General features: G+C 60.1%; 48 protein-coding genes and 1 pseudogene (1 of these 49 cut by a window edge). 25 read left to right on the forward strand and 24 right to left on the reverse strand.

Annotated features, from left to right (window positions below):
- Positions 1-1,013 carry the 3' portion of a quinolinate synthase NadA gene (gene nadA / locus AC3WP4_RS12310; RefSeq protein ID WP_008146918.1) on the forward strand. 46 nt of this gene lie to the left of the window's left edge, so only the last 1,013 of its 1,059 coding nucleotides appear in the window; its start codon lies beyond the left edge, outside the window; its stop codon occupies positions 1,011-1,013.
- A 134-nt stretch (positions 1,014-1,147) separates the two neighbouring features.
- On the opposite strand, the gene AC3WP4_RS12315 is transcribed toward nadA, so the two are convergent.
- The 17 genes and pseudogenes from AC3WP4_RS12315 to gap all read right to left on the reverse strand — a co-directional run bounded on the left by AC3WP4_RS12315 (position 1,148) and on the right by gap (position 21,373).
- Complete coding sequence (locus tag AC3WP4_RS12315) at positions 1,148-1,636, reverse strand: RDD family protein (protein ID WP_074879451.1); 489 nt, start codon at positions 1,634-1,636, stop codon at positions 1,148-1,150.
- Between the two features lie 96 nt (positions 1,637-1,732).
- Complete coding sequence (locus AC3WP4_RS12320) at positions 1,733-1,945, reverse strand: cold-shock protein (protein WP_003175786.1); 213 nt, start codon at positions 1,943-1,945, stop codon at positions 1,733-1,735.
- Between the two features lie 390 nt (positions 1,946-2,335).
- Positions 2,336-3,460, reverse strand: coding sequence for a glycine cleavage system aminomethyltransferase GcvT (gene gcvT, locus AC3WP4_RS12325; protein WP_102615383.1), 1,125 nt, complete (start codon positions 3,458-3,460; stop codon positions 2,336-2,338).
- A gap of 38 nt (positions 3,461-3,498) precedes the next feature.
- A complete protein-coding gene (locus AC3WP4_RS12330) occupies positions 3,499-4,875 on the reverse strand; it encodes an L-serine ammonia-lyase (protein ID WP_008146925.1) in 1,377 nt (458 codons plus the stop codon).
- Positions 4,876-5,077: 202 nt separating this feature from the next.
- Positions 5,078-7,930 carry an aminomethyl-transferring glycine dehydrogenase gene (gene gcvP, locus AC3WP4_RS12335; RefSeq protein WP_102615384.1) on the reverse strand — a complete coding sequence of 951 codons (2,853 nt, stop codon included), beginning with the start codon at positions 7,928-7,930 and terminating at the stop codon, positions 5,078-5,080.
- Positions 7,931-7,941: 11 nt separating this feature from the next.
- The gene (gcvH, locus tag AC3WP4_RS12340; RefSeq protein WP_007949423.1) at positions 7,942-8,325 is read right to left on the reverse strand and encodes a glycine cleavage system protein GcvH; all 384 of its coding nucleotides are present in this window, start codon (positions 8,323-8,325) and stop codon (positions 7,942-7,944) included.
- A 437-nt stretch (positions 8,326-8,762) separates the two neighbouring features.
- Positions 8,763-10,271, reverse strand: a complete 1,509-nt coding sequence (gene gcsR / locus AC3WP4_RS12345) for a transcriptional regulator GcsR (protein WP_076028391.1) — start codon at positions 10,269-10,271, stop codon at positions 8,763-8,765.
- Positions 10,272-10,396: 125 nt separating this feature from the next.
- The gene (locus AC3WP4_RS12350; RefSeq protein ID WP_102615386.1) at positions 10,397-11,725 is read right to left on the reverse strand and encodes a CoA transferase; all 1,329 of its coding nucleotides are present in this window, start codon (positions 11,723-11,725) and stop codon (positions 10,397-10,399) included.
- Positions 11,726-11,870: 145 nt separating this feature from the next.
- A complete protein-coding gene (locus tag AC3WP4_RS12355; RefSeq protein ID WP_371917827.1) occupies positions 11,871-12,626 on the reverse strand; it encodes a methyl-accepting chemotaxis protein in 756 nt (251 codons plus the stop codon).
- 102 nt (positions 12,627-12,728) lie between these two features.
- Positions 12,729-14,009 (reverse strand): annotated as a pseudogene (locus AC3WP4_RS12360) (methyl-accepting chemotaxis protein); the annotation flags it as partial.
- 178 nt (positions 14,010-14,187) lie between these two features.
- A complete protein-coding gene (locus AC3WP4_RS12365) occupies positions 14,188-14,583 on the reverse strand; it encodes a YbaN family protein (protein WP_074879432.1) in 396 nt (131 codons plus the stop codon).
- Between the two features lie 164 nt (positions 14,584-14,747).
- Entirely contained in the window at positions 14,748-15,350 is a 603-nt protein-coding gene (locus AC3WP4_RS12370) for a biliverdin-producing heme oxygenase (protein ID WP_102616680.1), read from the reverse strand.
- A 113-nt stretch (positions 15,351-15,463) separates the two neighbouring features.
- Positions 15,464-18,055, reverse strand: a complete 2,592-nt coding sequence (locus AC3WP4_RS12375; protein WP_102616681.1) for a TonB-dependent receptor — start codon at positions 18,053-18,055, stop codon at positions 15,464-15,466.
- 122 nt (positions 18,056-18,177) lie between these two features.
- Complete coding sequence (locus AC3WP4_RS12380; RefSeq protein ID WP_102616682.1) at positions 18,178-19,146, reverse strand: FecR family protein; 969 nt, start codon at positions 19,144-19,146, stop codon at positions 18,178-18,180.
- A gap of 124 nt (positions 19,147-19,270) precedes the next feature.
- Complete coding sequence (locus AC3WP4_RS12385; RefSeq protein WP_074879418.1) at positions 19,271-19,789, reverse strand: RNA polymerase sigma factor; 519 nt, start codon at positions 19,787-19,789, stop codon at positions 19,271-19,273.
- A 90-nt stretch (positions 19,790-19,879) separates the two neighbouring features.
- On the reverse strand, positions 19,880-20,344 hold the full coding sequence (locus AC3WP4_RS12390) for a methylglyoxal synthase (protein ID WP_076028384.1): 465 nt from the start codon (positions 20,342-20,344) through the stop codon (positions 19,880-19,882).
- A 27-nt stretch (positions 20,345-20,371) separates the two neighbouring features.
- Positions 20,372-21,373 carry a type I glyceraldehyde-3-phosphate dehydrogenase gene (gene gap / locus AC3WP4_RS12395; RefSeq protein WP_074879402.1) on the reverse strand — a complete coding sequence of 334 codons (1,002 nt, stop codon included), beginning with the start codon at positions 21,371-21,373 and terminating at the stop codon, positions 20,372-20,374.
- Between the two features lie 220 nt (positions 21,374-21,593).
- On the opposite strand from gap, the gene edd reads away from it, so the two are divergent.
- The 11 genes from edd to AC3WP4_RS12450 all read left to right on the forward strand — a co-directional run bounded on the left by edd (position 21,594) and on the right by AC3WP4_RS12450 (position 35,448).
- Positions 21,594-23,420, forward strand: coding sequence for a phosphogluconate dehydratase (edd, locus tag AC3WP4_RS12400; RefSeq protein ID WP_074879399.1), 1,827 nt, complete (start codon positions 21,594-21,596; stop codon positions 23,418-23,420).
- Complete coding sequence (locus AC3WP4_RS12405; protein WP_074879396.1) at positions 23,417-24,370, forward strand: glucokinase; 954 nt, start codon at positions 23,417-23,419, stop codon at positions 24,368-24,370. The genes edd and AC3WP4_RS12405 overlap by 4 nt, the downstream gene beginning before the upstream one ends.
- 161 nt (positions 24,371-24,531) lie before the next feature.
- On the forward strand, positions 24,532-25,263 hold the full coding sequence (locus AC3WP4_RS12410) for a response regulator (RefSeq protein ID WP_010457397.1): 732 nt from the start codon (positions 24,532-24,534) through the stop codon (positions 25,261-25,263).
- Entirely contained in the window at positions 25,253-26,722 is a 1,470-nt protein-coding gene (locus tag AC3WP4_RS12415) for an ATP-binding protein (RefSeq protein ID WP_074879393.1), read from the forward strand. Before AC3WP4_RS12410 ends, AC3WP4_RS12415 begins: the two co-directional genes overlap by 11 nt.
- Positions 26,723-26,984: 262 nt before the next feature.
- The gene (locus AC3WP4_RS12420) at positions 26,985-28,244 is read left to right on the forward strand and encodes a D-mannose isomerase (RefSeq protein WP_102616683.1); all 1,260 of its coding nucleotides are present in this window, start codon (positions 26,985-26,987) and stop codon (positions 28,242-28,244) included.
- A gap of 117 nt (positions 28,245-28,361) precedes the next feature.
- A complete protein-coding gene (locus AC3WP4_RS12425) occupies positions 28,362-29,669 on the forward strand; it encodes an ABC transporter substrate-binding protein (RefSeq protein WP_102616684.1) in 1,308 nt (435 codons plus the stop codon).
- Between the two features lie 158 nt (positions 29,670-29,827).
- A complete protein-coding gene (locus AC3WP4_RS12430) occupies positions 29,828-30,736 on the forward strand; it encodes a carbohydrate ABC transporter permease (protein ID WP_007902369.1) in 909 nt (302 codons plus the stop codon).
- Positions 30,729-31,574: a carbohydrate ABC transporter permease gene (locus AC3WP4_RS12435; protein ID WP_102616685.1), complete on the forward strand. Its 846-nt coding sequence runs from the start codon at positions 30,729-30,731 to the stop codon at positions 31,572-31,574. The genes AC3WP4_RS12430 and AC3WP4_RS12435 overlap by 8 nt, the downstream gene beginning before the upstream one ends.
- Positions 31,575-31,577: 3 nt before the next feature.
- Complete coding sequence (locus AC3WP4_RS12440; RefSeq protein WP_102616686.1) at positions 31,578-32,738, forward strand: ABC transporter ATP-binding protein; 1,161 nt, start codon at positions 31,578-31,580, stop codon at positions 32,736-32,738.
- A 197-nt stretch (positions 32,739-32,935) separates the two neighbouring features.
- Positions 32,936-34,282 (forward strand): carbohydrate porin, encoded by a 1,347-nt coding sequence (locus tag AC3WP4_RS12445; RefSeq protein ID WP_074879383.1) that lies wholly within the window; start codon positions 32,936-32,938, stop codon positions 34,280-34,282.
- Between the two features lie 311 nt (positions 34,283-34,593).
- A complete protein-coding gene (locus AC3WP4_RS12450) occupies positions 34,594-35,448 on the forward strand; it encodes a D-hexose-6-phosphate mutarotase (protein WP_102616687.1) in 855 nt (284 codons plus the stop codon).
- Positions 35,449-35,557: 109 nt separating this feature from the next.
- Here the strand turns inward: AC3WP4_RS12450 and AC3WP4_RS12455 are convergent, their stop codons facing one another.
- The gene (locus tag AC3WP4_RS12455; RefSeq protein ID WP_173667542.1) at positions 35,558-36,418 is read right to left on the reverse strand and encodes a MurR/RpiR family transcriptional regulator; all 861 of its coding nucleotides are present in this window, start codon (positions 36,416-36,418) and stop codon (positions 35,558-35,560) included.
- 239 nt (positions 36,419-36,657) lie between these two features.
- On the opposite strand from AC3WP4_RS12455, the gene zwf reads away from it, so the two are divergent.
- The 4 genes from zwf to AC3WP4_RS12475 all read left to right on the forward strand — a co-directional run bounded on the left by zwf (position 36,658) and on the right by AC3WP4_RS12475 (position 40,587).
- Complete coding sequence (gene zwf, locus AC3WP4_RS12460; RefSeq protein ID WP_074879375.1) at positions 36,658-38,127, forward strand: glucose-6-phosphate dehydrogenase; 1,470 nt, start codon at positions 36,658-36,660, stop codon at positions 38,125-38,127.
- Positions 38,114-38,827, forward strand: coding sequence for a 6-phosphogluconolactonase (gene pgl, locus AC3WP4_RS12465; RefSeq protein WP_074879372.1), 714 nt, complete (start codon positions 38,114-38,116; stop codon positions 38,825-38,827). The genes zwf and pgl overlap by 14 nt, the downstream gene beginning before the upstream one ends.
- 17 nt (positions 38,828-38,844) lie before the next feature.
- A complete protein-coding gene (locus AC3WP4_RS12470; RefSeq protein WP_008151112.1) occupies positions 38,845-39,510 on the forward strand; it encodes a bifunctional 4-hydroxy-2-oxoglutarate aldolase/2-dehydro-3-deoxy-phosphogluconate aldolase in 666 nt (221 codons plus the stop codon).
- A gap of 351 nt (positions 39,511-39,861) precedes the next feature.
- Positions 39,862-40,587, forward strand: coding sequence for an intradiol ring-cleavage dioxygenase (locus AC3WP4_RS12475; RefSeq protein ID WP_074879369.1), 726 nt, complete (start codon positions 39,862-39,864; stop codon positions 40,585-40,587).
- 2 nt (positions 40,588-40,589) lie between these two features.
- On the opposite strand, the gene AC3WP4_RS12480 is transcribed toward AC3WP4_RS12475, so the two are convergent.
- Positions 40,590-41,771, reverse strand: coding sequence for an aminotransferase class V-fold PLP-dependent enzyme (locus tag AC3WP4_RS12480; RefSeq protein ID WP_102616730.1), 1,182 nt, complete (start codon positions 41,769-41,771; stop codon positions 40,590-40,592).
- A gap of 36 nt (positions 41,772-41,807) precedes the next feature.
- Positions 41,808-42,044: a DUF3820 family protein gene (locus AC3WP4_RS12485; protein ID WP_007949456.1), complete on the reverse strand. Its 237-nt coding sequence runs from the start codon at positions 42,042-42,044 to the stop codon at positions 41,808-41,810.
- Positions 42,045-42,247: 203 nt separating this feature from the next.
- Between AC3WP4_RS12485 and AC3WP4_RS12490 the strand changes: the two genes are divergently transcribed.
- From AC3WP4_RS12490 to AC3WP4_RS12505, 4 genes are all read left to right on the forward strand, one after another.
- Complete coding sequence (locus AC3WP4_RS12490; RefSeq protein WP_102616731.1) at positions 42,248-42,715, forward strand: ferritin-like domain-containing protein; 468 nt, start codon at positions 42,248-42,250, stop codon at positions 42,713-42,715.
- Between the two features lie 161 nt (positions 42,716-42,876).
- The gene (locus tag AC3WP4_RS12495) at positions 42,877-44,865 is read left to right on the forward strand and encodes an FUSC family protein (protein WP_102616732.1); all 1,989 of its coding nucleotides are present in this window, start codon (positions 42,877-42,879) and stop codon (positions 44,863-44,865) included.
- Positions 44,852-45,058, forward strand: a complete 207-nt coding sequence (locus tag AC3WP4_RS12500; RefSeq protein WP_008151119.1) for a DUF1656 domain-containing protein — start codon at positions 44,852-44,854, stop codon at positions 45,056-45,058. Before AC3WP4_RS12495 ends, AC3WP4_RS12500 begins: the two co-directional genes overlap by 14 nt.
- A gap of 10 nt (positions 45,059-45,068) precedes the next feature.
- Positions 45,069-45,932: an efflux RND transporter periplasmic adaptor subunit gene (locus AC3WP4_RS12505; RefSeq protein ID WP_074879359.1), complete on the forward strand. Its 864-nt coding sequence runs from the start codon at positions 45,069-45,071 to the stop codon at positions 45,930-45,932.
- A gap of 127 nt (positions 45,933-46,059) precedes the next feature.
- Here AC3WP4_RS12505 and AC3WP4_RS12510 read toward each other — a convergent pair whose 3' ends face one another.
- The gene (locus AC3WP4_RS12510) at positions 46,060-46,530 is read right to left on the reverse strand and encodes a MaoC family dehydratase (RefSeq protein WP_054044906.1); all 471 of its coding nucleotides are present in this window, start codon (positions 46,528-46,530) and stop codon (positions 46,060-46,062) included.
- A 41-nt stretch (positions 46,531-46,571) separates the two neighbouring features.
- Positions 46,572-47,516, reverse strand: coding sequence for an alpha/beta hydrolase (locus AC3WP4_RS12515; protein WP_102616733.1), 945 nt, complete (start codon positions 47,514-47,516; stop codon positions 46,572-46,574).
- A gap of 228 nt (positions 47,517-47,744) precedes the next feature.
- On the opposite strand from AC3WP4_RS12515, the gene fadD2 reads away from it, so the two are divergent.
- Positions 47,745-49,433 carry a long-chain-fatty-acid--CoA ligase FadD2 gene (fadD2, locus tag AC3WP4_RS12520; RefSeq protein ID WP_074879352.1) on the forward strand — a complete coding sequence of 563 codons (1,689 nt, stop codon included), beginning with the start codon at positions 47,745-47,747 and terminating at the stop codon, positions 49,431-49,433.
- Between the two features lie 361 nt (positions 49,434-49,794).
- Positions 49,795-51,495, forward strand: coding sequence for a long-chain-fatty-acid--CoA ligase FadD1 (gene fadD1 / locus AC3WP4_RS12525; protein ID WP_074879350.1), 1,701 nt, complete (start codon positions 49,795-49,797; stop codon positions 51,493-51,495).
- 66 nt (positions 51,496-51,561) lie between these two features.
- On the opposite strand, the gene AC3WP4_RS12530 is transcribed toward fadD1, so the two are convergent.
- Positions 51,562-51,939 carry a hypothetical protein gene (locus AC3WP4_RS12530; protein WP_074879347.1) on the reverse strand — a complete coding sequence of 126 codons (378 nt, stop codon included), beginning with the start codon at positions 51,937-51,939 and terminating at the stop codon, positions 51,562-51,564.
- A gap of 199 nt (positions 51,940-52,138) precedes the next feature.
- Here AC3WP4_RS12530 and AC3WP4_RS12535 point away from each other — a divergent pair, with 199 nt between their 5' ends.
- The 3 genes from AC3WP4_RS12535 to def all read left to right on the forward strand — a co-directional run bounded on the left by AC3WP4_RS12535 (position 52,139) and on the right by def (position 53,994).
- Positions 52,139-52,330, forward strand: a complete 192-nt coding sequence (locus tag AC3WP4_RS12535) for a CsbD family protein (protein WP_074879345.1) — start codon at positions 52,139-52,141, stop codon at positions 52,328-52,330.
- A gap of 171 nt (positions 52,331-52,501) precedes the next feature.
- The gene (locus AC3WP4_RS12540) at positions 52,502-53,458 is read left to right on the forward strand and encodes a YihY/virulence factor BrkB family protein (RefSeq protein WP_074879344.1); all 957 of its coding nucleotides are present in this window, start codon (positions 52,502-52,504) and stop codon (positions 53,456-53,458) included.
- Entirely contained in the window at positions 53,455-53,994 is a 540-nt protein-coding gene (def, locus tag AC3WP4_RS12545) for a peptide deformylase (RefSeq protein ID WP_076028367.1), read from the forward strand. Before AC3WP4_RS12540 ends, def begins: the two co-directional genes overlap by 4 nt.
- Positions 53,995-54,006: 12 nt before the next feature.
- Here def and AC3WP4_RS12550 read toward each other — a convergent pair whose 3' ends face one another.
- A complete protein-coding gene (locus AC3WP4_RS12550) occupies positions 54,007-54,432 on the reverse strand; it encodes a GNAT family N-acetyltransferase (protein WP_102616734.1) in 426 nt (141 codons plus the stop codon).
- Positions 54,433-54,744 lie beyond the last annotated feature (312 nt).

Consider the following 54,744-nt stretch of genomic DNA (forward strand, 5'->3'; position numbering starts at 1 on the left):
CCAAGCAGCCCAAGCCGCTGACTGCCGAGGAGGAGGCCTATTACCGTGCTGCCATCGCTGCCGAGCTCAAGGCTCAGGACGCGGTGCTGGTTGCTCACTTCTATTGCGATCCGGTCATTCAGGCCCTGGCCGAAGAAACCGGCGGCTGTGTCTCCGACTCATTGGAGATGGCCCGCTTCGGCAATGCTCACCCGGCCAAGACCGTGGTGGTCGCCGGTGTGAAGTTCATGGGCGAGACTGCCAAAATCCTCAACCCGGAAAAGCGCATCCTGATGCCAACCCTGGAAGCGACCTGCTCGCTGGACCTGGGTTGCCCGGTGGACGAGTTCTCGGCGTTCTGCGATCAGCACCCGGAACGTACGGTGGTGGTGTATGCCAACACGTCGGCGGCGGTCAAAGCCCGGGCGGATTGGGTGGTGACTTCAAGCTGCGCGCTGGAGATCGTCGAAAGCCTGATGGATAACGGCGAAACCATCATCTGGGGCCCGGACAAGCATTTGGGCACCTACATCCAGCGCCAGACTGGCGCGGACATGCTGCTGTGGGACGGTGCCTGCATCGTTCACGAAGAGTTCAAGTCCAAGCAGCTCGAAGATATGAAGGCGCTGTACCCGGACGCAGCGATTCTGGTGCACCCGGAGTCGCCGACGTCGGTGATCGAGCTGGCGGATGCCGTCGGCTCCACCAGTCAGTTGATTGCAGCAGCGCAGAGCCTGCCAAACAAGACCTTTATCGTTGCCACTGATCGCGGCATCTTCTACAAGATGCAGCAGCTGTGCCCGGACAAGGTCTTCATCGAAGCGCCAACGGCCGGTAACGGCGCAGCGTGCCGTAGTTGCGCACATTGCCCGTGGATGGCGATGAATACCCTTGAGCGCACGCTCAAGAGCTTGAAGGAAGGGACAAACGAGATATTTGTCGATCCAGCGTTGATTCCGCAAGCGATTCGGCCGTTGAAGCGGATGCTCGACTTCACACAGGCCGCGCGGATGAAATTGGCCGGCAACGCCTGAGATCTGTCAGTTAAGCCGCAAAAACTGTGGGAGCGAGCCTGCTCGCGATAGCGTTCTGTCAGTCACATCCATGTTGACTGATACGCCTCTATCGCGAGCAGGCTCGCTCCCACATTGGTTTTTGTATGGCTGAACTACTTGGCTTTCTTTGGAATCCGCACGAGCTGGGTGTCGGAGTAGATGTCATGCCAGCTGCGTTTCTGTTTGTCGAACAGCGACCAGAAGAACCCCAGCCCGACGCACAGCAAGGACGCGATCGACACCACAAAGCGCAGCAATGCCTGCCACAGGCTGATGGATGAGCCGTCGGCGTTTTGTACGCGGATGCACCAGACCTGCATGCCCAGGGTCTGGCCGGACCAGGTCCAGAACTTGGCGAAGAAACCGAACAACACAAATAGCAGCACCGTTGACAGCAATGGATCACCGTCCAGCGCGCCGGCTTCGGTCAAGGTGCGCATTTTGTCTTCGCCGATGATCGCCATCTGGATCATCTTGTAAATGCCGCTGGTGACGATCAGCAGGGCGGTACACAACAAGAAGTCATAGAACATCGCTGCCAGGCGACGACCCAAGGGGGCGGCAGGAAAGTCGCCCTGGGGTTTGAGAAGATGTTTCGACATGGCAGCCTCTGGACGGAAAAAAGAAGCCATTTTACGTATTTACGCGCACAAAAAAGCCCCTGATGTCAGCATCAGGGGCTTTTTCGTTACAGAAGATCAGGCTTCTGCTTGTACTTCGTCAGCCTGCATGCCTTTCTGGCCTTGCACAGCAACGAAAGTCACTTTCTGGCCTTCTTTCAGGCTCTTGAAGCCGTTGCCCTGAATAGCGCGGAAATGCACGAACAGATCCGGACCGCTTTCTGGAGTGATAAAACCAAACCCTTTCTCGTCGTTAAACCACTTGACGGTACCGCTCTGACGTTGGGACATTTCTTATTTCCTTTGACGCAAAAATTAATGACAGCCTCTTTCTTGTGAAAGAGTACTGGGGCTGGTTGCAGGAGAGTAAGAAGACGTCGAACGGGATGTAGCTAACTTGTAGGCTACTGCCCAGGTCACGATTCCAAGCGACCCATGCAAACACAGTGAACAAACTCTACGCCAACTACGGGAGAAAAAACAAGCCCTGTGGAGGGCCCGGAATTGCTCGCGTTGATGCCGTTCAGCGGCAACTAGCGTTAGCTTATGTGATAGAGGTGTTCAATTGTTTTCGATCGTTATAAGCCAAGTTCGTTATCGAAGGTGTGCACTGTTTTATGGCGGTTGCGTTACACATTAGTGCACTATTAACGCAACCGCGTTACTTATAGAAACAGTCAATCAGCCGCGGTAGTAGCGTTGTGGAACAAATGGCATTTTGCTTACAAGCAAAGGCACCTTTTTCCCACGAACAATCGCCCATACCGGCGTATCGAGAGCAGTGTAAGCACTGTCGACGTAACCCATCGCCAAAGGGCCGCCCAAGGTCGGACCGAAGCCGCCACTGCAAACCGCGCCAATGATGTCGCCTGCTTCATTGACGATCTCCGCTCCTTCGCGCACCGGCGTGCGTTCCTGGGGCAACAGGCCAACGCGTTTGCGGCTGACACCGGCTTGTTGCTGTGCGAACATGGTTTCTGCGCCAGGGAAGCCGCCGGCACGTGCGCCATCAGCGCGACGAGGCTTGGAGATCGCCCACAGCAGGCTTGCTTCAATCGGGGTGGTCTCGGTGTTCATGTCGTGGCCGTAGAGGCACAGGCCGGCTTCCAGGCGCAGGGAGTCGCGAGCGCCAAGGCCGATGGCCGCCACTTCCGGTTCGGCCAGCAGGGCGCGAGCCAGGGCTTCGGCGTTGGCAGCCGGCACGGAGATTTCGTAACCGTCTTCACCGGTGTAGCCCGAACGGCTGACAAAGCAGTCCACGCCCAGCAGTTTCACGCGGGTGAACTGCATGAAGGTCATCTTCGTCACTTCAGGCGCCAGGCGTGCGAGCACGGTGACGGCAGCCGGACCTTGCAGCGCCAGCAGGGCGCGTTCTTCGAACAGCGGCTCGATGGTGCACTGATCGCCGATGTGCTTGCGCAGGTGCGCCAGGTCTTGATCCTTGCAGGCGGCGTTGACCACCAGGAACAGTTCGTCGTTACCCAGGTTGGCGACCATCAGGTCGTCGAGGATGCCGCCAGTCTCGTTGGTGAACATCGCGTAACGCTGCATGCCCACCGGCAGGTCGATGATGTCCACCGGCACCAGGCTTTCCAGCGCCTTGGCGGCATTCGCGCCGGTCAGGCGGATCTGGCCCATGTGCGAGACATCGAACAGCCCGGCCTGATCACGGGTGTGCTGGTGTTCTTTCATCACGCCGAGCGGGTATTGCACCGGCATGTCGTAGCCGGCAAACGGCACCATGCGGGCGCCGAGTTCGATGTGCAGTGCGTGCAGCGGGGTTTTCGACAGTTGTTCGGTGGACATATCCAGCTCCTGAAAAAGTGTGCAGATGCGCGTGAGCATCAGCACTCGATAATGTTGACCGCCAAACCGCCACGGGCGGTTTCCTTGTATTTGCTTTTCATGTCGGCGCCGGTCTGGCGCATGGTGCGGATGACCTTGTCGAGGGAGACGAAGTGCTGACCGTCGCCGCGCAGGGCCATGCGCACCGCATTGATGGCTTTCACCGAGCCCATGGCGTTGCGCTCGATGCAAGGCACTTGCACCAATCCGCCAATCGGGTCGCAGGTCAGGCCGAGGTTGTGTTCCATGCCGATTTCCGCGGCGTTTTCCACTTGTTGCACGGTGCCGCCGAGGACTTCACACAGGGCACCAGCGGCCATGGAACAGGCCACGCCGACTTCGCCCTGGCAGCCGACTTCGGCGCCGGAGATCGAGGCGTTTTCTTTATAGAGAATGCCGATCGCGGCCGCGGTCAGCAGAAAACGCACGACGCCGTCTTCGTTGGCGCCGGGGATGAAGCGCATGTAGTAGTGCAAAACAGCCGGGACGATCCCAGCCGCGCCGTTAGTCGGCGCCGTCACCACGCGTCCGCCGTTGGCGTTTTCTTCGTTGACCGCCAGTGCGTAGAGGTTGACCCAGTCCAGCACCGACAGCGGATCGCGCAGGGACGATTCCGGGTTCTTGCACAGTTGCCGATGCAGGGCTGCCGCTCGACGTTTGACCTTCAAGCCACCCGGCAGGATGCCTTCGTTGCGGCAACCGGCGTCGACGCAATCCTGCATCACTTGCCAGATTTTCAGCAGGCCGGCGCGGGTTTCCGCTTCCGGGCGCCAGGCGCTTTCGTTGGTCAGCATCACCTGGCTGATCGACAGACCATAGGTGGTGCAGTGACCGAGCAGGTCCTTGGCGCTTTTAAACGGGAAGGTCAGTGGCGTGGCGTCTTCGACGATACGGTCGGCGCCCGCGGCGTCTTCATCGACCACAAAACCGCCGCCGACCGAGTAGTACTCGCGGCTACGGATTTGTATCCCCGCGGCATCGAAAGCGCGAAAAATCATGCCGTTGGGGTGATAGGCCAACGGTTTGCGGATCATCGCCAGGTGTTCTTTCTCATTGAACGCAATGCTGTGTTCGCCGAGCAGGTTCAAACGACCATTGCCGCGAATCTCTTGCAGACGGGCGGCGACGGTTTCGGTGTTCACGGTGTCCGGGTGTTCGCCTTCCAGGCCCAGCAACACAGCCTTGTCGCTGCCGTGGCCTTTGCCGGTGGCGCCGAGTGATCCGTAGAGCTCGACTTTGACGCAAGTAGTCGCGGCCAGCAGCCCTTCACGGCGCAAACCTTCGGCGAAGCGCGCAGCAGCACGCATCGGGCCGACGGTGTGAGAGCTGGAGGGGCCGATGCCAATCTTGAACAGGTCGAACACGCTTAAAGACATGAGTTGTTCTCCGGTTTCTTGTTATAGGAATTGGCGAAATGTCAGGCCAGGCACGATCCTGTGGGAGCTGGCCTGCCAGCGATTGCAGGGTGTCAGGCAACGGAAATGTCGCCTGATGCGCCGCTATCGCTGGCAGGCCAGCTCCCACAGGTTTTTGTGGTGTTCTTGAAATCGGGGGCGAGTGAACCCGCCCCCCATTGCCTTAAGCGTAGCTTTCGATCGACGGGCAGGCGCAGATCAGGTTGCGGTCGCCGAACACGTTGTCGACGCGACCGACCGGTGGCCAGTACTTGCCTTCGATCAGCGACGCAACCGGGTACACCGCTTGCTCACGGCTGTACGGATGCGTCCACTCGCCGACGATTTCCGCCGCGGTGTGCGGGGCGTTTTTCAGCGGGTTGTCTTCCTTGTCCAGGGTGCCGTTTTCCACTGCGCGGATTTCTTCGCGGATGCGGATCATGGCGTCGCAGAAACGGTCCAGTTCTTCCTTGGATTCGCTTTCGGTCGGTTCGATCATCAACGTGCCGGCGACCGGGAACGACATAGTCGGGGCGTGGAAGCCGAAGTCGATCAGGCGCTTGGCGACGTCATCGACGCTGATGCCGCTGCTATCTTTCAGCGGACGCAGGTCGAGGATGCACTCGTGGGCCACCAGGCCGTTGCTGCCGGTGTACAGCACCGGGTAATGCTCTTCGAGGCGACGGGAAATGTAGTTGGCATTGAGGATCGCCAGTTGCGAAGCGCGTTTGAGGCCGGCGCCACCCATCATCCGAATGTACATCCAGGTGATCGGCAAAATGCTCGCGCTGCCGAACGGTGCGGCGCAAACCGCGCCTTCCTTGCGCTCCATCTGCGCGTGCCCCGGCAGGAACGGCGTCAGGTGCGACTTGACGCCAATCGGACCAACGCCCGGGCCGCCACCGCCGTGCGGAATGCAGAAGGTTTTGTGCAGGTTCAGGTGCGACACGTCGCCGCCGAACTTGCCCGGCGCGCAGAGGCCGACCATCGCGTTCATGTTGGCGCCGTCGATGTACACCTGGCCGCCGTGGTCGTGAATGATGCCGCAGATTTCGCGGATGCCTTCTTCGAACACGCCGTGGGTCGACGGGTAGGTGATCATCAGCGCGGCGAGGTGTTCGCGGTGCTCGATGGCCTTGGCGCGCAGGTCTTCGATGTCGACGTTGCCGCGGGCATCGCAGGCAGTGACGACCACGCGCATGCCGGCCATGTTGGCGGTGGCCGGGTTAGTGCCGTGGGCCGAGGACGGGATCAGGCAGATGTCGCGGCGGTCTTCGCCACGGCTCTGGTGATAGGCGCGGATCGCCAACAGGCCGGCGTATTCACCCTGGGAACCGGCGTTCGGTTGCAGCGAAATCGCGTCGTAACCGGTGGCGGCGCAGAGCATCGCTTCCAGTTCGTCGGTCAGTTGCTGGTAACCGGCGCTTTGCGCGGCCGGGGCGAACGGGTGCAGGGCGCCGAATTCGGCCCAGGTCACCGGGATCATTTCGCTGGCGGCGTTGAGTTTCATGGTGCAAGAACCCAGCGGGATCATGGTGCGATCCAGTGCCAGGTCCTTGTCGGCGAGCTTGCGCAGGTAGCGCATAAGCTCGGTTTCCGAGTGGTAGCGGTTGAATACCGGGTGGCTGAGGATTGGCGACTGGCGAACCAGTGTGGCCGGGAGAGTGCTGACCACCGAGGCGGCGAGGGCGGCGAAGTCTGGCAGCGCCTTACCGTCGGCGAACAGGGCCCATAGGGTTTCCACGTCAGCTTGCGACGTGGTTTCGTCGAGGGACAGGCCCAGACGCTCGGCATCGACCACGCGCAGGTTGATCTGCTGGGCACGCGCCTTTTCATGCAACGTGGCGGTGTGCGCGCCGGTGTTGAGGGTCAGGGTGTCGAAGAAGCTTTCCTGCTCGACCTTCAGGCCCAATGCGCTCAAGCCTTTAGCCAGAATCGCGGTCAGGTGATGTACGCGGTTGGCAATCTGCGTCAGGCCTTTCGGGCCGTGGTACACGGCATACATGCTGGCGATGTTGGCCAACAGCACCTGCGCGGTGCAGATGTTCGACGTGGCCTTCTCGCGGCGGATGTGTTGCTCGCGAGTCTGCATCGCCAGGCGCAGGGCCGGCTTGCCGAAACGGTCCACGGACACACCGACCAGACGACCCGGCATGTCGCGCTTGAACGCATCCTTGGTGGAGAAATACGCCGCGTGCGGGCCACCGAAGCCCAGTGGCACGCCGAAGCGTTGCGCACTGCCTATGGACACGTCGGCGCCGAATTCGCCCGGCGGGGTCAGCACGGTCAGCGCCAGCAGGTCAGCGGCCACGGCCACCAAGGCGTTGGCAGCGTGGAAGCGTTCGGTCAGTTCGCGGTAATCGAACACGTCACCGTTGCTCGCCGGGTATTGCAACAGGGCGCCGAAGAAAGGTGTCACGTCAGTCAGTTCAAGTTCATCACCGACCACTACGTCGATGCCCAGCGGCTCGGCGCGGGTGCGCAGCACGTCGAGGGTTTGCGGGTGGCAATGCACGGAGGCGAAGAAGGCATGGCTGCCCTTGTTCTTGCTCAGGCGTTTGCAGAAGGTCATCGCTTCGGCGGCGGCGGTGGCTTCATCCAGCAGCGAGGCGTTGGCGATCGGCAGGCCGGTGAGGTCGCTGATCAGGGTCTGGAAGTTCAGCAGCGCTTCGAGACGACCCTGGGAAATTTCCGGTTGGTACGGGGTGTAGGCGGTGTACCAGGCCGGGTTTTCCAGCAGGTTGCGCAGGATTGGCGACGGCGTGTGGGTGCCGTAGTAGCCCTGGCCGATGAAAGTCTTGAACAGCTGGTTTTTGCCGGCGATGGACTTGATCAAGGCCAGGGCGTCGGCTTCGCTCAGGCCGTCTTCGAGGCCGAGGACGCTGGTGCCCTTGATGCTGTCCGGGATGACGCTGGCGCTCAGGGCTTCCAGGGAGTCGAAGCCGAGGCTGTTGAGCATGGCTTGCTCGTCGCCGGCGCGCGGGCCGATGTGACGGGCGATGAATTCGTTGGCGGTGGTCAGGCTTACTTGAGTCATGTCAGCGCTCCTCAGGCTTCGGCGTTGGCTTTGATCAGACGGTCGTAAGCGTCTTGATCCAGCAGTTTGGCGACAGCCGATGCATCGGTAGGCTGGAAGCGGAAGAACCAGCCTTCGCCCAGCGGATCTTCGTTGACCAGTTCAGGGCTGCTGTCCAGCGCCGGGTTCACTTCCAGCACTTCACCGTCCAGCGGCATGTACACGCCGCTGGCGGCTTTTACCGATTCCACGGTGGCGGCTTCAGCGCCTTTGTCGTAGGACTGCAGCTCCGGCAGTTGTACGAAAACCACGTCGCCCAGGGCGTTCTGTGCGAAAGCGGTGATGCCGACTGTGACGGTGCCGTCAGCTTCGGTACGCAGCCATTCGTGATCTTCAGTAAAACGCAACTCGCTCATGGAAACTCCTAAGGGGGCCAGACTCGTCTGGTGGACGCGATTGAATACTCGGCAATGCCGTACTTTATGGATGGTTACTAAGCAAAATCGCGGCCAATGTTTTTTTATTGTTATAAATCAATATGTTATGTGTTTATGCCGGGTGCGGCGATTTGCGGGCTGTAGCGAAATCGCTACAGCATAAGGCGGAGAAAAAAGCGTAAGTGGATCAAAGCCTTGCACAGCGGTGATTGAGAAGGGGTGTAGCGATATCGTTCCGCTGTAGCGCTTTCAGTACAGATGTAGGTCGCTTTTGAACAGATTTTCAGGGGGACACAAAACCTGTGGGAGTGAGCCTGCTCGCGATTGCAGTGTGACAGGCAACAAAGATGTCGAATGATATGGCCCCATCGCGAGCAGGCTCGCTCCCACATTGGTTCTGTGGTGTCTGGGGGATTTCAGGGCTTATTGGGAATGCCGTACTTGCGCAATCGATGGGCGATCGCGGTGTGGGAGGTTTGCAAGCGACTGGCCAGTTGGCGGGTCGAGGGGTAACTGACGTAGAGTTTTTCCAGCAGGGTCTTCTCGAACTCTTCCATCGCCTGTTCGAGGCTGTCGACGTCGCTGTCGCTCTGACGCGCCACGGAGGTGCCGGCGATATCGAGGTCGCCAATGTCGACCAGGCTGCTTTCGCAAATCGCAGCAGCGCGGAAGATCACGTTCTGCAATTGCCGCACGTTGCCCGGCCAGCGATTGCCCAGCAGTGCCGGATAGGTGCCGGGCGCCAGGCGACAGACCGGGCGCTGGATCTGCGCGCAGGCCTGCTGCATGAAGTAGCGGGCCAGCAGCAGGATGTCCTGGCCGCGTTCGCGCAGGGGCGGGACTTCGACGTTCAGGACATTGAGGCGATAGAACAGGTCTTCACGGAACGAACCTTCACTGACCATTTTTTCCAGGTTGCGGTGCGTGGCGCTGAGGATCCGCACATTGACCTTGACCTCACGATCCCCGCCCACCCGGCGGAAGCTGCCGTCGTTCAAGAAGCGCAGCAACTTGGCCTGCAAGTACGGCGACATCTCGCCGATCTCATCGAGAAACACCGTGCCCTGGTTGGCCAGTTCCATCAGCCCCGGTTTGCCGCCCCTTTGTGCGCCCGTGAAGGCGCCGGGGGCGTAGCCGAACAGTTCGCTTTCGGCGAGGTTCTCCGGCAAAGCCGCGCAGTTCAGCGCCAAAAATGGTGAACCGTACCGAGCACTGATGGCGTGGCAGGCACGCGCCACCAGTTCTTTGCCGGTGCCGGTTTCGCCCTGGATCAGCAACGGCGCATCGAGCGCCGCAACGCGCTGGGCGCGGGCCTTGAGGGTGCGAATCGCCGGAGATTCTCCGAGCAGTGCATCGAACCCTTCGGCGTGGTCGTGGTGCAGCGCCGAGAGGCGTTCGCCGATACGGTTGGGTTGATAGAGGGTCAGCAGGGCACCGGCGTCGGTAATCGGTGTGGCGTCCAGCAGTAACGTCTGGCCGTTGACGGTGACTTCCCGCAGCGGCAGGCGGAAACCGTTTTCCAGCAGGGCTTCGAGCAGTGCCGGGTCGGCGAACAGGTCGGCGATGCTTTCGCCGTCAGGCTCGCGACCGTACAACGCAATCAGCGCCGGGTTGGCCAGCAGCACCTTGCCGGCACTGTCCAGCGCCAGGACCGGGTCGGTCATGGCCGCGAGCAGCGCATCAAGCTGCAGGTGCCGACGCTGACCGGGAAGAATGTCGACCACTGTTACCGCTTGCACGCCGCGCACGCTGAACAACGCATCGCGCAGTTCTTCGAGAACTTCCGGGCTCAGGGTCGGGGCGTCGATGTAGACGTTGGGCGGGACCATTTCCACCGCATCCAGATTGAGATTGCGCCCACCCAGCAGGGCCAGGACTTCCTGGGTAATGCCGACGCGGTCGATGAAGCTGACGTGGATACGCATGGGGCGTTTTTGGGTTCTGGAGTGCGGAGGGTGGCAAGTATGCCTTGGGGCGGGCCAATGGTGAAATCCTGCGCGGGAGTTCTAACTGATCGTTCCCACGCAGGAGCGTGAGAACGATCAGTCGGTTACCACTGCGCGCGATGGGAGCCCAACTCCGAAGCCGCCAGTGTCCACTGCAACGGCGTCCCCGTAATCTTCAGCGGTACATGAAGTCGATGCGCCGGGCCCCAAGGCGTCTGCTCAATCACCAGCCCTTGATCGTTGTCATCCTCCGCCCGCAACGGCTCATCTGTTCCCGCGCCGTTTTCAATCAGCAACTTCGCGGTACGCGCCAACGATAAGCGCGCCGAGCCACTGCGCCCCAATAATCGAATCGCAGCGGCCGCCATCAAATAGCCGGTGGCGTGATCGAGCGCTTGCAAGGGCAATGGCGTCGGTTTGTCCGCGCGTTTCCACTGCATGCCGGCGTCGGCAATTCCGCTGCTCATTTGTACCAGGCTGTCGAAGCCACGGCGGTTCTGCCACGGGCCGCTCCAGCCGTAGGCATTGAGGCTGACGTCGATCAGTCCGGGCGCCAGTTTCTGGCGTTCGGCGGCGCCGTAACCCAGGCGTTCCAGTGCGTCGGCGCGGTAGCCGTGGAGCAGAATGTCGGCGTCCTTGAGCAGGCTTTCGAACACCGCGCGATCAGCCTTGTCGTGCAGGTCCAGGCGCGCACAGCGTTTGCCCATGGTGACTTCCGGCACCACGCCCGGTTCGTTCCAGTTCGGTGGGTCGATGCGCAAAACGTCGGCGCCGAGGCCGGCCAGGAAACGGCTGGCGATCGGGCCGGCAAGCACTCGAGTCAAATCCAGCACCTTGATCCCGGCAAGCGGTTGCGCCACCGAACCTTGCCACGGTTTCGCGTTCTGGCGGCTGTTGTCAGCCAACTGAATCAGCGGCTCGGCGTTCACCGCCTGACCTTGGGGATGCGCTTGCCATTGCGCCCAGCTACGCATCTCGGCGGCGCAGCCACCGGCATCGACTACGGCCTGCTCCAGATCGCTTTTGGCCCATTGAGCAACCTTGCTCGCCATCGCTGCACGGTCGGCACAGGCACCGAGCACTTTTTCGGCTGCGGCGCGGTGATGAGGCGCGTTGGTGTGCAGGCGGATCCAGCCGTCTTTGGCTGCGTAGTCACCGGCGACGGGGTCCCAGAGTGGCGGGACGCTCCAGCCTATCGGGCGGATCGAGGTGGCGAACCAGAAAGAGGCGAGGCGGCGGTCGACCTCAAGGGTGGGTAGGCGGCCGGTTTGTTGCTGCAGCCATTCGCTGACAGCCTGGCCGGCAGCGGCAATGCTGGCGCACGCCAGGTCGGTGACGGCAAACGCCGAGGGCAGGGCGCCGCTCGAGGTGAACTTGACCTGGGTGTGAGGCAAGCCGAGTGCGGCTTGAATGGACGTGAGTAAACCAGTCATCGAAGGCCCTCCGGGAGAGGGCTTCATGATAGATCGTTCCCACGCTCTGCGTGGGAATGCCTCAATGGACGCTCTGCGTCCGCTTGGGACGCGGAGCGTCCCGGGCTGCATTCCCACGCGGAGCGTGGGAACGATCATTAGGGGGTTACACCCGAAACTGATCCATCAATTTCATCTGGTGCGAGGTCAACGAGTTGAGATGGCTGCTGATCTGCGCCGATTCGGTGGCCTGGCCGGTCAGGGTTTCGGTGACGGTGCGGATTGCTGACACGTTGCGGTTGACCTCTTCGGCCACCGCGCTTTGTTGTTCGGCGGCGCTGGCGATTTGCAGGTTCATGTCGCTGATGACCGTCACTGCGTCGCTGATTTTGCTCAAGGCCTGCACCGCTTGCTGGATCTGCCCGGCATTGCTGTGGGCCTGGGTCTGGCTCGAATGCATCGTGGCCACCACGCCGCGAGTGCCGGTCTGGATGCGCTCGATCACGATGCGGATTTCTTCCACCGAATCCTGGGTGCGTTTGGCCAGGTTGCGCACTTCATCGGCGACCACCGCAAACCCGCGACCGCTTTCGCCGGCACGCGCCGCTTCAATCGCCGCGTTGAGCGCCAGCAGGTTGGTTTGTTCGGCGATGCTGCGGATCACTTCCAGCACCGAGCCGATCTGCTCGCTGTTGACCGCCAATGCTTCGACCTCGGTCACGGCCTTGCTGACTTCGTCGGCCAATTGATTGATGTCGCGGGTGCTGCGTTCGATGATCTGCATGCCGTCGCGGGCCGACTGGTCGGCACCCTTGGCCGCGTTAGCCGCGTTCGAGGCACTGTTGGCGACGTCGTGGGCGGTGGCGCTCATTTCGTTGGACGCGGTGGCGACCTGGTCGATTTCGCGGAACTGCACTTGCATGCCTTCGCTGGTCTGACGGGCGATTTCCGAAGACTGGTCGGCGGTGCCGCGCGCATCGGTGATGCTTTGTTTGATCTGCGCGATGGTCGGTTGCAGCTTGTCGAGGAAGCGGTTGAACCAGCTCACCAGTTCGCCGAGTTCGTCCTTCTTGCCGTAGTGCAGACGCTGCGTCAGGTCGCCGTCGCCGCTGGCAATCGCCTTGAGCATTTCGGCCACGCTGTTGATCGGCCGGGTCACGCCGGACGCCGTGAGCCAGATCAGCAACAGTCCGACCAGGCCGGCAATCACTGCCACCAAAACGGCTTTGATCGTGCCGCTTTGCTGGGCGTCATCGAGAACGGTTTGTAACTTGACCGAGTCGGCCAGCAGCACCTGTTTTGGCAGGTCGATCACCACGCCCCAGGCTTTGGAATCGGCAATCGGACTGACCGGGTACACCGCGCGGATCAGGTCGCCCTGTTCAAGAATCTTCGGCGTGCCGGCGCTGAGCAATTGCAGGACGTCCTTGCCGTCTGCGCCCAGAGTGTCGCCGATGCTTTTGCCGACCTTGCTCGCGTCCACGCTGTAACCGGCGAGTACGCCGCTGCCGGAGACGATCAGCATGTGTCCGGCGCTGTTGAACAGATCGCGTTGGGAGTCGACAGCCGCCGCTTGCAGCGCGTCGAGGGCGATGTCTACACCGACCACGCCGATGGACTTGCCATCCACCAGCAGCGGTACGGAAATGGTGGTCATCAGCATTTCCTTGCCGGCGACAGTGTCGGCATACGGGTCGAGCAGGCAGGTGCGCTTGCTGTCGCGAGGGCAGGTGTACCAGCTGTTATAGGGCGTGCCGCTGAGGCTCAAGGTGGTTTTGGTCATGTCATCTTCGACCATGATCGTGTTGATCCCGACACCGCCGGCACGGCTCCAGTAGCTGGCAAAACGACCGGCTTCGTTGGATTGGCGAGCGGCATCGTTGGCGAACTCGCTGTCCTTGCCGTCGAGGCCATTGGGTTCGAATGCCAGCCAGATGCCGAGCACTTTGCTGTTGCGTTCGAAGGCGGTTTTCAGGCTCTGATTCAACTCTTCACGCAGGGCGCCGGCGTCAAGGGAGCGCGTGCTCGCCATGTTGCGCAGGTCCTTGATCTGATCGGCCAGGGCGGTCACCACCAGCAGGCTTTCACCGAAGGTCTTCTGCACCCGCACCGCTTGCTCGGCGGCCTTGGCCTGGAGCAGGTTCTGCACGCTGGCGGTGAGCATCTTGCTGCTGGAGGCGCTGACCAGTTCATCGTTCTGATCGGTCTGGTAGATGTTCATGCCGACGATCAGGACGACCACGCCCAGCAGGCACAGACCGGACAGCAGGACGATTTTCAGGCGGATGGACAGAGAGTCGAACATAGGACGAGCTCGCGAATGGATGAGGTGTTGGCTGTGAGTCGGGGTCGACCCAATTCGCCAAGTCCATTCAGCGCCATTTAATGCTCATCGGCGTGGGCAGAGGTTGCATGAACGCTAAGCCGACGAACGGTAGCAGGTGAACGTTTGCGCAGGAAAAAGCCCTGAAAAGCGCAGGAATTCAGGAAATTGTCGGCAATGATTCCGGCCGCGACCAGATCCACAGATTGCCCAGGCTCATGCCGGCAATCGCCAGAAAGATCGGCCAGCCAGGTTCGAGCATCACCAGCATCAACCCGGCGCACAGCAGCATGCTCACGGTGGCACTGACCTTGGCGCGGCGGGCGATGATTTTGCCGTTGCGCCAGTTGCGCAGGATGGAACCGAACAGCCGATGGTTTTCCAGCCAGGCACTCAGGCGCGGCGAACTTTTGGTCGCGGCCCAGGCGGCCAGCAGGATGAACTCGGTGGTCGGCAGGCCAGGTATGACAATGGCGATCAGGCCGATGGCCAGGCTGATGTAGGCGAGCAGGCCAAAGAGGATTCGGGCGAGTTTTGAGGAGGAAAGGTGAGGCATTGGACTCAAGTTGCGCGACTAAAGCTTGATCGGGATCGTGCAGGCACACTCGGTCCCTTGTAGGAGTGAGCCTGCTCGCGATAGCGGTGGGTCAGGAGGCAATGATGTCGACTGACACTCCGTCATCGCGAGCAGGCTCACTCCTACAGAGCGGATGTGTTTCTTCAGGCGAGTTCTGGGGTGTAGGCCTGCTCGAGCAACACCGTGAAGCGGTTGAACGCGTCGATTGCGCCTTTATCCAGCTCGGCTTCTTCTTGTGCGCTGAGTTCCAGCCCGTCGAGGGTTTTGACGAAGCTCTTCCAGCCTTCAGCACGACCACCGGCCGGTTCACCGAGATGGCGAGCGCCAAAGGTTTCGCTCAAGCCGAGACCCACCGCACGCTTGATCAGGAACGCCGCGCCAAGTTTCGAACCTTCCGAGACGAAAAGCCAACCCAGCGCCTCGGCTTTGGCTGGATTCTTCACCGCCCCGGCGACAGGGGCCGGCACTTCGGTTTCCAGATCGGCCAGGTCAGCCTTGGCCGCGTCAGCACGGCAGCGGGCAGGCAGGTCCGGGACGATGGCGGTCAATTCGGCATCGTTGTACAGCGACACCAGTTCCGACTGAAACAAATACTGAGCCACCACGAAACGGGCGAAGTTGGCCTGGGTTTCGAACGGTGCGTGGGCTTTGACCAAGGCATCAAGCTTGGTATGAGGTTCGTTTGTGATCTGGTTCAAACGTTGCGAACGCAGAGCAGGGCGTTGAGCAGTGTCCTGAGTGGTCATGAGAAGTCCTTGAGAAAAGAGGCGCTTGGTAACGAGACGAACAACAAGGTGCGTGACAGTAAAAAAACCTCACGGCGCCACTTCTGTGAAAGCGGCGAAGTGAGGTGGCAGGGTCAGATATCCCAGACCAGATTGACCGCGAAGTTGCGACCCGGTTGGGTCAGGCGATCGAGGTTGGCCGGGCTCAGCACTGCCGCTTCGCCGACGCTGTCGTAACCGCGCACGTCATCCCACAGCCAGTACTTTTTGTCGGTCAGGTTGTAGACGCCAGCGCTGACGGTGACATCGTCGGTGACCTTGTAGAAACCGGTCAGATCGAGCACGCCGAAGCCCGGCGACTTGAACTGGCTGCTCACACCGTCCGGCGATTTGAAGTTGCTGTCGTCGACGCGATCCTTTTTCTTCACCAGTGTCCAGCTGAGCAAACCACCATAGTTGTCCTGGTCGTAACCGAGACCGAACACACCGGTCAGCGGGTTGACGCTGTTGATCGGCTCGCCGGTGTCGTTGTTGCGGCCGTAGGCGTAGGCCACCGAGCCCTGGGTGTAGAGACCTTGCGGTGCGCCGAGCGCGTCGAGGTTCAGGCGGCCCTTGATCTCTGCGCCCTTGATGGTCGCGTGTTTGATGTTGTTGCTCTGGAAGGTCAGCTCGCTGTAACCGGGGGTGACTGCGTCTTCGTTAATGAAGTCGCGGTACTTGTTATAGAACACCGCCACATCGAATGAGCCGGACTCGAAGTTGCCGCGTAGACCGGTTTCGTAGCTTTTGCTTTTTTCCGGTTCCAGGTCCGGGTTCGGCGCCACGCTATAACCGGTGGTGGTGTTCTCGAAGCGCCCATACAACGCCTTGGCGGTTGGCGTGCGGAAACCTTCAGCGTACTGGCCATACCAGGTGTACTGATCGGTCAGGGCGTAAGTCAGGCCGAACTTGGGTGAAACCTTGTTCCAGGTTTTGTTCTCATCGTTGACGGTACCGCGACCGTCGGCGGCCACGGTATTGAGGAACTCCTGGGTGATGTGCGGCTTGAGCTGGGTGTAGTCGTAGCGCAGGCCCGGCAGGAAGGTCCACTTGTTCCAGCTGATTTCGTCCTGGGCGAACAGGCTGTAGGTATTGATGGTCGGGTCGGGGAAGTCGCTGGATTTCTTCAGCACATCGGCCGCGCTGGTCGCGCCGACGGCCGTACAGCCGCGACCGACCGCCAGGCACTTGCCGTCGCCGCTGCGCGAGCCGGTGACTTTCTGTTGCTTGATAGTGGTGCCGTAAGTCAGCAAGTGCCCGGTGTCAGCGATGTTGAAGGCTTTATCCAGTTGGGCATCGAAGACCCACTGTTTCTCTTCGTAAAGCGTGTCGCGGGTGCGCAGCACTCGACGGGTGATCGGGTAATAGAATTCTTCGGTGCTTTGATCGGTTTTGGCGATCTGGTGGTTCAGGCTCCACTTGACGTTGTCTGCCAGCAGGCTGTCGAGTGCGAAGCTGTGTTCCAGGCCGAAGCGCTCACGGGTAATGGTGTCGTTGCCGGTGCGCCACTGGTACATGCCGCCGGGCAGCATGCTGTTCGGGATCGTCGGCTGGCCGTTGAAGTACGGGCCGCCATAAGCGCTTTTCTGATCGGAGTCGCGATCGTCCTTGTACTTCTCGTAGGTCAGTCCAAGGCGTGAATCTTCGTTGTAGTTCCAGCCGATCTTGGCCAATACGTTGGTGGCTCGTACGTCTTCCGGGTTGGCCGCGGTACGGTCCAGACCGGTGCCGTTGTTGCTGCCAAAGGAATCGGTTTCGTGACCGTCGCGCTGGCTGTAATGCAACAAGCCATCGAACTGATCGGCGCGGCCGGCGACGGTGGCGGACTTCAGCCAGCTCTCGTCGGCGGAGCTGTACCCGGTCTTCAGGCGAGCACCGACGTCCTGGCCGGGCTTGATGATGTCGTCCGCGTCGAGGGTGAAATAGCTGACGGCGCCGCCGATGGCGTTGCTGCCGTAGAGCACCGAGGCCGGGCCGCGCAGAATTTCGACGCGCTTGATGATTTCCGGGTCGACATAGTTACGCTGGGTTTTGGCATACGGGCCGTTGAAGAAGCCGTTTGGAATCTCGACGCCGTCGATCTGGGTCAGGATCCGGTCGCCGTCGATGCCGCGAATGTTGTAGCCGCTGATTCCGCCGCGGGTCCCGGCACCGCCCACCGAGACGCCCGGTTCGTAGCGCACCAGATCCTTGATGGTATTGACGTTGTTGCGGTCCAGCTCTTCACGGGTGTGAACGGTGACGGTGCTCGGCACGCTGGCGATGCTTTGTTCCTGGCGAGTGGCGCTGATGGTCACCTGGTCCAGGTTGAGCGCGCTGCCGTTGCTGCGCTTCTCCAGCACGATGTTATTGGTGCCCAGTTTGCGATAGCTCAGGTTGGTCCCCACCAACAGGCGATCGAGGGCTTTCTCTGGTGGTAGCGAACCCCGTACGCCCGGCGAGGCCACGCCCTCAGCCAGTTCTGCCGGCAAGCCGACCTGCCAACCGGTCACGGCGGTAAAGGCATTGAGTGCCGAGACCAGCGACTGCTGAGGGATGGCGAACGCGTAATCGCCCATGTTGCGGGTCGGTTGCTCTGCCGCGGTGGCGGCGTAGAGCTGAGCGCTGCCGGCCATCAGGATGGCGGCGGTCAGCAGCGACAGCACGCGAGAAGGTGAAGAGGATTGGCGGGTGAGGCGAGAGGACATCGATAGCGCTCCGTGTCGCACGAATCTTTATAGGTGCTGATTGGCATCTGAAGATGCGAATCAATTGCATTGGCTATAACGAGACGTACGGAAGTTGGCTATCGAGTAAAAATAATTCTCATTTAGTTCAAAATCACCAGCGCCGGAAATTCCTGGAGCCGCGCCGAGGTGATCTGGGCCAGCGAACGGACCACGTCCAACGGCTGGTCGAGGCGGTAATTGCCGGTGACGGCGATGTCGGCCAACTGCTCGTTGTTGTTGATGATCCAGCCGGGATAGTAACGACGCAGCTCCGCCAGCACCTGGCTCAGCGGGCAGTTTTCGAACACCAGTCGGCCCTGGACCCATGCCAGGTCGGTCGCGGCATCGAGTCTGGCGGGGCGATCGAAACCGTTGGGACCGATGCGGATGCTTTGTCCGGCGGACAATCGAATTCGCGCGTCGTCGCGGGTCGCTCGCAAGTCGACATCCCCACGCTGCACCCGAACCTGTGCCACGCCGTCCAGATAGCGCACCGCAAACGCGGTGTCCCGTACGCTGGCCTTGACCGGCCCGGCGTCGATTTCCAGCGGCTGGCCGCGGTCGGCCGCGACCTCGAAAAACGCCTCGCCCTGATACAAACGGGCAACGCGCTGTTGATCGTTGATGGTGCTGGAGAAGGCTGAGTTGGTATTGAGCAGGACCTTCGAGCCATCCTCCAGTTGCAGCCGCTGGCGTTCACCGACCACGGTCAGGTGATCGGCCTGCAGGCGAATCGGCAGATTGCTGAAGCTGAACAAACCGAGGATCAGCACGGCAGCGGTAGCCAAGGGTTTCCAGTGGGGGCGCAGGCGCGACAGGGCGGTCATTTTCGGCGGCCGGGCAGCCAGGCTTTGCGCGCATTGCACAACTTGCTGGCCTTCCCAGATCGCCTTCGCCTTGGCGAACGCCTCGGCATTCAACGCATCGGCGGCCAGCCAATCGTGGAACTGTCGGGTTTGTTCCTCGCTCGGACTGTCCAGCACGATCAGCCAGTCAAGGGCCTGGTCCATCGCGCTTGCGGGGTCCCGCGCCGGAGGGGCGGGGGGAGGCACTGGAAGCGTGTCCGTCACGGTGTTTCCTCGGCAGTGTCTTGGCACCGCTGTTTTTTTAATGAAGCTTGAAAGTGGGGCAAGGGTAGCAAAGCCCGATAACCAGTGCAGGTCATCCTCACACATAGAGAATCAACCTACAGATTCAGTCGCCGTTTAACCGCTCGGCCACGCCGATGCAGATCGCCATGATCAATTTCAGCTCCTTTTGCACCGTGCTCAACGACACGCCGAGCTTCTCGGCGATTTCCAGATAGCTGTGCCCGTGCAGACGGCTGAGGATGAAAATCTGCTGCTGACGGGCGCTGAGTTCATTGAGGCTCACGTTCAAGCGCTCAAGCAATTGTTCGGCATGGGCGGCGTCCTCGGCACTGCTGGCGGGGGCGGCGACGCTTTCCACAACGTCCAGCGGCACGTCTTCGAGCATCGTGCGGGACTGAATACGCCGCGCACGCAAATGGTCCAGCGCCAGGTTGCGGGCAGTCTGGAAAACGAAGGGTTCAAGGTGATCGATGGCCCGCTCGCTGAGCGCCCGGGTCACTCGCAGGTAGGTCTCCTGCAGGAGGTCTTCGGCGGTGCTGTGATTGTTGACCATCCGCTCCAATGTGCGCAGCAGAGAGACTCGCTGAGCGATGAAGACGTGATTGAAGCGAGATTGACTCACGGGAGGACCTGATCCATTTCGAGCGAATGATAATGCTTATCATCCGCTCGAGTGGTCAAGTATTGATTTGTGAAGCTGATTTCCGAAGGGCTAGGCGCGGCCCAACAGATAGGTCGCGTAATCGGGGATCCGATGGTCGTGCGCCTGTTCCATCATCGGACTGCTGAGCAGGTAGTCGGCGCTGCATTCATTACACGCCACCGGAATGTTCCATACTGCCGCGACTCGCAGCAATGCCTTGATATCCGGGTCGTGCGGTTGTGGTTCGAACGGGTCCCAGAAGAACACCAGCATGTCGACCCGCTGCTCGGCGATTCGCGCACCGAGTTGCTGGTCGCCGCCCAATGGGCCGCTGATCATGCTCTCCACAGGCAAATCCAGGCGTTGTTGCAACAACAACCCGGTGGTGCCGGTGGCGACCAGTTCATGCTGTGCGAGCCGGTCTTTCTGTCGCTCGGCCCAGTCCAGCAAAAACACCTTGCAGTGGTCATGGGCGACCAAGGCAATACGCTTGCGCGCTGCCATGGTCTTTTGCGTAAAGCTGATACCGATCATCGGTGCTGCTCCTGCTCGTAGCTTCGCTTACTCGGCGTTGCACAGCGCCAGGCAGTTATCGAGCATGCGGTTGGAGAAGCCCCATTCGTTGTCATACCAGGCCAGCACCTTGAGCAGCTTGCCGCTGGACTTGGTGTGGTTGGCGTCAAAGATCGACGACAGCGGGTTGTGGTTGAAGTCGCTGGAGACCAGCGGCAGGGTGTTGTAACCGAGAATCTTCGAGTGCTGGCTGGCTTCTTTCAGCAGCGCGTTCACTTCATCGGCCGACGCTTCGCGCTTGAGTTGCACGGTCAGGTCCACCAGTGACACGTTGATTACCGGCACGCGTACCGACATGCCGGTCAGTTTGCCCGCCAGTTCCGGCAGCACCAGACCGACGGCTTCAGCCGCGCCGGTTTTGCTCGGGATCATGTTCTGGGTGGCCGAACGCGCACGATACGGGTCGACATGATAGACGTCGGTCAGGTGCTGATCGTTGGTGTAGGCGTGAATAGTGGTCATCAGGCCGCTTTCGATACCCAGCTCGCGGTGCAACACTTGGGCCACCGGGGCCAGGCAGTTGGTGGTGCACGAAGCATTGGAAATGATCTGGTGCGATTGGCGCAGAATGTCGTGGTTAACGCCATACACCACCGTGGCGTCGGCACCTTTGGCCGGGGCCGAGATGATCACTTTGCGTGCACCGGCCGTAATATGCGCGGCGGCTTTGGCGCGATCGGTGAACAAACCGGTGCATTCGAATACAACGTCGATCTGCTCGGCAGCCCACGGCAGCTCGGCCGGGTTGCGAATGGCGCTGACAGAAATACGGTCACCGTTGACGGTCAGGCTTTCCCGATCATGCTGGACATCGGCATCGAACGTGCCGTGAACAGTGTCGTACTTGAGCAGATGAGCGTTCATCTCGCTGTCGCCCAGGTCATTGATGGCAACAATCTGCAGATCCTGGCGATACCCTTGGGTATACAGTGCGCGCAGGACGTTACGGCCAATTCGGCCAAAACCATTGATTGCGATTCGAAGAGTCATTTAACAGGGCCGCCGTCGTTTTGTTGTTGGAATTACAAGATTATTCGCATAAAAATAGAAAACAAGCCTTTTTAATGGCAATATTTTGTTCAATCTACAACGAGTGACCTGAATCAACTGGTCCGACCGATCAAGAAAACCGCCTGTCATCCCATCGACAACGGCTCTTGCTCAGCATAGACAATCAGGTCGCCACATCCGTTAGCCTGGAGTTCTAAACATGCATCCCCGCGTCCTTGAGGTCACCGAACGGCTTATCGCCCGTAGCCGCGCCACGCGTGAGGCTTACCTTGCACTGATTCGTGGTGCTGCCAGCGACGGTCCCATGCGCGGCAAGCTGCAATGCGCCAACTTCGCCCATGGCGTGGCCGGTTGCGGCACCGACGACAAGAACAGTCTGCGGATGATGAACTCCGCGAACATTGCGATTGTTTCGTCCTACAACGACATGCTCTCGGCGCACCAGCCGTACGAAGTCTTTCCTGAACAGATCAAAAAGGCCCTGCGCGAAATCGGCTCCGTCGGCCAGTTCGCCGGCGGCACCCCTGCGATGTGCGATGGCGTGACCCAAGGCGAGCCGGGCATGGAGCTGAGCCTGCCGAGCCGTGAAGTGATTGCGCTGTCGACCGCCGTGGCGCTGTCCCACAACATGTTCGACGGCGCGCTGATGCTCGGCATCTGCGACAAGATCGTCCCGGGTTTGATGATGGGCGCGCTGCGTTTCGGTCATCTGCCAACGATCTTCGTGCCGGGCGGGCCGATGGTCTCGGGCATTTCCAACAAGCAGAAAGCCGATGTGCGCCAGCGTTATGCCGAAGGCAAGGCCAGCCGCGAGGAACTGCTGGAATCGGAGATGAAGTCCTACCACAGCCCTGGCACCTGCACCTTCTACGGCACCGCCAACACTAATCAGTTGCTGATGGAAGTCATGGGCCTGCACTTGCCGGGCGCCTCTTTCGTCAACCCGAACACCCCGTTGCGCGATGCCCTGACCCGTGAAGCGGCGCATCAAGTCACGCGTCTGACCAAGCAGAACGGCGACTTCATGCCGATCGGCGAAATCGTCGACGAGCGTTCGCTGGTCAACTCCATCGTGGCCCTGCACGCCACCGGCGGCTCGACCAACCACACCTTGCACATGCCGGCGATCGCCATGGCGGCAGGCATTCAACTGACCTGGCAGGACATGGCCGACCTCTCCGAGGTGGTGCCGACCCTGAGCCACGTCTACCCGAACGGCAAAGCCGATATCAACCACTTCCAGGCCGCGGGCGGCATGTCGTTCCTGATCCGCGAACTGCTGGAAGCCGGCCTGCTCCACGAAAACGTCAACACCGTGCTCGGCCACGGCCTGAGCCGCTACACCGTGGAACCGTTCCTCGATAACGGCGAACTGGTCTGGCGCGAAGGCCCGATCGAAAGCCTCGACGAAACCATCCTGCGTCCGGTCGCTCGCGCGTTCTCGCCAGAGGGCGGCTTGCGGGTGATGGAAGGCAACCTCGGCCGCGGTGTCATGAAAGTGTCCGCCGTCGCGTTGGAAAACCAGGTCGTCGAAGCACCGGCCATGGTGTTCCAGGATCAGCAGGATCTGGCCGATGCGTTCAAGGCTGGTTTGCTGGAGAAGGATTTCGTCGCGGTAATGCGCTTCCAGGGCCCACGCTCCAACGGCATGCCGGAGCTGCACAAGATGACGCCGTTCCTCGGCGTGCTGCAGGATCGCGGCTTCAAAGTGGCGCTGGTCACCGACGGACGCATGTCCGGTGCGTCGGGGAAAATCCCGGCGGCGATTCACGTCAGTCCCGAAGCATATGTGGGCGGCGCTTTGGCGCGGGTGCAGGAGGGCGATATCATTCGCGTCGATGGCGTCAAAGGCACTCTGGAGCTTAAGGTGGACGCCGAAGAATTCGCAGCGCGCGAACCTGCCAAAGGCCTATTGGGCAACAACATCGGCAGCGGTCGCGAACTGTTTGGTTTCATGCGCATGGCCTTCAGCTCCGCAGAGCAGGGCGCCAGCGCCTTTACTTCTGCCCTGGAGACGCTTAATTGAAACTGGCTTTGGTCGGTGACATCGGTGGCACCAACGCACGTTTCGCGTTGTGGAAAAACCAGCAGCTGGAATCGGTCCAGGTGCTGGCAACGGCCGACCATGCCAGCCCGGAAGAGGCGATTGCCCTCTACCTGAGCGGGCTTGGCCTGGCGCCGGGTTCGATCGGTTCGGTGTGCCTGTCGGTCGCCGGCCCGGTGAGCGGTGATGAATTCAAGTTCACCAACAATCACTGGCGACTTAGCCGCAAGGGGTTTTGCAAGGCCTTGCAGGTGGATCAACTGTTGCTGGTCAACGACTTCTCGGCGATGGCGCTGGGCATGACCCGTTTGCAGCCCGGCGAATTTCGCGTGGTCTGTGAAGGCACGCCGGAACCGTTGCGGCCGGCGGTGGTGATCGGTCCGGGGACCGGCCTCGGTGTTGGCACGTTGCTGGATCTGGGTGAAGGACGGTTTGCCGCGTTGCCGGGGGAGGGAGGTCACGTCGATTTGCCGCTGAGCAGCCCGCGGGAAACACAGTTGTGGCAGCACATCTTCAATGAGATCGGCCATGTCAGCGCTGAAACGGCCTTGAGCGGCAGCGGTTTGCCGCGGGTTTACCGGGCGATTTGTGCGGTGGACGGACATGAACCGGTGCTCGATACCCCGGAGTCGATCACGGCGGCCGGCCTGGCCGGTGACCCGATTGCCCTGGAAGTGCTTGAGCAGTTCTGCTGCTGGCTGGGCCGTGTGGCCGGCAACAACGTGCTGACCACAGGCGCGCGCGGCGGTGTGTACATCGTCGGCGGGGTGATTCCACGGTTCGCCGATTTCTTCATCGAAAGCGGCTTTGCCCGGTGCTTTGCCGACAAGGGCTGCATGAGCGATTACTTCAAAGGCATCCCGGTGTGGCTGGTGACGGCGCCTTATTCCGGCCTTGTTGGCGCGGGTGTGGCGCTGGAGCAAGCACAGTAATGATCGTTCCCATGCTCCTGCGTGGGAATGCAGCCCGTGACGCTCCGCGTCACTGGACGCGGAGCGTCCCTTGAGGCATTCCCACGCAGAGCGTGGGAACGATCGAATTTACGCACGATCAGGCATAATCCGCCCAATTCAAACAACAAGGACGCCGCCCCGTGAGCTCAGTCAACAAGTCGATTTTGTTGGTCGATGACGATCAAGAGATACGCGAGTTGCTGGACACCTACCTGACCCGCGCCGGTTTCCAGGTTCGTACCACGCCCGACGGCGCAGGCTTTCGTCAGGCGATGAACGAGGCGCCGAGCGATCTGGTGATCCTCGATGTGATGCTGCCGGACGAAGACGGCTTCAGCCTCTGCCGCTGGATCCGCCAGCACCCGCGTCAGGCGCAGGTGCCGATCATCATGCTTACCGCCAGCTCCGACGAGGCCGACCGCGTCATCGGTCTGGAACTGGGCGCCGACGATTACCTCGGCAAACCCTTCAGCCCGCGTGAATTGCAGGCGCGCATCAAAGCCCTGTTGCGTCGTGCGCAGTTCGGGCAGGAGCGCTCCGGTGGTGAAGTGCTGGCCTTCGATGACTGGCGGCTGGACATGGTCAGCCATCGCCTGTTCCACATCGACGGCGAAGAAGTGATTCTCTCCGGTGCGGATTTCGCGCTGCTGAAACTGTTCCTCGATCACCCTCAGGAAATCCTCGACCGCGACACCATCGGCAACGCCACCCGTGGCCGTGACTTGATGCCGCTGGACCGCATTGTCGACATGGCCGTCAGCCGTTTGCGCCAGCGTCTGCGCGACACCGAAAAACCGCCGCGGCTGATCCGTACCGTGCGCGGCAGCGGCTACCAACTGGCCGCCAATGTGGTTGCCAGCAATGGCCACTGAATTTTTCCGCAAACTCGCCGCGCGGATTCCCGTGCCGCGTTCGTTGCTCGGGCGGATGTTGCTGCTGACGTTGTTGGCGGTGTTGTTCGCCCAGACGTTGTCGAGCGTGATCTGGGTCTCGCAATTGCGCGCCACCCAACTTGAAGGCCTGGTCACCAGCGCCCGTAGCCTCGCTCATTCGATGACCGCCAGCGTCAGTTATTTTCGCTCGCTGCCGGTAGCGTTTCGGCCATTGGTACTCGACCAGTTGCGCAGCATGGGCGGCACCCGTTTTGTGGTGACGCTCAACGACAAACCCTTGGGCATGGAAGTGCTGCCGATCACCCCGCGCAAGGAAGCCGTGCTCAAAGCGGTGGATGAAGTGCTGCGCCAGTCCCTGGGCCAGGACACGGATATCTCGGTGACGTTCGTCAGTCCTGAAGACCTGCGGATCTTCAACGGCGGCCTGAAACTCGATGAATTGCCGCGCTCCTGGGCGCACTACGCGCTGACCCTGGAACCGGTGAACCCGCCAGTATTGGTCACGCAAATCCAGATGGCGCCGGGCGAGTGGCTGTACATCGCCTCGCTGTTGCCCGAGCCCTACACCAGTCTTGAAGAGCAAGGCCTGCCGGCGCAGCAAGTCTGGTTCATCGTGCTCACCAGCGGCTTCTTGCTATTGTTCATCGGCCTGCTGGTGCACTGGCAGAGCCGGCCGCTCAAGCGTTTGGCGCGGGCTGCACGGGACATGTCCCTCGGCGCCGAAGTCGAGCCAGTGGCGGAGGGTGGCGGCAGTGAAGTGGTCGAAGTCGGCCGCGCCTTCAATGCGATGCGCGAACGCATCAGCCGTTACCTGACCGAGCGCAGCCAGTTGTTCAGCGCGATTTCCCATGACTTGCGCACGCCGATTACCCGCTTGCGGTTACGCGTTGAACTGCTCGAAGACGAAACGCTGCAAGCCAAGTTCGGCCGTGATCTGGATGAGCTGGAGCTGCTGGTCAAAGGCGCGCTGCAATGCGTGAAAGACACCGACATCCACGAAAACATCGAGCCGGTGGACCTCAACCATGTCCTTGATTGTCTGGTGGAGCCGTACCTGGCGCCCAACGGCAATGGTCGCGTTACTCAGCAAGGGCGTGCGCTGGCGGCGTATCCGGGGAAACCCCTGGCGCTCAAGCGTTGCATCGGCAACCTGATCGACAACGCCTTGAAGTATGGGCAGAAAGCGCACTTGCACATTGATGACGACCAGAGTGCGTTCATCCTGCATGTGGACGATGAAGGGCCTGGCGTGCCGGAACAGCGGATGGAGCAGGTGTTCGAGCCGCACTTTCGTCTGGCCGGACAGCAGCAGGGTTATGGGTTGGGGTTGGGGATTGCGCGAAATATTGCGCATAGCCATGGCGGTGAGGTCAGCCTGCAGAATTTGCGTGAAGGCGGGTTGCGCGTGACGTTGCAGTTGCCGCGTAGTGTTGATTAGCCTGTGGCGAGGGGGCTTGCCCCCGGCCGGGGCGAAGCAGTCGCAAATCTGCCAATACATTTCTTCCAGGTAAACCGTGGTGACTGTTTGGGACCGCTTCGCGGTCCAACGGGGGCAAGCCCCCTCGCCACAAGTAATCGCTCACCCCAATATCTCGGTCAATGTCACAGCCCGGTGACATAACTCGCCCCCTTCGTTACAAGCCCGCCACCGCCCGTTGTTTAGACTGCTCCCAGTCATAACAACAAAAAAAGGCAGCCCCATGGACATCTTCCAACCCGCTTTCAGCAGTTGGCTGAACGCCCCCGCGCATCAGCAATGGCTCGCCGCCGAAGGCCTGCGGCTGCTGGCGTTTGCCAAGGCTTCGAAGCTTGCCGAAGGTTTCGGCAATCTTGATGAAAAGGGCTGCCTTGCGGCCAACGCCCACGCCGAAACCATGAACACCGCGCGCATGACCCACAGCTTCGCCATGGCCCACATCCAGGGCTTGCCGGGTTTCGCCGAGCTGGTGGATCACGGCGTCAAAGCCCTCAGCGGCCCATTGCGTGACGCCGAACACGGCGGCTGGTTCGCTGCTCCCGAGCATCGCGACGGCAACACCGATAAAGCCGCTTACCTGCACGCCTTCGTCGCGCTGGCCGCCAGTTCTGCGGTGGTCGCTCAGCGTCCCGGCGCGCAGGCCTTGCTCGACGATGCCATCGACATCATCGACACGCATTTCTGGAGCGAGGAGGAGGGCGCGATGCGCGAATCCTTCAACCGCGACTGGAGTGAAGAGGAAAGCTATCGCGGCGCCAACAGCAACATGCACGCCACCGAAGCCTTTCTCGCGCTGGCCGATGTCACCGACGATAACCGCTGGCTGGTCCGCGCCCAGCGCATCGTCGAGCGGGTGATCCACGGTCACGCCGCTGCCAACGATTACTTGGTGGTCGAGCATTTCGACCGCGACTGGCAACCCTTGCGCGAATACAACCACGACAACCCGGCCGATGGTTTTCGCCCCTACGGCACCACGCCAGGCCACGGTTTCGAATGGGCGCGGTTGATGCTGCATCTCGAAGCGGCGCGGGTTAAGGCCGGGATGCTCACGCCAGGCTGGCTCGCCGGCGACGCGCAAAAACTCTTCGACCACAACTGCCGTCACGGCTGGGATGTCGACGGGGCGCCCGGGATTGTCTACACCCTCGACTGGGACAATCGCGCCGTGGTTCGCCATCGCCTGCACTGGACCCATTGCGAAGCCAGCGCCGCCGCCAGCGCGCTGCTAAAACGCACAGGCGATGCGCAATACGAACGCTGGTACCGACTTTTCTGGGAATTCTGCGACAGCCATTTCATCGACCGCGAAAGCGGCAGCTGGTACCACGAACTCGATCCGCAGAACCGCCCGAGCGCCGATATCTGGGCCGGTAAACCCGATCTTTATCACGCCTGGCAAGCCGTGTTGATCCCGCGATTGCCTCTGGCGCCAAGCTTGGCGACTGCCCTGGCACAGTTATCCCAGAGCGCTCCTGTGTAACCATGTGGTGACATTCGAACGTCCCTTCGTTACCTGCGAAGGGGCATCCCCTGTTTAGAATCCTATGCAGCGCAAGCACCAGACTTGCATGCATAACAACAAGAAAGGTAATACTAGATGAATGCGATTTCTCGCCTCGCTACTGTCATTTCTCTCGCGTCACTGCTTCCCCTGTCTGCATTCCCGCTGAGTGCGCTTGCCGCCGATTCCAAAGGTTCGGTGGAAGTCGTTCACTGGTGGACCTCTGGTGGTGAAAAGGCCGCGGTCGATGTCCTGAAGGCTCAAGTCGAAAAAGACGGCTTTACCTGGAAGGACGGCGCAGTCGCCGGTGGCGGCGGTTCCACTGCCATGACCGTACTCAAAAGCCGCGCCGTCGCCGGTAACCCGCCGGGCGTTGCCCAGATCAAAGGTCCGGACATCCAGGAGTGGGGCAGCACTGGCCTGCTCAGCACCGACACCCTCAAAGACGTTGCCAAGTCCGAAGGCTGGGATGGCCTGCTGTCGAAAAAAGTCTCCGACACCGTCAAGTACGAAGGTGACTACGTCGCCGTGCCGGTGAACATTCACCGCGTCAACTGGCTGTGGATCAACCCGGAAGTCTTCAAGAAAGCCGGGATCGAAAAAGCCCCGACCACCCTCGAAGAATTCTATGCCGCTGGCGACAAGCTCAAAGCCGCAGGCTTCATCGCGCTTGCCCACGGTGGCCAGCCTTGGCAGGACAGCACCGTGTTTGAAGACGTGGTGCTCTCGGTCATGGGCGCCGACGGTTACAAGAAAGCCCTGGTAGACCTGGATCAGAAAACCCTCTCGGGCGCCGAGATGACCAAGTCGTTCACCGAGCTGAAAAAACTCACCGGCTACATGGACCCGAACCGCGCCGGTCGTGACTGGAACATCGCTGCCGCCGACGTCATCAACGGCAAGGCCGGCATGCAGATGATGGGCGACTGGGCGAAGAGCGAATGGACCGCTGCCAATAAAGTAGCCGGCAAGGACTATCAGTGCGTGCCATTCCCGGGCACCGAAAAAGCCTTCACCTACAACATCGACTCGATGGCTGTGTTCAAGCTCAAGGCCGATCGCAAAGGCGACATCGCCGCTCAGCAGGATCTGGCCAAGGTCGCGCTGGGTAAAGACTTCCAGAAAGTCTTCAGCATCAACAAAGGCTCGATCCCGGTGCGCACCGACATGCTTAACGACATGAGCACGCTGGGCTTCGATTCTTGCGCTCAAGCGTCCGCCAAGGATTTCCTTGCAGACGAGAAGACGGGCGGCCTGCAACCGAGCATGGCGCACAACATGGCCACTTCCCTGGCTGTGCAGGGCGCGATCTTCGATGTGGTCACCAACTTCATGAACGACAAGAACGCTGACCCGGCCAAGGCCAGCGCCCAACTGGCATCGGCCGTCAAAGCCGCCCAGTAATCCCTGACGCCGCGTGACCCTGTGTGGGAGCGGGCTTGCTCGCGATAGCTGACTGACATTCAACATGGATGTCGACGGATACACCGCTATCGCGAGCAGGCTCACTCCTACAAGGGATCGCCGTGCCGATTTCTTTCCTCTTCACCTGGATTATCCCGATGAGCTCTGTGGCGGTTTTCAGCAAAGCCTCACCGTTCGACGCATTGCAGCGCTGGCTTCCCAAGCTGGTTTTGGCGCCAAGCATGCTGATCGTCCTGGTTGGTTTTTACGGTTACATCATCTGGACATTCGTTCTGTCCTTCACCAATTCGAGCTTCATGCCGAGCTACAAATGGGTCGGCCTGCAGCAATACATCCGCCTGATGGACAACGATCGCTGGTGGGTCGCGAGCAAGAACCTCGCGGTGTTCGGCGGCATGTTCATCGGCATCAGCCTGGTGCTGGGGGTGTTCCTCGCGGTGCTGCTGGATCAGCGCATTCGCAAGGAAGGCTTCATCCGCACCGTTTACCTGTACCCGATGGCGCTCTCGATGATCGTCACCGGTACCGCGTGGAAATGGCTGCTCAACCCAGGCCTGGGCCTGGACAAGATGCTGCGTGACTGGGGCTGGGAAGGCTTTCGTCTCGACTGGCTGGTGGATCAGGATCGCGTGGTGTATTGCCTGGTGATCGCCGCCGTTTGGCAAGCCTCCGGGTTTGTAATGGCGATGTTCCTGGCCGGCCTGCGGGGTGTCGATCAATCGATCATCCGAGCTGCGCAAGTCGACGGAGCGAGCCTGCCGACCATCTACCTGAAGATCGTATTGCCGAGCCTGCGCCCGGTGTTCTTCAGCGCCTTCATGATCCTCGCGCACATCGCGATCAAGAGCTTCGACCTGGTGGCGGCAATGACCGCGGGTGGCCCGGGCTACTCGTCCGACCTGCCGGCGATGTTCATGTACTCCTTCACTTTCAGCCGTGGCCAGATGGGCATTGGTTCGGCGAGCGCCATGATGATGCTCGGCGCGATCCTGGCGATTCTGGTGCCGTACCTGTACTCCGAATTGCGAGGCAAACGCCATGAGTAATCAACTTGGCAAACCGGGCATCAGCTTCAGCCGCATCGCGATCTACGCAACTCTGTTGCTGGCCGCGGCGATCTATCTGGTCCCGCTGGTGGTGATGCTGCTGACCAGTTTCAAATCCCCGGAAGACATCCGCACCGGCAACCTGCTGAGCTGGCCGCAAGTGATTGACGGCATCGGCTGGATCAAGGCCTGGGACAGTGTCGGCAGCTACTTCTGGAACTCGGTGAAAATCACTGTGCCGGCGGTTCTGATCTCCACGTTCATCGGTGCCATGAACGGTTATGTGCTGTCGATGTGGCGCTTCCGCGGTTCGCAACTGTTTTTCGGCCTGTTGTTGTTCGGCTGCTTCCTGCCGTTCCAGACCGTGCTGCTGCCAGCGTCGTTCACCCTCGGCAAGATCGGCCTGGCCAACACCACCACCGGCCTGGTGCTGGTGCATGTGGTTTACGGCCTGGCGTTCACCACGCTGTTCTTCCGCAACTACTACGTGAGCATTCCGGATGCGCTGGTCAAGGCGGCGCGGCTGGATGGCGCGGGCTTCTTCACGATTTTCTGGAAGATCCTGCTGCCGATGTCGATCCCGATCGTGATGGTCTGCCTGATCTGGCAGTTCACCCAGATCTGGAATGACTTCCTGTTCGGCGTGGTCTTCGCCAGTGGCGATGCACAGCCGATTACCGTGGCCCTGAACAACCTGGTCAACACCAGCACCGGGGCCAAGGAATACAACGTTGATATGGCCGCCGCGATGATCGCCGGGCTGCCGACACTGCTGGTCTACATATTCGCTGGCAAGTATTTCCTGCGTGGGCTGACGTCCGGCGCGGTCAAGGGGTAGAACATGGCAACTCTCGAATTACGCAACGTCAACAAGACTTACGGTGCCGGTTTGCCGGACACCCTGAAAAACATCGAACTGAAGATCAATGACGGTGAGTTCCTGATCCTCGTCGGTCCATCGGGCTGTGGTAAGTCCACGCTGATGAACTGCATCGCCGGTCTGGAAAACATCAGCGGCGGCGCAATCCTGGTGGACGACGCCGACATCAGCGGCATGAGCCCCAAAGATCGCGACATCGCCATGGTGTTCCAGTCCTACGCGCTGTACCCGACGATGAGCGTGCGCGACAACATCGCGTTCGGCTTGAAGATTCGCAAAATGCCTGCCACCGAAATCGACGAAGAAGTCGCTCGTGTGGCCAAGCTGTTGCAGATCGAACATTTGCTCGCCCGCAAACCCGGCCAGCTCTCTGGTGGTCAGCAACAGCGCGTGGCAATGGGCCGGGCGCTGGCGCGGCGGCCGAAGATTTACCTGTTCGACGAACCGCTGTCCAACCTCGACGCCAAGCTGCGCGTCGAGATGCGCACCGAAATGAAACTGATGCACCAGCGCCTGAAAACCACCACGGTCTACGTGACCCACGACCAGATCGAAGCCATGACCCTGGGCGACAAAGTGGCGGTGATGAAGGACGGGATCATCCAGCAGTTCGGCACGCCCAAAGACATCTACAACAACCCGGCCAACCTGTTCGTGGCGAGCTTCATCGGTTCGCCGCCGATGAACTTCATCCCCCTGCGCTTGCAGCGCAAGGAAGGTCGTCTGGTGGCGCTGCTCGACAGCGGTCAGGCGCGCTGCGAATTGCCGCTGGGCATGCAGGACGCCGGTCTCGAAGACCGCGAAGTGATCCTCGGCATGCGCCCGGAGCAGATCGTTTTGGCCGGCAGTGAGCCCAATGGTTTGCCGACCATTCGTGCCGAAGTCCAGGTCACCGAGCCAACCGGTCCCGACACCCTGGTGTTCGTCAATCTCAACGACACCAAAGTCTGCTGCCGTCTGGCGCCGGACGTTGCACCGGCCGTGGGCGAGACCCTGACCCTGCAATTCGATCCATCGAAAGTGCTGTTGTTCGATGCCAAGACCGGTGAACGCCTGGGGGTGGCCGGCCTGCCAAAAACCGAAGCTCACAGCGCCAACGTCGCCCAGTTCAAAGGCAGATAAAGATCAAAAAATGTGGGAGTGAGCCTGCTCGCGATGACGGACTGACATTCAGCATCGATGTCGACTGATACACCGCTATCGCGAGCAGGCTCGCTCCCACAGGGGGGAAATCCATGGCGGGTGGTCTGTAGTCCGTCGTAACCGATGTCACCGCGTTAGATAAAAACAGTTAATAACAATAAAACGAGGATGTAGGGATGAAGAAGAACAACAACGCTCAGCTTATCTGCCAGTTGTCAGCCGTTGCGGCAATGATGTTGGCCGGCAGCGTACATGCGGCTGACGCGTTCAGCGCCGATTCCGAATGGATGACCGGTGATTGGGGTGGCGAGCGGACCAGGCTGATCGAGCAGGGTATCGACATCAAGATGGACTACGTCGGTGAAGTGGGCGCCAACCTCCACGGCGGCTACAACGACGACAAGACTGCGCGTTACGCCGACCAGTTTGGTCTGGGCGTGGCGCTGGACCTGCAAAAACTGTGGGGCTGGGATAACACCCAGGCCAAGATCCAGCTCACCAACCGTAACGGTGAGAACATTTCCAATGACCGCGTCGGCGACCCGCGTGCCGGCACCTTGAGTTCGTCCCAGGAAGTCTACGGCCGCGGCCATATGGTCCGCCTGACCCAACTGTGGATCAAACACCAGTTCCTCGACGGCAAACTGGACGTCAAGGCCGGTTACTTCGGCGAAGGCGAAGACTTCAACACCTTCCCGTGCGAGTTCCAGAACCTGGCGTTCTGCGGTTCCCAGGCGGGTAACTGGGCAACCAACATCTGGTACAACTGGCCGGTCATGCAGGCTGCGGTCCGCGTGAAGTACAACATTTCGCCTGAGTTCTATGCGCAGATCGGCGCGTACAACCAGAACCCGTCGCAACTGGAGCATGGTAACGGCTTCAAGCTGAGCGGCAGTGGTACCAAGGGCACCGTCTTGCCGGTCGAACTGGTCTGGTTGCCGAACCCTGGCAACCTGCCGGGCGAATACCGTGTCGGTTACTACAAAAGCACGGCCAACGCCGATGACGTCCGCAAGGATGCCGACGGCAATGATGCAGCCACCAGCGGTAACGCCTATCGCAGCCACGATAGCAAACACGGCTACTGGTTCGTGGCGCAGCAACAACTCACCAGCCACAACGGTGACGCGTCCCGCGGTCTGAACATCGCAGCCAACGCCACTTTCCACGACAAGGACACCAACTTCGTCGACAACTATCAGTCGCTGATGTTTGTGTACAAAGGCCCGTTCGATGCACGTCCGAAAGATGACATGGGTATCGGTTTCGCCCGTATCCATGTCAACGATGACGTGAAGAAAAACGCCGAGCTGGTCAACGCCGCCAATGGCGTCACCGACTACCAAGATCCGCTGTTCTCGCCGCTGCGTAGCACCGAGTACAACTACGAGATCAACTACGGCTTCCACGTTACCAACTGGCTGACCGTGCGTCCTAACCTGCAATACATCACTCACCCGGGTGGTGTTGATGAAGTGGACAACGCGCTGGTCGCCGGCCTGAAAATTCAGTCGGTGTTCTAACGCTGTTGCGATAAGCTCCTCTCTATGTGCGCATTTTTGCGGACAGCCATGGCTGTCCGCTTTTTTTTGGGGCTGATCCGCCAGGCGGCTGGCGAAAGCATCGTGGCGAGGGAGCTTGCTCCCGCTCGGCTGCGAAGCAGTCGTAAACGCGGCGAATGCGGTTTGCCTGAAGCACCGCAGTGAATGGTTTTAGGGCAGCTTCGCAGCCCAGCGGGAGCAAGCTCCCTCGCCACAGAGACATTCACTGGCTACAAAAGCGCTGTTGTTTTCAGAGATGGTGAGTACACCCATGATTTTCAGGACCGTGGCACATGCATGAGCATCCGCTACAACGCTTCTTCAAATCCTTGCGCGAACGTCCGGTGTTTGCGTGGGAGCGCTATCAGAAGCGCGACGTGCTGGTGATCGACCATCCGCTGTGTCAGGCGGTGTTCAGTCGCCAGGGTGCGCAATTGCTGCACTTCCAGCCAAAGGGCCAGAAACCCTGGCTCTGGTGCGCCGCGAAGTGGCCGCAGGTCGGTGCGATTCGTGGTGGCGTTCCGGTGTGCTGGCCGTGGTATGGCCGTCATCCGAGCGAAAACGCCTGGCCTTCCCATGGTTGGGCACGGTTGATCGACTGGAAGCTGCTGGACAGCAGCAGTGATGATGATGGCGTGCACCTGCACTGGCAGTTACAGCTGTGCGACTGGCAAGTGGACTTGCACGCGCACTTGGGTGAACGCATGGATTTGCGCCTGAGCACCGAGCATCAGGACAGCCTGCCGTGCCAATTGAGTCAGGCGTTGCATGCGTATTGGCGTATTGGCGACGTCGGCGAGGTAGCGCTGTCTGGCCTGGACGGGGCCCAGGGTTACGACCAGTTGAATCGGCAGATTTGTCATCAGGAAGGCGAATTGCGGGTAGAGGGTGGCTGTCAGCGGGTGTTCCAGCATGACGGTGAATTACAGCTCAAGGACCACGCCTGGCAGCGCGAGTTGTGCATCGATACCGGCAACAGTGCGGACACGGTGGTTTGGCATCCGGGCTCGCGACCGTTGCTGGGCGTGAGCTGGAATGAGATTTCCGAGTTTGTGTGCGTTGAAGCGGCGAGTGGCGGGACCGATAGCTTGAGCCTGGCGCCGGGGGAGAGGGCGCATTTGAGTTTGCAGGCGCGGGTTGGGGCGTGATGATCGTTCCCACGCTCTGCGTGGGAATGCAGCCCGTGACGCTCCGCGTCACTGGACGCGGAGCGTCCCTAGAGGCATTCCCACGCAGAGCGTGGGAACGATCAGTAAGCTAGTTGAATTCATCCCCAATCGGATACCGACTGGCATTCAGGCTTTCCTTGATCTTGCGCAAATGCGGCTGGAAATCCACGCCTCGGCGCAAGGTCATGCCGGTGGCGAGCACATCCAGCACGGTCAGCTGAATGATCCGCGACGTCATCGGCATATAGATGTCGGTGTCTTCCGGCAGCGGAATATTCAGGCTCAACGTGCTGGCCTTGGCCAGTGGCGAACCCTCGGCCGTCAGGCCCAATACCGAAGCACCGTTTTCCCGGGCAATACGCGCCACTTCCACCAGTTCGCGGGTGCGGCCGGTGTAGGAAATGATCACGAACAACTCGCCGGTGTGCGCCACCGACGCAATCATGCGCTGCATCAGCACGTCTGCGTGGGCGGTGACCGCCAGGTTGAAGCGGAAGAACTTGTGCTGCGCATCCAGCGCCACCGGGGCCGAGGCGCCGAGGCCGAAGAAGTGGATCTGCCGGGCCTGGATCAACAGGTCGACGGCGCGGCTGATCAGGTTCGGGTCAAGCGCCTGCAACGCACTGTCCAGCGAGGCGATGGCGCTGCCGAAAATCTTTTTGGTATAGGCCTCGGGATTGTCGTCGGCCTCCACCGCACGGCTGACATACGCGGCACCACTGGCCAGGCTCTGGGCCAATTGCAGCTTGAGTTCCGGGTAGCCGCTGACGCCAAACGAACGGCAGAAACGGTTGACCGTCGGCTCGCTGACTTTTGAGGCCTGGGCGAGGGCGGCGATGCTGAACCGGGTGGCCTGCTCTGGGTTGAGCAGGATGACTTCGGCGACTTTGCGTTCTGCCTTGTTCAGGTCTTCAAGGCGATTCTGGATCTGTTCCAGTAAATTTCGCACGCGGTCCATATATGTTCCTTAGCTCCGCAAACATGAGAGCAATGCAAATAAGGGCCCCGGCTATGCAAATTGGGACTTTGATCGGGCCCGTAACGGTGGCCTATCCTACTGATGGCTCCGACCGACCACCACTCGGAATCTGTATTTTGCGAAAATGTTGTGGTTATTACTACATTTTCCCTTGAGTGATGCCTTGAAAAAAGGTATTTGTAGCTTAACTTGATAAAAGAACAAACATCATGCCTTCGATTACGGTTGAACCGTGCACCTTTGCCTTGTTCGGCGCCCTCGGCGATCTGGCCTTGCGCAAGCTGTTTCCTGCCCTTTATCAGCTCGATGGCGCAGGCCTCTTGCACGAGGACACGCGAATTATCGCGCTGGCCCGTGAGCCGGGCAGCGAGCAGCAGCATTTGGCGTTCATCGCCTCCGAACTGCGCCGCTACGTCGGCGCCAAAGAGCTCGACGAGGCCGTGGTCGAACGCTTCCTGGCCCGCCTGAGTTACTTGCACGTCGACTTCCTCAAGGCTGACGATTATGTCGCCCTGGCCGAGATGGCTGGCAGCGCCCAGCGGGTGATTGCCTACTTCGCCACACCGGCCGCCGTTTATGGCGCGATCTGCGAGAACCTGTCGAAGGTCGGCCTGACCGAAAACACCCGTGTGGTGCTGGAAAAACCCATCGGTTCGGACCTGGAATCCTCGCGCAAGGTCAACGACGCCGTGGCGCAGTTCTTCCCGGAGAACCGCACCTACCGCATCGACCACTACCTGGGCAAAGAAACCGTCCAGAACCTGATCGCCCTGCGTTTCGCCAACAGTCTGTTCGAAACCCAGTGGAACCAGAATTACATCTCCCACGTGGAAATCACCGTGGCGGAGAAGGTCGGGATCGAAGGTCGCTGGGGTTATTTCGACAAGGCCGGCCAGCTGCGGGACATGATCCAGAATCACCTGCTGCAACTGCTCTGCCTGATCGCCATGGACCCGCCCGCCGACCTGTCCGCCGACAGCATCCGCGACGAGAAAGTCAAAGTGCTCAAGGCGCTGGCGCCGATCAGCCCGGAAGGCCTGACCACTCAGGTCGTGCGCGGTCAGTACATCGCCGGTCACAGCGAAGGCAAATCGGTTCCCGGTTACCTGGAAGAGCCGAACTCCAATACCCAGAGCGACACCGAAACCTTCGTTGCGCTGCGTGCCGATATCCGCAACTGGCGTTGGGCCGGCGTGCCGTTTTACCTGCGTACCGGCAAGCGCATGCCGCAGAAGCTGTCGCAGATCGTCATCCACTTCAAGGAACCGTCGCACTACATTTTCGCCCCCGAGCAGCGTCTGCAAATCAGCAACAAGCTGATTATCCGCCTGCAACCGGACGAAGGCATTTCCTTGCGCGTGATGACCAAAGAACAAGGCCTGGACAAGGGTATGCAGCTGCGCAGCGGTCCGTTGCAGCTGAATTTTTCCGACACTTATCGTAGCGCACGGATTCCCGATGCCTACGAGCGGTTGTTGCTGGAAGTGATGCGCGGCAATCAGAACCTGTTTGTCCGTAAAGATGAAATCGAAGCCGCGTGGAAGTGGTGCGACCAGTTGATCGCCGGGTGGAAAAAATCCGGTGATGCGCCCAAGCCGTACGCGGCCGGGTCCTGGGGACCGATGAGCTCCATTGCTCTGATCACGCGGGATGGGAGGTCGTGGTATGGCGATATCTGAATTGAAACTGCCTCAGGGCGTCAGCGCGCATAAGTTCAAAAGCCCGGTGTTGCTGGCCGAAGGCCTGGCGCTGAATGTGGCCAAGCAACTGAGTGACGCGATTGACGCGCGCGGCACCGCGACCCTGGTGGTTTCCGGTGGACGCAGTCCGGTGGCGTTTTTCCAGCACTTGGCCAAGCAGACGCTGGACTGGTCCAAGGTTGTCGTCACCCTGGCCGACGAGCGCTGGGTACCGGTTGAACACGCCGACAGCAATGCCGGTCTGCTCAAGCGTTATCTGTTGCAAGGCCCGGCGGCCAAGGCTCAGTTCCTGAGTCTGTACAGCGCCACGGCCAACCTTGAACAGGCGGCCGAGCAGGCGGATCGTTTGCTCGCGGAATTGCCGCCGATCGACGTGCTGATACTCGGCATGGGCGACGACGGTCACACCGCCTCGCTGTTCCCGAACAGCCCGAACCTGGCCGACGCCTTGAAAGCCGACGGCACACGTCGTTGCTACCCGATGCTGGCGCCGACCGTGCCGCATCAGCGCTTGACCATGAGCCGTGCGCTGCTGGCGTCGGCCAAGCACACCGTTCTATCGATTTCCGGTCAGTCCAAGCTGACCACCCTGAGTGCCGCATTGGCCGGTGACGATGTCGCCGCCATGCCGATTCGCGCGTTTCTGCAACCTACGTTAGAGATTTACTGGTGCCCATGAGCCAAGGAACAGCCGCTATGACAACCCCATCCCCGACCGTTTCCATGGCGGACAAAGTTGCCCTGATCGACAGTCTTTGCGCCAAGGCGCGGATCCTGCCGGTGATTACCATCGCTCGCGAGCAAGACATCCTGCCGCTGGCCGACGCCCTCGCGGCCGGTGGCCTGACAGCCCTGGAAGTGACCTTGCGCTCACAGTTCGGCCTCAAGGCTATCCAGATTCTGCGTGAGCAGCGTCCGGAACTGGTGACCGGTGCCGGCACTGTGCTCGATCGCAACATGCTGGCGGCTGCCGAAGCGGCCGGTTCGCAGTTCATCGTCACGCCGGGCATCACCCGTGACCTGCTCGAAGCCAGCGTCAACAGCCCGATTCCGCTGTTGCCGGGCATCAGCAACGCCTCCGGCATCATGGAAGGCTACGGCCTGGGTTATCGCCGCTTCAAGTTGTTCCCGGCGGAAGTCAGCGGCGGCGTCGCGGCTATCAAGGCCCTCGGCGGCCCGTTTGGCGAAGTGAAATTCTGCCCGACTGGCGGCGTCAGCCCGGCCAACATCAAGAGCTACATGGCGTTGAAAAACGTGATGTGCGTGGGCGGTAGCTGGATGCTTGATCCGGAGTGGATCAAGAACGGCGACTGGGCCCGCATTCAGGAATGCACCGCCGAGGCACTGGCGCTGCTGGACTGATCGGCTTTTACCAAACACTTCGTTGTGTGTTCTACGGCTTTACGGTGCGCTTGGTCGGTGCACCGTTTTTTTTTGCCCAATGAAAACCCTCTTGGCTGTCGACTCGCTCTTTGTAGCAGCTGTCGAGCCCCAGCGAGGCTGCGTTCGGTTCGGGCCGCGATCGGACGTAGCAGTCGTAAATCCGGCTTAAGCGGTCTGCCTACGTACCGCAATCTCTGGTTTTACGACTGCTGCGCAGCCGAACGCAGCCTTCGGCAGCTGCTACAGATCGACATCATGCGATACATAGTTACCGCACCTCGCTGCTCGGCCAGCGTTAACCTGCGTTCTTCTTATGGAAGAGAGAACGTCATGGAAGACAACACTCCGATTTCACCCGCACCCGCGGTTTACCTGCTTTCACCCGAACAGATCGCCGGTCCTTATTTCCGCAATGCGAAACTGATCAGACGAAACATCAGCGAAGGGATGGATGGCATTCCCTTGGTGCTGAGGCTGACGATCGTCGATGCCATGACCGGTCAACCGGTGACTGACGCGCTGGTGGATATCTGGCATTGCAACGCACGCGGGGCGTATTCGGGCTGGAGCAAGGTCAATCCAGACACGGAAATCGACGTCGACGACATAGGCTCGATCCCGCGAACCGACGACGACACTTACCTGCGAGGCGGGCAATTTACCGACAAGAACGGCATCGTGCGGTTTACCACGATCTATCCGGGGTTCTACGCCGGCCGAGCGCTGCACATCCACGTCGTGGTACGCATTATGGAAGGCAACAACTACCTGGAAGAGCGGCATGTTGCCTGGGTCGGTCAGCTCTACTTTCCCGAAGTCGCCTCGCGCTCGGTACTCAACGCCAAGGAGTACCGTGGTCGAGCCGTTTCGCCGCTGACCAACGATCAAGACTTTTTCTATGAAAACATGGGCGGCGAAGCGTCGACCTTGAACGTTCACACCCTGAGTCGAGACTCGAATATAGACGGCTACTTCGGGCACACGACCATCGGCATCGACACCTTCGCGGTGTCGACGCAGATCAAGCCCGAGGACTTCGACAAACACACCGTGTGACGTCAGCGCAGTTCGGTCAGCGCCCGGGCCAGCAAATCCATGTCTGCAGCCGTGGTGGTAAGCCCCGGGGTTATGCGAATGCACGGACCGCTCGCGGCACCACTGCGCGCCACGGTAAACAGGTTGTAGTCCTTGAGCAGCCGCTCGACCATTACCTGTTGATCGGCATGCCGGGTAAAGCGCATTGAAGTGATGCCGCAATACAGTCGCGGGTCGTCCGGGGTCATGACTTCGATCCCCGGCAACTCGCGTACCGCGCTCACCCAGCGGTTGCGCAGGTAATTGAGCCGAGCACCTTTGGCGGCGGAACCGCCCATGGCCTGATGCTCCTCGAACACCAGCGGCAGGGTCAGCAGCGCCGGGATGTTGGGCGTGCTGTACGGCGTGCGGGCGCGAATGTCGGTGACCGGGAAATGCATCTCGCCCATGTCCGGGTCGATGTCGGCCAGGCGTTCCGGGGCGATGTAAATGAAGCCCAGGGTCAGCGGCGCACCGATCCATTTGTGTAGGTTGAAACCGGCGAACGCGATGCCGAGATCGTCAAGATTGAACTGGAGCTGGCCGAGCGCATGGGCACCGTCAAGGATCACGTCGATGCCGTGTTCTTTGGCGGCGGCGGCAATGGCCTGCACCGGCATCACCAGCCCGGTACGGTGAGTGACGTGAGTCAGGGCCATCAGTTTGAGTCGCGGATAACGCACGAAGGCTTCGCGGTAAGTGGCCAGCAAGCTGTCGAAACTGGCGGGGTGCGAGTGTTCGATTTCGATCACTTCGACACCGCGATGACGAGCCAGCCAGCGCATGGCCCCTTTGACCGTGTCGTATTCCAGATCGCCTATCAGCACCTGATCGCCCGGGCTCAGACGGTTGTAGTTGCGGATCAGCGATTGCAGACCGTCCGAAGCGTTGCGGGTGAGGGCGACGGTGTCGGCGGGTACGCCCACCAGATCGGCGAGCTGTGCTCGGATCTCAAGGCTTTCGCCCTGTTCGAAGCGTTGTCGCACATACACCGAGTTGCTGCGATTGATCAGTTCGATGTTGCGCTGGTATTCCTCGACCACCGTGCGCGACATGCGCCCGAAGTACCCGTTTTCGAGGTTGACCGGGCCGGGTTCAACCGCGTATCGGTCGGCAAAGGTTCGCCAGAAGGCTTCATCACGGGCGCGGCGAGTGTTATCGGGCATGGGCTACTCAATCAGGGGCCAGGTCTGGGTGTCGGGTCAATGGCGAGGGGCGGGTTTGCCATGTTTGGCGCGCAGCGGCTCGAGCAACTCCGACAGGCCGTTATGATCGATTTCTTGCATCAAGGCCAGCAAACCGCCGAGTTCACCATGGGGGAAACCTTCGCGAGCGAACCAGTTCAGGTATTGGCCCGGGAGGTCGGCAATGATCCGGCCCTTGTATTTGCCGAAGGGCATTTCACGGGTAATCAACAGTTCAAGTTTTTCAGGATTCATCAATAAGTCGTCTTGATTCAAACAGTCTGGAAAATACAGGCATTCTGCATGCAGGCCAAATGACAGATCATGCAAAAAAAGCGGATAACGATCTGGCATAAAAAGATAAGTATTTGAAATATAAGGAATAAGTAATCAATTCAAAGCTGGCATGCAGGGTGCAACACCTATTGCATCTTTCATCAACCCGCGAGGAATTGAAAATGACCGACATGAATAAAGAAGCCATCTCTGTACTCAACGACCTGATTGAAACCTGCAAGGACGGTCAGGAAGGGTTCAAGACTTGCGCTGAAGACATCAAACACCCAGAACTGAAAACCCTGTTCATACAGCGTTCCGCCGACTGCGCCACTGCGGCTTCCGAACTGCAGGCCCAGGTACGTTCGCTAGGCGGCGATCCGGAAACGTCCACCAGCGTCAGCGGTGATATGCACCGTCGCTGGGTCGACGTGAAAGCGATGTTCACCGGCAAGGATGAAGAAGCCGTGCTGAACGAAGCCGAACGGGGTGAAGACCATGCACTGAAGGCTTACAAAGAAGCCATCGAAAAAATCAACAAATACAACCTGGTGGGCATTCGTGACCTGGTTGAACGTCAGTACCACGGCGTGCAACGCAATCACGATCAGGTAAAAGCCTTGCGTAACCAGGCGCGCGCACGCTCGTAAGCGATCGTTGCCTGTCAAAAACGCCAGCCAGTCTGGCGTTTTTTTTGTGTCCGGGAATTAGCACTGGACGCGTGTTAGTTAGCTAGCTAATAATTTGTTTATCAAGTGACTGAACCCGATCCCGACTATCGTTAAATCGCCTTTTTCCAAGAGTTCTTTACGTGCCTATCACCTTGCAGGCTCTGTTCGCGCCTGACCGCCGCGCCTTACAGTTCGCGATCAAAACCTTGATTGGCGGCGGCCTGGCGCTGTGGCTGGCATTACGCTGGGGTCTGGAGCAACCGGCCTGGGCATTGATGACAGCATTCATCGTCGCCCAGCCCTTGTCCGGGATGGTGGTGCAGAAGGGCCTGGCGCGGTTGTTGGGGACCCTGGTCGGGACGATCATGTCCGTGGTGTTCATGGGGTTGTTTGCCCAGACGCCTTGGCTGTTTTTGTTGGCCTTGGCGTTATGGCTGGGGCTGTGTACGGCCAGTTCGACCTTGCTGCGCAGCGCCTGGTCCTATTCGTTCGTGCTGGCCGGTTACACGGTGGCGATCATCGCGCTGCCGGCCATTACTCATCCGCTGACGGTGTTCGATCAAGCCGTGGCTCGCTGTACGGAAATCTGCCTGGGCATTCTTTGCGCCACCGCCGCCAGTGCGCTGCTCTGGCCGATGCGGGTCGAACGGCAACTGGCGGATCAGGCGCGGGCAGCGTGGCAAAGCGGTATGAACGCCGCGCGTGCAACCCTGGCCGGTGATGGTCAGGCACGCAAAGGCCTGCTGGAAATCCTCGGCAGGATCGTCGCCGTCGACGCCCAGCGCGAGCATGCCTGGTTTGAAGGAAGCCTGGGTCGCCAACGAGCGCGGGCGATCAGCGGCTTGAGCCAAAAACTGTTGATGCTGCTGCGTATCGCCCGTTCGGTGCGCCGTCAGTGGAAGCAATTGGAGCCTCAAGAGGCCGAGCAACTGTTGCCCTGGATGACCGAGGTTCAAGAGGCGCTCGACAGCGCGGATACCGCGACCCTGCAAGCGCTGCGTCCGAGGTTGCTCGACGCTTCCCACGACACGCACATCAGTTCTGCGCAGAGTTACTGCCTGGCTCGTTTCACCTTGTTGCTCGATACCGCCATGGCGGCCAGCGCTGCGTTGAACGCCGTCGAGGAGGGCAAGGAAGCGGTCGATCCACCGAGAACCCTGGCACCACACCGCGATCTGTCATTGGCGTTGATGTTCGGTGCCCGAAGTGCCTTGGCGTTTCTGGTGGTCTCGTGCTTCTGGTTGGCGACCGCCTGGCCCGCGGCCTCCGGCGCGCTGCTGTTGACGTGCGTGGTGTGTAGCCTGTTCGCCAGCCGCGAGAATGGCGCACAGATCGGCATGAGTTTTATGCGCGGGATCTTCCTGGCGATTCCGGCCGCGTTTATCGTCGGGCAGATTCTGTTGCCGCAATGGAGTGGTTTTGCCTTGCTGTGCATGGGCATGGGCGTGCCGTTGTTCCTCGGCGCGCTGGGCATGGCCAAACCGCAGATCGGTGCGACGGCCACCTCATTTTGTTTGCACTTCATCGTGCTGGTCTCACCGCTCAATGCGATGAACTACGATGTCGCGACGTTCTTCAACAGCGCTCAATCCATCGTGGTCGGCGTGGGTGCCGCCGTGCTGGCATTCCATCTGTTGATCCTGCGCGATCCGACATGGCATGGCCGGCGTTTGCTGGCGGCGACTCTTGCCGATCTGGTGCGCCTGACCCGGCGCAATCTGCGCGGTGCCGAAAGCTGGTTTGGCGGGCGCATGGCCGACCGTTTGCTGCAATTGGCGCGGCACTATCCCGAGCTGCCGGAACCGGCGCGCAGTCGCTGGGACGATGGCTTGCTCGGCCTGGACATCGGCGACGAATTGCTGCATTTGCGTTTGAGCCTGGCGGTGGCGCAGGCACCGGTCAGCGCGCCTCAGCGGCGTTATCTCGAACAGCTGGAAAAAATCCTCGAGCAAGGCCCGGCCGGCAGTCGCGCCGAAGCGTTGGCGCAACCGAGCGAAGAATTCTTGAAGACCTTGTACGCGTTGCCCCCCAGCGATGCGGTGAAACTGGCCCAAGGCGCGGTGCTGCAGTTGCAAAGCAGCTGGCGCGCCTGGTGCCGTCAACAGGAGCAAAGCCATGGGCTTGCGTGAGTGGTCGGTGGGTGGCGTGCTGCTCAGTCCGTTTCTGATTTATGTGCTGCTGGCGCTGCTCGTCACTGGAGCCTTGCGCATGCTCTTGCGCCTGACGCCGGTGGGCCGCTGGATCTGGCACGAAGCATTGTTTGATTGCGCCTTGTACGTCTGTGTATTGACCTTGATCACTGTCGTCCTCGGACCTTTATAAGGAGTTGAAAATGCGCACACCGATACGTGTCGCGGTGACCTTGTGCCTGGTGGCGGCGGCGATTTTTGCCGGCTTCCATTTGTGGCAGTACTACATGCTCACGCCTTGGACCCGGGATGCGCGGATCCGCGCCGACGTGGTGGTGATCGCGCCGGATGTCTCGGGCTGGGTGCGTGAGCTCAAGGCTTTTGATAACCAGCAGGTCAAGGCCGGCGATTTGTTGCTGAGCATCGACCGCGATCGTTTCGAAGCGGCGCTGGAGAAAGCCCAGGCGGTGGTGCAGACCCGTCAGCAGCAACTCAATCTGCGCGAACACGAAGCCAGCCGCCGCGCGGCCCTCGGTCCCCAGGCGATCAGTGCCGAGCTGCGCGAGAACGCGCAAATCAATGCCGGCATTGCCCGTGGCGAACTGCGTGAAGCCCAGGCCGAAGCCAAGGTTGCGCAACTCAACCTCACGCGCAGTCAGGTCCATGCGCCCCGCAATGGCCACATCACCAACCTGCGCCTGGCTGAAGGCAACTACGTGAATGCCGGGCAATCGGTGATGGCGTTGATCGACGATTCGACGTTCTATGTGCAAGCGTATTTCGAGGAAACCAAACTCCCGCGGATTCGTGTGGGCGATCCGGTGAAGATCTGGTTGATGAGCGCGGGGGAGGGGTTGCAGGGGCATGTGGAAAGCATCAGTCGCGGGATTACCGATCGCAACACCACACCGGACGGGCAGTTGCTGGCCGAGGTCGAACCGACGTTTAACTGGGTCAGGCTGGCGCAGCGGATTCCGGTGCGGATCAAGATTGATAAGTTACCGGAAGGGATGAATCTGAGTTCGGGGATGACGGCGAGTGTGCAGGTGCAGGAGGGTAACCGCTGATCGTTCCCGCGCTCTGCGTGGGAATGCCTCAACGGACGCTCTGCGTTCGGCTGTTGATGGGACGCGGAGCGTCCCGGGCTGCATTCCCACGCGGAGCGTGGGAACGATCAACGATCAGGTCCCCCAATCAGCCGATGCTGATCGCCGGCAAGACAGGCAACGTCACGGTCTGCTGCTTGCGCGGCGCCAGAATCTCCGCCTCGCCATCCACTACCAACTCATCGCGCTGGTTAAACACGCGAGTGGCAATCCGCACACGAAACTTGGGCAACTTCTCGAGGATCTCCAGGCGCACGGTCAGCGTGTCGCCAATCTTCACCGGCTTCTGAAAGCTCATTTGCTGACCGATATAAATAGTCCCCGGCCCAGGCAACTCGCAGGCAACGGCAGCGCTGATCAGCGCGCCGCTGAACATCCCGTGAGCGATGCGCTCCTTGAACATGGTGCCAGCGGCGAATTCAGCGTCCAGGTGCACCGGGTTGTGATCGCCGGACATCGCGGCGAACAACTGAATGTCGCGCTCTTCGACCGTCTTGCTGTAGCTGGCGGTCTGGCCGACTTCAAGGGCCTCGTAAGGGGTGTTGGTAACCTGGGTCATCTGTTTCGATTCCTGTCACGAATAAATAAATTCAAAAAAAACTATTCCGATCTGGGTGGCCGGCGGTGGCTCAGCGCCTGGGCGATCCAGTTCAACACGTCATTGATCACTTCATCGCGATTGCTCTCGTTGAACAGTTCATGCCGTGCCTGCGGGTAAATAGTCAGTTGCAGGCTCTGGCTGCCGGCAGCGCGCAGCGCATGGGCCAGATCCTTCAGACGCTTGCCATCGCTGACCGGATCACATTCACCGCCGATGACCAGCAACGGCAGGCCCGGATCAATCTGAGCGAGATTGGACGCTTTGCTGATTTGCTGCAACCCACCGAGCAAATCGATCCACAGCTGATTGGTGCAGCGAAAGCCGCAGAGTGGGTCATTGGCGTACAGGTCGACCTCTGTCGGGTCGCGGCTGAGCCAGTCGAACCGCGTGCGCACCGGTTTGAATTTCTTGTTGAACGAACCGAACGACAGCCATTCGATCAGCGCACTGCGACCCTTCGGCCCCTGACGCAAACGTTCCAGACGCGCAATCTGTCGCGCCGCGCGATAGAGCGCCACCGGTTGGAAGTTCGACCCGCTGAGAACGGCGCCGTGCAGGCTGGCGCTGTGGTGCAGCAGATAGGCCTGGGCGATGTAGCTGCCCATGCTGTGACCGAGCAGCACAATCGGCACCCCAGGGTGTTGTTGGCCGATGTGCTGGTTGAGGCTCGCCAGGTCGCCGACCACCTTGCACCAACCGTCATCGTCGGCGAAATGGCCGAGCGTCCCGTTTTCGGCAGTTTTGCCATGTCCACGCAAGTCCGGCGCATACACGCCGTATCCCTGCTCACAGAACTTTTCTGCCAGACGCGCATAGCGGCCGCTGTGTTCCGCCATGCCGTGGGCCAGCAGGATCACGGCTTTTAAAGGTGCGGCGGGCAGCCACTGGTTGACGAAGAGGCGGCTGCGGTCACTCGCGGTCAGCCAGAAAGTGTCGTGGATCATGGCGATTCCTTTGCTCAGGGTCGAAACAGTGTATAGCGCATCCCGTCGCTGGCGTCTGATCAGGCCACGCCACGGCAGCAAGATTCACACGATCAATGTCGACCGTGCGCATATTTGCCTGATTCGCCATAGCTGCTAGTGTCCGTGGAGTCCCGCTTTTTCGCTCTTTGTTTTTAAGAAGGGCAGAAAAGCGGCCCCGGATAGGTTCAGGTAAAGAGGACAAGAACAATGCAACCTGATTTCTGGAATGACAAACGCCCGGCCGGCGTGCCCCTGGACATCGATCAAGGGGCCTACAAGTCGGTGATCGAGGTGTTCGAGCGTTCCTGCAAGAAATTTGCTGACCGCCCGGCATTCAGCAACATGGGCGTGACCCTGACCTACGCCGAACTGGAACGCTACAGCGCAGCGTTCGCCGGTTACCTGCAAGCCCACACCGACCTGGTGCCGGGGGATCGCATTGCGGTGCAGATGCCCAACGTCCTGCATTACCCGATTGCCGTGTTTGGAGCCCTGCGAGCCGGATTGATCGTGGTCAACACCAACCCGCTGTACACCGCGCGGGAGATGCGTCATCAGTTCAAGGACTCCGGTGCCCGGGCGCTGGTTTACCTGAACATGTTCGGGCAGAAAGTCCAGGAAGTGCTGCCCGACACCGACATCCAGTACCTGATCGAAGCGAAGATGGGCGACCTGATGCCTACCGCCAAGGGCTGGCTGGTCAATACACTGGTGAGCAAGGTCAAGAAGATGGTGCCGGCGTACTCCTTGCCGCAGGCCACTTCCTTCAAGAGCGCGCTGCACCTGGGCCGGGGCCTGGGCATCAAGCCACTAAAGATCGGGCTCGACGACATTGCCGTGCTGCAATACACCGGCGGCACCACCGGGCTGGCCAAGGGCGCGATGCTGACCCACGGCAACCTGGTGGCCAACATGCAGCAAGTGCGGGCGTGCCTGGAGCAGTTCGGCAATGACGGCCAGCCGCTGTTGCGCGAAGGGCAAGAGGTGATGGTCGCGCCGCTGCCGCTGTACCACATCTATGCCTTCACCGCGAATTGCATGTGCATGATGGTTTCGGGCAACCACAACGTGCTGATCACCAATCCGCGAGACATCAAGGGTTTCATCAAGGAACTGAAGAACTGGCGGTTCTCGGCCCTTTTGGGACTCAACACGCTGTTCGTCGCGCTGATGGATCACCCGGATTTCAAGACCCTGGATTTCTCCAGCCTCAAACTCACCAACTCCGGCGGCACCGCATTGGTCAAGGCCACGGCCGAGCGCTGGGAACAGCTCACCGGTTGCCGCATCACCGAAGGTTACGGCCTGACCGAAACCTCGCCGGTGGCTTGCACCAACCCGTACGGCGACAAGTCGCGCCTCGGCACGGTCGGCCTGCCAGTGCCGGGCACCACGCTGAAAGTCATCAACGATGAAGGCGTCGAGCAGGCGCTGGGCGAGCGCGGTGAACTGTGCATCAAGGGCCCGCAGATCATGAAGGGTTACTGGCAGAAACCTGAAGCCACCGCCGAAGTGCTGGATGCCGAGGGCTGGTTCAAGTCGGGCGACATCGCGGTGATCGATCCGGACGGTTTTGTGCGCATCGTCGATCGCAAGAAAGACATGATCATCGTCTCGGGTTTCAACGTGTACCCGAACGAGATCGAAGACGTGGTGATGGCTCACCCGAAAGTCGCCAACTGTGCGGTGATCGGGGTGCCGGACGAGCGTTCGGGGGAGGCGGTGAAACTGTTTGTGGTGGCCCGTGAAACGGGGGTCAGCCTTGAAGAGCTGAAGGCTTACTGCAAGGAAAACTTCACGGCGTACAAAGTGCCCAAGCACATCGTCTTGCGTGAGTCGTTACCGATGACGCCGGTGGGCAAGATCTTGCGGCGGGAGTTGCGTGATATCGCCTGAGTGGTGAATGGCCGCGCTTTGCGCGGATCGCGGGCAAGCCACGCTCCCACAAGGTTCTCGGTGATCCTGTGGGAGCGGGCTTGCCCGCGATGCTTTTAGAGGGCGAAAAGCCCGGTTTACAAGGCTTTCAAGGCTGTATAGGATTTTTGCTCTAAAATGACCGCCTGCTATTCTTGAGTCATTAAAGTGACTGTAGAGGCGGTTTTTGGCTCTAGTCGGCCCTTGGCAAAGCTGCTACTCTCGGCGCGCTTTTGTGACTTCTCGGCCTATATAAAAGCCAGATTCACCAATAAAAAACACACACCAATAATAATCGCATCAAATGCGGTGATGAATTCGCGTTGCTGAGGAGTGGGCTTCCATGATCGAAGACTTTTGGAAGGATAAGTACCCTGCCGGGATTGCTGCCGAGATCAATCCAGACGAGTATCCGAATATTCAGGCGGTGTTGAAGCAGTCCTGCCAGCGCTTTGCCAACAAACCGGCGTTCAGCAACCTGGGCAAGACAATCACCTACGGTGAACTGTACGAATTGTCCGGTGCCTTTGCCGCTTACCTGCAACAGCATACCGACTTGCAGCCGGGCGATCGAATCGCCGTGCAGCTGCCCAACGTGTTGCAGTACCCGGTCGCCGTCTTCGGTGCCATCCGCGCCGGGCTGATCGTGGTCAACACCAACCCGCTGTACACCGCGCGGGAAATGGAACACCAATTCAACGACTCCGGTGCCAAAGCCCTGGTCTGCCTGGCCAACATGGCGCACCTGGCCCAGCTCGTCGTGCCGAAAACCGGCGTCAAGCACGTGATCGTCACCGAAGTGGCCGACTTGCTGCCGCCGCTCAAGCGCCTGCTGGTCAACAGCGTCATCAAATACGTGAAGAAGATGGTCCCGGCGTATCACTTGCCCAAGGCCATCAAGTTCAACGACGTATTGAGCAAGGGCCATGGCCAGCCAGTCGCCGAAGCCAACCCGGCCAGCAGCGACGTTGCCGTGCTGCAATACACCGGCGGCACCACCGGCGTGGCCAAGGGCGCGATGCTGACCCATCGCAACCTGGTGGCGAACATGCTGCAGTGCAAGGCGCTGATGGGTTCCAACCTCCATGAAGGTTGCGAGATCCTGATCACGCCGCTGCCGCTGTACCACATCTATGCCTTCACCTTTCATTGCATGGCGATGATGCTGATCGGCAACCACAACATCCTGATCAGCAACCCGCGCGATTTGACGGCGATGGTCAAGGAACTGTCGAAGTGGAAGTTCAGCGGTTTCGTCGGGCTCAATACGCTGTTTGTCGCGTTGTGCAACAACGAAGCCTTCCGCAAGCTGGATTTCTCTGCACTGAAAGTCACCCTGTCCGGTGGCATGGCCCTGCAACTGGCCGCCGCCGAGCGCTGGAAAGCGGTCACCGGTTGCGCCATCTGCGAAGGTTACGGCATGACCGAAACCAGCCCGGTGGCCACCGTCAACCCAATCCAGAACATCCAGATCGGCACCATCGGCATTCCGGTGCCCTCGACCCTGTGCAAAGTCATCGACGATGCCGGCGTTGAACAGCCGTTAGGCGAAATCGGCGAGTTGTGTGTGAAAGGTCCGCAAGTGATGAAGGGTTACTGGCAGCGTCAGGACGCCACCGATGAAATCCTCGACAGCGAAGGCTGGTTGAAGACCGGTGATATCGCGCTGATCCAGCCTGACGGTTACATGCGCATCGTCGATCGCAAGAAAGACATGATTCTGGTCTCCGGTTTCAACGTGTACCCGAACGAACTGGAAGACGTGCTCGCGACCCTGCCGGGCGTGCTGCAATGCGCAGCCATCGGCGTGCCGGACGAGAAGTCGGGCGAGGCGATCAAGATCTTCATCGTCGCCAAACCGGGCGTGACGCTGACCAAGGAACAGGTGATGGAGCACATGCGCGCCAACGTCACCGGCTATAAAGTGCCGAAAGCCGTGGAATTCCGCGATGCGCTGCCGACCACCAACGTCGGCAAGATCCTGCGCCGCGAGTTGCGCGACGAAGAGCTGAAGAAGCTCGGCGTCAAGAAGGTCAGCGCATAACCAACAAAAGCCCCGCAGATGCGGGGCTTTTTGTTGGCTCTCTTGTGGCGAGGGAGATGTGTGAAGTTACAGGCGGAACGGCGCGAAATTGACGTTGGTACCCGCCGGGCGCATGTCCTGGAGGTACGAGTCCTTGTCGGCGCTCAGTTCCAGGCTCAAGGCCGCTTTGCGTTTACCTTCGTTGCGCACCACCAGGCCTTCGAGCTTCTCGCGCAGGAATACCGTCGGCACTTTCAGGTGCAGCAGTTCGTCGGTTTCCGGGGTGTGCATCAGCAGGTGAACCCACTCGTACTGACCAACGGCCAGGCGCGCGACCGGAATATCGAACCACCAGATGTTGCGGTTGCGGTTCAATTCGGTGAAATGGCAGTTGTTGACGCCAAGCACAGCACCGCCAAGTTCCTGGTTTCTGCGGGCAATGGCCTGCTTTTTATCGAGTTTCATAACATTCCTACGGGATTGGATCTTCAGCGCCATGGCCTGAATACGTTGCGCATTCTCGGGGGTTGGCCGGCAAACATAAAGCCCAACCTGCATTGAACGATGAAATGTCGCCGTGAAAATAAATGAAACTCCGCGCAAACGCTTCCGGTCAATCCTTGTGTAACGACTTTTCCGTTGAATTGTTCAGAGGAGAAACACCATGAGCAGCACTGGCGATAAAGTAAAAGGCATGGCCAACGAAGCCGCCGGCAACGTCAAGCAAGGCGTCGGCAAGGCCACCGGTAACGAAAAGATGCGCTCTGAAGGCGTCGCTCAGGAAAGGAAAGGCGAAGCCCAGCAAGCGGTCGGCAAAGCCAAGGATGCTCTTAAAAAAGGCATCGACAAGGCCTGATCAGGCCTTTGATGAGCAACAGAAACGGCCATCCGCGGATGGCCGTTTTTGTGTCGGCCTGAACTTGCACAAGGAAATTGTTTCAAACTCGCCAAGTACGCTACTTTGATGTAGAAAACGGCCCCTGAGTCGCCACGACTTCAACCAAATTTGCGGCGAAAGGAGACGCTAATGTTTTTCCCACACATGAAAGGCCAGCGCCTGCACCGTGTCATGGTGCGCACGATCACCGAATTCGTCGACGACGAGATGTCCACCTATGCCTCGGCATTGGCCTATCAGATGCTGTTCTCGCTGTTCCCCTTCATTCTGTTCCTGATCGCCTTGATCGGTTTCCTGCACCTGCCTGATTTTTTCTCCTGGCTGCGCCTGCAATCGGAACTGGTTCTGCCGCCCCAGGCGCTGGAGCAGGTGAACCCGGTCATCGACCAGCTCCAGCAATCCAAGGGTGGCTTGCTGTCAGTCGGTATCGTGATTGCCCTGTGGACTGCGTCCGCCGGTGTGCGGCTGATGATGAGTGCGATGAACGCCGCCTACGACGTGGTCGAAGGGCGGCCGGCGTGGAAGCGTTTCCCGCTGTCGATCATCTACACCATCGGCATCGCCGGCATGCTCTTGATCGCTGCTGCGCTGATGGTGCTCGGGCCGCAGGTGATGGGCTGGATCGCCGCGCAAGTCGGCCTCGAAGATTTCATCGTGACCCTTTGGACTATCGTGCGCTGGCCGGTGGTCGTGATTCTGATGATGATGGCGGTGGCGCTGATCTACTACGTCATGCCCGACGTCAAACAGGAGTTTCGCTTTATCACCCCGGGCTCGGTGCTGGCGGTGGTGGTGTGGATCCTTGCATCGGTAGGCTTCGGTCTGTACGTCAAAACATTCGCCGACTACAACGCCATGTATGGCAGTATCGGCGCGATCATCGTGCTGTTGCTGTACTTCTATATTTCCGCCGCGGTGCTGTTGCTCGGCGCGGAGATGAATGCCGTGATCGAACACATGTCGACCGAGGGCAAGGATGATGGCGAAAAATTCCCCGGCGAGCACAGCCACGAACCCAAACAACATGTGTCGGGACTGGGTCGGGACCACTCGATCAAGCCGACCAATGACGAAGTCATCAAATGATCCGTGAAATCCTCAAAATGGGCGATGAACGCCTGCTGCGCATTGCCCCGCCGGTGCCTGCCGAAATGTTCGACAGCCCGCAGCTGTGGCAATTGATCGACGACATGTTCCAGACCATGGAAAGCGTTGGGGGCGTTGGCCTGGCTGCGCCGCAGATCGGCGTCGACCTGCAACTGGTGGTTTTCGGTTTCGAGCACAGCGAACGCTACCCGGACGCCGAAGCGGTGCCGCAGACAATCCTGATCAACCCGCTGATCACGCCGTTGAGCCCGACGCTGGAAGAGGGTTTCGAAGGTTGCCTGTCGGTGCCCGGCTTGCGTGGCGCGGTGGATCGCTATCAGCACATTCGGTACGAAGGTTTCGATCCCAAGGGGCAGCCGATTGTGCGCATCGCTTCAGGTTTCCACGCGCGGGTGGTGCAGCATGAATGCGATCACCTGATCGGCCGGTTATACCCCTCGCGAATTACCGACTTCAGCAAGTTCGGGTTTACCGAAGTAATGTTCCCGGATCTCGATCCGAACGCAGACGATTGATTCGAAAACACCTCAAGTCGAACTCTCCAACGGATTCAGGCCCATGGCGATCATCGGTTTGCTCCGCGCGTAACGGCTCAAACGTTCCGCCATGGAGTAGGGCAGTGGCGGATCGAAGGTAAAGCCGCGACGTTCATAAAACCCGCGCAAATCTGGATGACAAAACAGCCACACCGGGCCTTCAAGCTCCTTGAGCGCTTCGGCGATCAACGCCGCAGCGATGCCCTCTTCACGACAAGCCGGATCGACGAACAAACCCGTCAGCCAGTGCCCGTCCGCCACCGGTCGCAAACACAGTGCGCCAATGATCTCCTCGCGCCTGGCCACCCAGAGTCGAGCGTCGCGGACGGCTTTCATCGACGATTGGTGAGCGCGATAAAACTTGTTCATCAAGGGCCACAAAGGCTCGGCGAGCAAGGTGTACTGGGTGTTGGGCATGGTCTTCGACTGTCGGTGCGCAAAGCGGGCGATTATAAAAGAACGTGCGCGCAGCGATAGGTGTATACCTGATCTCACATCCCGTATGAGTGGAGTAAGTATCATGGCCAAAGGCATGGATTCAAAAAAAGCGGCAAAGAAAAAACCGGCAAAAACCGCCGACGAAAAACGCGCGGACAAGAAGGCCAAGAAGGTGGATGTGTTCGGTCATTGATCCCGCATTGATTGATCGCTTGATCGTTCCCACGCTCTGCGTGGGAATGCAGCCCGTGACGCTCCGCGTCACTGGACGCAGAGCGTCCCTAGAGGCAT

This window comes from Pseudomonas sp. FW305-20 (assembly GCF_058788075.1).

Coding starts and splice junctions, on each gene's coding strand:
- AC3WP4_RS12315 (WP_074879451.1), bottom strand. CDS start 1,636: ATGTCGAAACATCTTCTCAAACCCCAGGGCGACTTTCCTGCCGCCCCC.
- AC3WP4_RS12320 (WP_003175786.1), bottom strand. CDS start 1,945: ATGTCCCAACGTCAGAGCGGTACCGTCAAGTGGTTTAACGACGAGAAA.
- gcvT (WP_102615383.1), bottom strand. CDS start 3,460: ATGTCCACCGAACAACTGTCGAAAACCCCGCTGCACGCACTGCACATC.
- AC3WP4_RS12330 (WP_008146925.1), bottom strand. CDS start 4,875: ATGTCTTTAAGCGTGTTCGACCTGTTCAAGATTGGCATCGGCCCCTCC.
- gcvP (WP_102615384.1), bottom strand. CDS start 7,930: ATGACTCAAGTAAGCCTGACCACCGCCAACGAATTCATCGCCCGTCAC.
- gcvH (WP_007949423.1), bottom strand. CDS start 8,325: ATGAGCGAGTTGCGTTTTACTGAAGATCACGAATGGCTGCGTACCGAA.
- gcsR (WP_076028391.1), bottom strand. CDS start 10,271: ATGCGTATCCACGTCAGCTTCATCGACCGCGTCGGCATTACCCAGGAA.
- AC3WP4_RS12350 (WP_102615386.1), bottom strand. CDS start 11,725: ATGACTGGTTTACTCACGTCCATTCAAGCCGCACTCGGCTTGCCTCAC.
- AC3WP4_RS12355 (WP_371917827.1), bottom strand. CDS start 12,626: ATGCAAGTGCAGTTCCGCGAAATCGACCAGGTCGCCACCGCGTCCAAC.
- AC3WP4_RS12365 (WP_074879432.1), bottom strand. CDS start 14,583: ATGCCTCACCTTTCCTCCTCAAAACTCGCCCGAATCCTCTTTGGCCTG.
- AC3WP4_RS12370 (WP_102616680.1), bottom strand. CDS start 15,350: ATGACCACTCAGGACACTGCTCAACGCCCTGCTCTGCGTTCGCAACGT.
- AC3WP4_RS12375 (WP_102616681.1), bottom strand. CDS start 18,055: ATGTCCTCTCGCCTCACCCGCCAATCCTCTTCACCTTCTCGCGTGCTG.
- AC3WP4_RS12390 (WP_076028384.1), bottom strand. CDS start 20,344: ATGATCGGTATCAGCTTTACGCAAAAGACCATGGCAGCGCGCAAGCGT.
- gap (WP_074879402.1), bottom strand. CDS start 21,373: ATGACTCTTCGAATCGCAATCAATGGTTTTGGCCGAATTGGCCGTAAC.
- edd (WP_074879399.1), top strand. CDS start 21,594: ATGCATCCCCGCGTCCTTGAGGTCACCGAACGGCTTATCGCCCGTAGC.
- AC3WP4_RS12415 (WP_074879393.1), top strand. CDS start 25,253: ATGGCCACTGAATTTTTCCGCAAACTCGCCGCGCGGATTCCCGTGCCG.
- AC3WP4_RS12420 (WP_102616683.1), top strand. CDS start 26,985: ATGGACATCTTCCAACCCGCTTTCAGCAGTTGGCTGAACGCCCCCGCG.
- AC3WP4_RS12425 (WP_102616684.1), top strand. CDS start 28,362: ATGAATGCGATTTCTCGCCTCGCTACTGTCATTTCTCTCGCGTCACTG.
- AC3WP4_RS12430 (WP_007902369.1), top strand. CDS start 29,828: ATGAGCTCTGTGGCGGTTTTCAGCAAAGCCTCACCGTTCGACGCATTG.
- AC3WP4_RS12435 (WP_102616685.1), top strand. CDS start 30,729: ATGAGTAATCAACTTGGCAAACCGGGCATCAGCTTCAGCCGCATCGCG.
- AC3WP4_RS12440 (WP_102616686.1), top strand. CDS start 31,578: ATGGCAACTCTCGAATTACGCAACGTCAACAAGACTTACGGTGCCGGT.
- AC3WP4_RS12445 (WP_074879383.1), top strand. CDS start 32,936: ATGAAGAAGAACAACAACGCTCAGCTTATCTGCCAGTTGTCAGCCGTT.
- AC3WP4_RS12450 (WP_102616687.1), top strand. CDS start 34,594: ATGCATGAGCATCCGCTACAACGCTTCTTCAAATCCTTGCGCGAACGT.
- zwf (WP_074879375.1), top strand. CDS start 36,658: ATGCCTTCGATTACGGTTGAACCGTGCACCTTTGCCTTGTTCGGCGCC.
- pgl (WP_074879372.1), top strand. CDS start 38,114: ATGGCGATATCTGAATTGAAACTGCCTCAGGGCGTCAGCGCGCATAAG.
- AC3WP4_RS12470 (WP_008151112.1), top strand. CDS start 38,845: ATGACAACCCCATCCCCGACCGTTTCCATGGCGGACAAAGTTGCCCTG.
- AC3WP4_RS12475 (WP_074879369.1), top strand. CDS start 39,862: ATGGAAGACAACACTCCGATTTCACCCGCACCCGCGGTTTACCTGCTT.
- AC3WP4_RS12480 (WP_102616730.1), bottom strand. CDS start 41,771: ATGCCCGATAACACTCGCCGCGCCCGTGATGAAGCCTTCTGGCGAACC.
- AC3WP4_RS12485 (WP_007949456.1), bottom strand. CDS start 42,044: ATGAATCCTGAAAAACTTGAACTGTTGATTACCCGTGAAATGCCCTTC.
- AC3WP4_RS12490 (WP_102616731.1), top strand. CDS start 42,248: ATGACCGACATGAATAAAGAAGCCATCTCTGTACTCAACGACCTGATT.
- AC3WP4_RS12500 (WP_008151119.1), top strand. CDS start 44,852: ATGGGCTTGCGTGAGTGGTCGGTGGGTGGCGTGCTGCTCAGTCCGTTT.
- AC3WP4_RS12505 (WP_074879359.1), top strand. CDS start 45,069: ATGCGCACACCGATACGTGTCGCGGTGACCTTGTGCCTGGTGGCGGCG.
- AC3WP4_RS12510 (WP_054044906.1), bottom strand. CDS start 46,530: ATGACCCAGGTTACCAACACCCCTTACGAGGCCCTTGAAGTCGGCCAG.
- AC3WP4_RS12515 (WP_102616733.1), bottom strand. CDS start 47,516: ATGATCCACGACACTTTCTGGCTGACCGCGAGTGACCGCAGCCGCCTC.
- fadD2 (WP_074879352.1), top strand. CDS start 47,745: ATGCAACCTGATTTCTGGAATGACAAACGCCCGGCCGGCGTGCCCCTG.
- fadD1 (WP_074879350.1), top strand. CDS start 49,795: ATGATCGAAGACTTTTGGAAGGATAAGTACCCTGCCGGGATTGCTGCC.
- AC3WP4_RS12530 (WP_074879347.1), bottom strand. CDS start 51,939: ATGAAACTCGATAAAAAGCAGGCCATTGCCCGCAGAAACCAGGAACTT.
- AC3WP4_RS12535 (WP_074879345.1), top strand. CDS start 52,139: ATGAGCAGCACTGGCGATAAAGTAAAAGGCATGGCCAACGAAGCCGCC.
- AC3WP4_RS12540 (WP_074879344.1), top strand. CDS start 52,502: ATGTTTTTCCCACACATGAAAGGCCAGCGCCTGCACCGTGTCATGGTG.
- def (WP_076028367.1), top strand. CDS start 53,455: ATGATCCGTGAAATCCTCAAAATGGGCGATGAACGCCTGCTGCGCATT.
- AC3WP4_RS12550 (WP_102616734.1), bottom strand. CDS start 54,432: ATGCCCAACACCCAGTACACCTTGCTCGCCGAGCCTTTGTGGCCCTTG.